The organism is Kitasatospora sp. NPDC034533, assembly GCF_055575155.1.
On the sequence record NZ_JBVITE010000026.1, the window covers coordinates 56,407 to 100,276 of the forward strand.

General features: G+C 73.7%; 45 protein-coding genes (1 of these 45 cut by a window edge). 28 read left to right on the top strand and 17 right to left on the bottom strand.

Annotated features, from left to right (window positions below; genetic code table 11):
* Positions 1-82, bottom strand: the beginning of a protein-coding gene (locus tag ACZ55U_RS19595; protein ID WP_465527391.1) for an NAD(P)-dependent oxidoreductase. Its footprint begins 809 nt before the window's first position; only the first 82 of its 891 coding nucleotides appear in the window; the start codon lies at positions 80-82; its stop codon lies off the left edge, out of view.
* 105 nt (positions 83-187) lie between these two features.
* Here ACZ55U_RS19595 and ACZ55U_RS19600 point away from each other — a divergent pair, with 105 nt between their 5' ends.
* Complete coding sequence (locus ACZ55U_RS19600) at positions 188-538, top strand: winged helix-turn-helix transcriptional regulator (RefSeq protein WP_465527392.1); 351 nt, start codon at positions 188-190, stop codon at positions 536-538.
* A gap of 93 nt (positions 539-631) precedes the next feature.
* Here ACZ55U_RS19600 and ACZ55U_RS19605 read toward each other — a convergent pair whose 3' ends face one another.
* Together ACZ55U_RS19605 and ACZ55U_RS19610 are read right to left on the bottom strand one after the other, a co-directional pair.
* Entirely contained in the window at positions 632-1,054 is a 423-nt protein-coding gene (locus ACZ55U_RS19605; RefSeq protein WP_465527393.1) for a DUF350 domain-containing protein, read from the bottom strand.
* Positions 1,055-1,188: 134 nt separating this feature from the next.
* A complete protein-coding gene (locus ACZ55U_RS19610) occupies positions 1,189-1,677 on the bottom strand; it encodes an LURP-one-related/scramblase family protein (protein ID WP_465527394.1) in 489 nt (162 codons plus the stop codon).
* A 263-nt stretch (positions 1,678-1,940) separates the two neighbouring features.
* Between ACZ55U_RS19610 and ACZ55U_RS19615 the strand changes: the two genes are divergently transcribed.
* Together ACZ55U_RS19615 and ACZ55U_RS19620 are read left to right on the top strand one after the other, a co-directional pair.
* Positions 1,941-2,492, top strand: a complete 552-nt coding sequence (locus ACZ55U_RS19615) for a GNAT family N-acetyltransferase (protein ID WP_465527395.1) — start codon at positions 1,941-1,943, stop codon at positions 2,490-2,492.
* A 129-nt stretch (positions 2,493-2,621) separates the two neighbouring features.
* Positions 2,622-4,451 (top strand): NHL domain-containing thioredoxin family protein, encoded by a 1,830-nt coding sequence (locus ACZ55U_RS19620; protein ID WP_465527396.1) that lies wholly within the window; start codon positions 2,622-2,624, stop codon positions 4,449-4,451.
* 60 nt (positions 4,452-4,511) lie between these two features.
* Here the strand turns inward: ACZ55U_RS19620 and ACZ55U_RS19625 are convergent, their stop codons facing one another.
* Together ACZ55U_RS19625 and ACZ55U_RS19630 are read right to left on the bottom strand one after the other, a co-directional pair.
* A complete protein-coding gene (locus ACZ55U_RS19625) occupies positions 4,512-5,819 on the bottom strand; it encodes a M18 family aminopeptidase (protein ID WP_465527397.1) in 1,308 nt (435 codons plus the stop codon).
* A 181-nt stretch (positions 5,820-6,000) separates the two neighbouring features.
* Entirely contained in the window at positions 6,001-6,576 is a 576-nt protein-coding gene (locus ACZ55U_RS19630) for a helix-turn-helix domain-containing protein (protein ID WP_465527398.1), read from the bottom strand.
* Positions 6,577-6,822: 246 nt separating this feature from the next.
* On the opposite strand from ACZ55U_RS19630, the gene ACZ55U_RS19635 reads away from it, so the two are divergent.
* From ACZ55U_RS19635 to ACZ55U_RS19655, 5 genes are all read left to right on the top strand, one after another.
* Complete coding sequence (locus ACZ55U_RS19635) at positions 6,823-7,182, top strand: beta/gamma crystallin domain-containing protein (RefSeq protein WP_465527399.1); 360 nt, start codon at positions 6,823-6,825, stop codon at positions 7,180-7,182.
* A 160-nt stretch (positions 7,183-7,342) separates the two neighbouring features.
* Positions 7,343-8,218 (top strand): hypothetical protein, encoded by an 876-nt coding sequence (locus ACZ55U_RS19640; protein ID WP_465527400.1) that lies wholly within the window; start codon positions 7,343-7,345, stop codon positions 8,216-8,218.
* An 86-nt stretch (positions 8,219-8,304) separates the two neighbouring features.
* Positions 8,305-9,834: a peptidoglycan-binding domain-containing protein gene (locus ACZ55U_RS19645; protein WP_465527401.1), complete on the top strand. Its 1,530-nt coding sequence runs from the start codon at positions 8,305-8,307 to the stop codon at positions 9,832-9,834.
* Positions 9,831-10,520 (top strand): ABC transporter ATP-binding protein, encoded by a 690-nt coding sequence (locus ACZ55U_RS19650; protein WP_465527402.1) that lies wholly within the window; start codon positions 9,831-9,833, stop codon positions 10,518-10,520. Before ACZ55U_RS19645 ends, ACZ55U_RS19650 begins: the two co-directional genes overlap by 4 nt.
* Positions 10,521-11,768, top strand: a complete 1,248-nt coding sequence (locus ACZ55U_RS19655; protein WP_465527403.1) for an ABC transporter permease — start codon at positions 10,521-10,523, stop codon at positions 11,766-11,768.
* Positions 11,769-11,844: 76 nt separating this feature from the next.
* Here ACZ55U_RS19655 and ACZ55U_RS19660 read toward each other — a convergent pair whose 3' ends face one another.
* Positions 11,845-13,674 (bottom strand): acyl-CoA dehydrogenase, encoded by a 1,830-nt coding sequence (locus tag ACZ55U_RS19660; RefSeq protein ID WP_465527404.1) that lies wholly within the window; start codon positions 13,672-13,674, stop codon positions 11,845-11,847.
* A gap of 213 nt (positions 13,675-13,887) precedes the next feature.
* Here ACZ55U_RS19660 and ACZ55U_RS19665 point away from each other — a divergent pair, with 213 nt between their 5' ends.
* Together ACZ55U_RS19665 and ACZ55U_RS19670 are read left to right on the top strand one after the other, a co-directional pair.
* Complete coding sequence (locus ACZ55U_RS19665) at positions 13,888-14,391, top strand: SseB family protein (protein ID WP_380694023.1); 504 nt, start codon at positions 13,888-13,890, stop codon at positions 14,389-14,391.
* A gap of 127 nt (positions 14,392-14,518) precedes the next feature.
* The gene (locus ACZ55U_RS19670) at positions 14,519-15,478 is read left to right on the top strand and encodes a pirin family protein (RefSeq protein ID WP_465527405.1); all 960 of its coding nucleotides are present in this window, start codon (positions 14,519-14,521) and stop codon (positions 15,476-15,478) included.
* Between the two features lie 123 nt (positions 15,479-15,601).
* Here the strand turns inward: ACZ55U_RS19670 and ACZ55U_RS19675 are convergent, their stop codons facing one another.
* Positions 15,602-16,423 carry a protein phosphatase 2C domain-containing protein gene (locus tag ACZ55U_RS19675; RefSeq protein ID WP_465527406.1) on the bottom strand — a complete coding sequence of 274 codons (822 nt, stop codon included), beginning with the start codon at positions 16,421-16,423 and terminating at the stop codon, positions 15,602-15,604.
* A 203-nt stretch (positions 16,424-16,626) separates the two neighbouring features.
* Here ACZ55U_RS19675 and ACZ55U_RS19680 point away from each other — a divergent pair, with 203 nt between their 5' ends.
* Positions 16,627-16,788 carry a hypothetical protein gene (locus tag ACZ55U_RS19680; protein ID WP_465527407.1) on the top strand — a complete coding sequence of 54 codons (162 nt, stop codon included), beginning with the start codon at positions 16,627-16,629 and terminating at the stop codon, positions 16,786-16,788.
* A gap of 137 nt (positions 16,789-16,925) precedes the next feature.
* On the opposite strand, the gene ACZ55U_RS19685 is transcribed toward ACZ55U_RS19680, so the two are convergent.
* Both ACZ55U_RS19685 and ACZ55U_RS19690 read right to left on the bottom strand, forming a co-directional pair.
* Complete coding sequence (locus tag ACZ55U_RS19685) at positions 16,926-17,534, bottom strand: TIGR03086 family metal-binding protein (protein WP_465527408.1); 609 nt, start codon at positions 17,532-17,534, stop codon at positions 16,926-16,928.
* A complete protein-coding gene (locus tag ACZ55U_RS19690) occupies positions 17,531-18,397 on the bottom strand; it encodes an alpha/beta hydrolase (protein WP_465527409.1) in 867 nt (288 codons plus the stop codon). Before ACZ55U_RS19690 ends, ACZ55U_RS19685 begins: the two co-directional genes overlap by 4 nt.
* 204 nt (positions 18,398-18,601) lie before the next feature.
* On the opposite strand from ACZ55U_RS19690, the gene ACZ55U_RS19695 reads away from it, so the two are divergent.
* Positions 18,602-19,243 carry a TetR/AcrR family transcriptional regulator gene (locus ACZ55U_RS19695; RefSeq protein WP_465527410.1) on the top strand — a complete coding sequence of 214 codons (642 nt, stop codon included), beginning with the start codon at positions 18,602-18,604 and terminating at the stop codon, positions 19,241-19,243.
* Here ACZ55U_RS19695 and ACZ55U_RS19700 read toward each other — a convergent pair.
* Together ACZ55U_RS19700 and ACZ55U_RS19705 are read right to left on the bottom strand one after the other, a co-directional pair.
* Positions 19,240-20,685: an amidase gene (locus tag ACZ55U_RS19700; RefSeq protein WP_465527411.1), complete on the bottom strand. Its 1,446-nt coding sequence runs from the start codon at positions 20,683-20,685 to the stop codon at positions 19,240-19,242. The genes ACZ55U_RS19695 and ACZ55U_RS19700 overlap by 4 nt on opposite strands.
* 20 nt (positions 20,686-20,705) lie before the next feature.
* Positions 20,706-20,936, bottom strand: coding sequence for a hypothetical protein (locus tag ACZ55U_RS19705; protein ID WP_465527412.1), 231 nt, complete (start codon positions 20,934-20,936; stop codon positions 20,706-20,708).
* Positions 20,937-21,174: 238 nt separating this feature from the next.
* Between ACZ55U_RS19705 and ACZ55U_RS19710 the strand changes: the two genes are divergently transcribed.
* The 7 genes from ACZ55U_RS19710 (at position 21,175) to ACZ55U_RS19740 (ending at position 26,926) form a co-directional block, all read left to right on the top strand.
* Positions 21,175-21,399 (top strand): LuxR C-terminal-related transcriptional regulator, encoded by a 225-nt coding sequence (locus ACZ55U_RS19710; RefSeq protein WP_465527413.1) that lies wholly within the window; start codon positions 21,175-21,177, stop codon positions 21,397-21,399.
* Between the two features lie 113 nt (positions 21,400-21,512).
* Complete coding sequence (locus tag ACZ55U_RS19715; RefSeq protein ID WP_465527414.1) at positions 21,513-21,824, top strand: hypothetical protein; 312 nt, start codon at positions 21,513-21,515, stop codon at positions 21,822-21,824.
* 96 nt (positions 21,825-21,920) lie between these two features.
* A complete protein-coding gene (locus ACZ55U_RS19720; protein WP_465527415.1) occupies positions 21,921-22,841 on the top strand; it encodes a hypothetical protein in 921 nt (306 codons plus the stop codon).
* The gene (locus tag ACZ55U_RS19725) at positions 22,838-23,413 is read left to right on the top strand and encodes a hypothetical protein (RefSeq protein WP_465527416.1); all 576 of its coding nucleotides are present in this window, start codon (positions 22,838-22,840) and stop codon (positions 23,411-23,413) included. Before ACZ55U_RS19720 ends, ACZ55U_RS19725 begins: the two co-directional genes overlap by 4 nt.
* Positions 23,414-23,460: 47 nt before the next feature.
* Complete coding sequence (locus tag ACZ55U_RS19730) at positions 23,461-24,939, top strand: peptidoglycan-binding protein (protein WP_465527434.1); 1,479 nt, start codon at positions 23,461-23,463, stop codon at positions 24,937-24,939.
* A complete protein-coding gene (locus tag ACZ55U_RS19735) occupies positions 24,936-25,658 on the top strand; it encodes an ABC transporter ATP-binding protein (protein ID WP_465527417.1) in 723 nt (240 codons plus the stop codon). The genes ACZ55U_RS19730 and ACZ55U_RS19735 overlap by 4 nt, the downstream gene beginning before the upstream one ends.
* Complete coding sequence (locus ACZ55U_RS19740; protein WP_465527418.1) at positions 25,655-26,926, top strand: ABC transporter permease; 1,272 nt, start codon at positions 25,655-25,657, stop codon at positions 26,924-26,926. The genes ACZ55U_RS19735 and ACZ55U_RS19740 overlap by 4 nt, the downstream gene beginning before the upstream one ends.
* A 48-nt stretch (positions 26,927-26,974) precedes the next feature.
* On the opposite strand, the gene ACZ55U_RS19745 is transcribed toward ACZ55U_RS19740, so the two are convergent.
* Complete coding sequence (locus ACZ55U_RS19745; protein ID WP_465527419.1) at positions 26,975-27,613, bottom strand: ATP-binding protein; 639 nt, start codon at positions 27,611-27,613, stop codon at positions 26,975-26,977.
* 230 nt (positions 27,614-27,843) lie between these two features.
* Here ACZ55U_RS19745 and ACZ55U_RS19750 point away from each other — a divergent pair, with 230 nt between their 5' ends.
* From ACZ55U_RS19750 to ACZ55U_RS19790, 9 genes are all read left to right on the top strand, one after another.
* The gene (locus ACZ55U_RS19750; protein ID WP_465527420.1) at positions 27,844-28,659 is read left to right on the top strand and encodes a hypothetical protein; all 816 of its coding nucleotides are present in this window, start codon (positions 27,844-27,846) and stop codon (positions 28,657-28,659) included.
* 179 nt (positions 28,660-28,838) lie between these two features.
* Entirely contained in the window at positions 28,839-29,582 is a 744-nt protein-coding gene (locus tag ACZ55U_RS19755) for a YcnI family copper-binding membrane protein (RefSeq protein ID WP_465527421.1), read from the top strand.
* A gap of 77 nt (positions 29,583-29,659) precedes the next feature.
* Complete coding sequence (locus ACZ55U_RS19760; protein WP_465527422.1) at positions 29,660-30,319, top strand: SCO family protein; 660 nt, start codon at positions 29,660-29,662, stop codon at positions 30,317-30,319.
* Positions 30,316-30,831: a copper chaperone PCu(A)C gene (locus ACZ55U_RS19765; protein WP_465527423.1), complete on the top strand. Its 516-nt coding sequence runs from the start codon at positions 30,316-30,318 to the stop codon at positions 30,829-30,831. The genes ACZ55U_RS19760 and ACZ55U_RS19765 overlap by 4 nt, the downstream gene beginning before the upstream one ends.
* Positions 30,832-30,844: 13 nt before the next feature.
* A complete protein-coding gene (locus ACZ55U_RS19770) occupies positions 30,845-32,848 on the top strand; it encodes a copper resistance CopC/CopD family protein (protein ID WP_465527424.1) in 2,004 nt (667 codons plus the stop codon).
* Positions 32,845-34,146, top strand: a complete 1,302-nt coding sequence (gene efeB / locus ACZ55U_RS19775) for an iron uptake transporter deferrochelatase/peroxidase subunit (protein WP_465527425.1) — start codon at positions 32,845-32,847, stop codon at positions 34,144-34,146. The genes ACZ55U_RS19770 and efeB overlap by 4 nt, the downstream gene beginning before the upstream one ends.
* 119 nt (positions 34,147-34,265) lie before the next feature.
* On the top strand, positions 34,266-35,201 hold the full coding sequence (pheA, locus tag ACZ55U_RS19780; RefSeq protein ID WP_465527426.1) for a prephenate dehydratase: 936 nt from the start codon (positions 34,266-34,268) through the stop codon (positions 35,199-35,201).
* A gap of 507 nt (positions 35,202-35,708) precedes the next feature.
* Positions 35,709-36,983, top strand: a complete 1,275-nt coding sequence (serS, locus tag ACZ55U_RS19785; RefSeq protein ID WP_465527427.1) for a serine--tRNA ligase — start codon at positions 35,709-35,711, stop codon at positions 36,981-36,983.
* A 91-nt stretch (positions 36,984-37,074) separates the two neighbouring features.
* Positions 37,075-37,929, top strand: a complete 855-nt coding sequence (locus ACZ55U_RS19790; protein ID WP_465527428.1) for an HAD family hydrolase — start codon at positions 37,075-37,077, stop codon at positions 37,927-37,929.
* A 12-nt stretch (positions 37,930-37,941) separates the two neighbouring features.
* Here ACZ55U_RS19790 and ACZ55U_RS19795 read toward each other — a convergent pair whose 3' ends face one another.
* The 5 genes from ACZ55U_RS19795 to ACZ55U_RS19815 form a co-directional block, all read right to left on the bottom strand.
* A complete protein-coding gene (locus tag ACZ55U_RS19795; RefSeq protein WP_465527429.1) occupies positions 37,942-39,717 on the bottom strand; it encodes a hypothetical protein in 1,776 nt (591 codons plus the stop codon).
* Positions 39,714-40,652, bottom strand: a complete 939-nt coding sequence (locus ACZ55U_RS19800) for a protein phosphatase 2C domain-containing protein (protein WP_465527430.1) — start codon at positions 40,650-40,652, stop codon at positions 39,714-39,716. The genes ACZ55U_RS19795 and ACZ55U_RS19800 overlap by 4 nt, the downstream gene beginning before the upstream one ends.
* Positions 40,649-41,332, bottom strand: a complete 684-nt coding sequence (locus tag ACZ55U_RS19805) for a vWA domain-containing protein (protein WP_465527431.1) — start codon at positions 41,330-41,332, stop codon at positions 40,649-40,651. The genes ACZ55U_RS19800 and ACZ55U_RS19805 overlap by 4 nt, the downstream gene beginning before the upstream one ends.
* A gap of 63 nt (positions 41,333-41,395) precedes the next feature.
* The gene (locus ACZ55U_RS19810) at positions 41,396-41,767 is read right to left on the bottom strand and encodes a hypothetical protein (RefSeq protein WP_465527432.1); all 372 of its coding nucleotides are present in this window, start codon (positions 41,765-41,767) and stop codon (positions 41,396-41,398) included.
* Positions 41,764-43,545, bottom strand: coding sequence for a hypothetical protein (locus ACZ55U_RS19815; protein WP_465527433.1), 1,782 nt, complete (start codon positions 43,543-43,545; stop codon positions 41,764-41,766). Before ACZ55U_RS19815 ends, ACZ55U_RS19810 begins: the two co-directional genes overlap by 4 nt.
* Positions 43,546-43,870: the final 325 nt, after the last annotated feature.

Consider the following 43,870-nt stretch of genomic DNA (forward strand, 5'->3'; position numbering starts at 1 on the left):
CGGCCAGCGCGGTGCCCATCGCACCGAGGCCGAGCAGGGTGAGCGGGGTCCGGGAGGTGTTCTCAACGGGGTTGGTTGCCATGGCGTTCAGCCTCCGCCGTCCGCGCGGAAACGATCAAGTACGCACTTGGAAGTGGGTGGTTACCCTGGGGTGAGCATCGAGGTCGGAAGGCCGGGAGGGGTGGGCATGGCGACCGTGCCGAGGCCGGGGGCGTACGTCTGCGGGACCGACGCCGCGATGGACGTGATCGGCGGCAAGTGGAAGGTGTCGATCCTCTGGGCCCTCGGCGAGCGCCCGAGCTGCCGCTTCGGCGAGCTGCGCCGGCTGCTCCCGGGGATCACCGAGAAGGTCCTGACCACGCACCTGCGCGAGCTGGAGGCGGACGGCATCGTGCACCGGGAGGCGTACGACGAGGTGCCGCCCCGGGTCGAGTACGCGCTGACGGAGGCGGGGCGGCGCCTCAACACGGCGCTGGGGCCGCTGGGCGACTGGGGGCGGGAGCACGTCCTGGGCAAGGCCCCGTACCCGGCGGCGTAGCGGGCGACACTGGGCCTCACCCGGCGTAGCGGGCGACGGGACGGCGGGGGCCTCACCCGGCGCGCGGGTCCCAGGGAGGTCGCGGGCGACGCGTCAGGCGATCGCGGCCGACACCACCGCCGCCACCGCGATGTTGCACGCGGCCGACACCCACACCGCCGGGTGCGGCTCCGGCTCGACCAGGATCGCGCCGAGCCTGCCCGGCGTCAGCACGTCCACCAGCCAGAACGCGACGGCCATCAGCACCAGCCCGAGCAGGCCGTAACAGGCCGTCGAGACCAGCCCCTTGCCGAAGTCGGCGTAGGTGTACAGGATCGCGGTGAAGACGATGCCGCCGATGCCGAGCAGCGCGGAGCTGAGCAGGACGGCGGCGTTGCGGTTGCGTTCGACCCAGATCTGCTCGCTGAGCTTGCCGGGCGTCAGCAGGTCCACCAGGCCGATGCCGAGGAGCAGCAGCACCACGCCGAGGGCGCCGTAGGCCGCCGCCGCGCCGAGTCCGTGCAGAATGTCGTCCATCGTGGTCCCGGCCCCCGGCCCGCTCTCGTCCTCCCCCGACCGGTCGGCCGGGGCCCCCGACCGGCAGGGTCAAGGGTTGGCAAAGATACCCCACCCCGGTGAGGGGCGGACCGGGATCGGTGAACCGGGGACGGTCAGTCCTCCTCCTGCACCAGGTGGTCGACGCAGGCCGCCACGGCCAGCAGCAGACCGGTGTCCGCACCGTCGGCGATCTCCACCCCGTAGGTGTCCCGGACCCGGAACCACTTGCGGCTGATCCGGGCCAGGTCGTCGCCGTGGTGGTTCTCGATCCGGTAGTCCTTGTCGATCAGGTTGCCGTGGATCTTCAGCTCGCCGCCGGAGGCCAGCTCCACCAGGTACTTGTCCCGGAAGGGGGTGAACAGCTTCTCCCGGACGGTCGCGACCACCTCGCCGTCGGCGTCCTCGATCTTCATCGCGTCGCGGACGGTGAGCATCTTCTCCTTCACCACCGCGACCACCCGCCCGTGCGCGTCCTTCAGCTCGAAGGTGTGCCGCAGCCGCAGGACCTTGCCGTCCACCAGGTACGCCTTGTGGCCGCGGTCGTCCTCGATCCAGTAGTCGTCGCCGACCGCGAACAGCTTCTCCCTGACCAGATACCGCACCGTGGGACCTCCTCCGTGTCGGCGCCCGTCGACGCCGGTCGATGTCTGACGCCGTCTGTCACTGCTCGTTGACGTCTGTCGCGTCCGTTGACGTCTCTCGACGTCTCTCCATGTCTCTCGACGTCCGTCGACATGTCTCTCGACGTCCGTCGACGTCCGTCGATGCCTGTGACGCCGCCCATTCGACCCCGAGTTCCCGGCCGCAGGAAGCACCGGCGGGAAACCCGTCGCGTGGCGGCCCCCGATTCGCCTTCAATACCGCCATGCGCCCCGACCTCACCACCGCCGAGCTGCGCGGCGAACGCCTCGACCTGCTGCCGATCGCCCCCGCGCACGCCGACGAGCTGGCCGCCGCCCTCGCCGACCCCGCCCTGCACGCCTTCACCGGCGGCCGCCCGGCCACCGCCGAGGAGATGCGCGCCCGCTGCGCCCGGCTCGCCGCCGGCTCCCCCGACCCGGCCGAGGCGTGGGGCAACTGGGTGCTGCGGCTGCGCGCCGACGGCGCCCTCATCGGCTACGTGCAGACCACCGTCCGCCCCGAGGCCGCCGAACTCGCCTGGGTGGTCGGCACCCCCTGGCGGCGCCGCGGTCTGGCCACCGAGGCCGCCCGCACCCTGCTCGCCCACCTCACCGCCGCCGGCGTCACCACGGCCGTCGCCCACATACACGCCGACCACCGCGCCTCCGCCGGGATCGCCCGCGCCCTCGGCCTGCGCCCCACCGCCCACACCCGGGACGGCGAGACCCGCTGGCACGCCGACCTCACCCGGCCCGCCCCCTCCCGGCCCGCCCCCTCCCGGCCCGCCACGGCCTGACCTCCGGGCGCGCCGCCCGCCACCACCCCGGACCGACGGCTGACCGGACCCCCGCCCGACCGGCCCCCCCCCCGCCCGACCGATCCCGCTCAGGAATTCCTCCCGCCGGCCATGCGGTTGGATACAGGCATGGCATCTCGTGCACGTGTACGCGCCCCCGAGCTGGTCGGGGCAGGCGGTTGGCTGAACACCGGCGGCAAGGAGCTCGCGCTCGCCGACTTCCGGGGCAAGATCACCATCCTGGACTTCTGGACCTTCTGCTGCATCAACTGCCTGCACGTCCTGGACGAGCTGCGGGAGTTGGAGGAGAAGCACCGCGACACCGTGGTGATCGTCGGGGTGCACTCGCCGAAGTTCGTGCACGAGGCCGACCACCAGGCCGTGGTCGACGCCGTGGCCCGCTACGAGGTGCACCACCCGGTGCTGGACGACCCGGCGCTGGCCACCTGGAAGCAGTACGCCGTACGGGCCTGGCCGACGCTGGTGGTGATCGACCCGGAGGGGTACGTGGTCGCCCAGCACGCCGGGGAGGGGCACGCCCACGCGCTGGCCCGGCTGGTCGAGGAGCTGGAGGCCGAGCACGCCGCGAAGGGCACGCTGCGCCGCGGCGACGGCCCGTACGTGGCGCCCGAGGCGAGCGCCGGGGACCTCGCGTTCCCCGGCAAGGCGGTCCGGCTGCCGAACGGCCACTTCCTGGTCGCCGACTCCGGCCACCACTCGCTGGTCGAGCTGGCCGAGGACGGCGAGACGGTGGTGCGCCGGATCGGCGACGGCCGGCGCGGCCTGGTGGACGGCGACGGCTCGGACGGCATCGGCCCGCGGTTCAGCGAGCCGCAGGGCCTCGCGCTGCTGCCGCAGGGCCACGAGTACGACGTGATCGTCGCCGACACCGTCAACCACGCCCTGCGCGGCGTCCGCCTCGCCGACGGCAGCGTGACCACCCTGGCCGGCACCGGCCGCCAGTGGTGGCAGGGCTCGGCCACCGAGGGCCCGGCCCGCGAGGTGGACCTGTCCTCGCCGTGGGACGTCGCCTGGTTCGACGGCCGGGTGTGGATCGCGATGGCCGGCGTGCACCAGCTGTGGTCGTACGACCCGGCGGCCGGCACGGTCGCGGTCGCGGCCGGCACCACCAACGAGGGCCTGGTGGACGGGCCCGCCGCCGAGGCCTGGTTCGCCCAGCCGTCCGGCCTCGCGGTCTCGGCGGACGGCGAGCGGCTCTGGGTCGCCGACTCCGAGACCTCGGCGCTGCGTTCGGTTTCACGTGAAACCAAGACGGTCGAGACCGCCGTCGGCACCGGCCTGTTCGACTTCGGCCACCGCGACGGCGCCGCCGGGCAGGCCCTGTTCCAGCACCCGCTGGGCGTCACCGTGCTGCCGGACGGCTCGGTGGCCGTCGCCGACACCTACAACCACGCGCTGCGCCGCTACGACCCGGCGAGCGGCGAGGTCAGCACGCTGGCCACCGACCTGCGCGAGCCCTCCGGGGCGGTGCTGGTGGACGGCGACATCGTGGTGGTCGAGTCGGCCCGGCACCGGCTGACCAGGCTGCGGCTGCCCGAGGAGGCCGTACGGGTCGAGGCGGTGGCGCACCGCACCCAGCGCGCGGCCACCGAGGTCGCCCCGGGCTCCTTCCGGCTGGACGTGGTCTTCGAGGCGCCGAACGGCCAGAAGCTGGACGAGCGCTACGGCCCGTCCACCCGGCTGCTGGTCAGCGCGACCCCGCCCGAGCTGCTGGTCTCCGGCGCGGGCGCGGACAGCGACCTCTCCCGCGAGCTGGTGCTCTCCGACGAGGTCGCCGAGGGCGTGCTGCACGTCTCGGCGATGGCCGCCTCCTGCGACGACGACCCGGAGATCGAGTACCCGGCCTGCCACGTGCACCAGCAGGACTGGGGCGTGCCGGTGAAGCTGGTCGCCGACGGCGCCCGCCGCCTCCCGCTGGTCCTCGCCGGGATGGAGTGAGGCGAGCCGGAACGCGACGGGGCCCGGCGAAGGTTCGCCGGGCCCCGTCCGCCACCGTCCTCAGCCCTCCAGGAAGGCCTTGATCGCGCTCGCCAGCAGGTGCGGGTCCTCCGCGCCGCACAGCTCGCGCGCCGAGTGCATGGACAGCGCCGCGATGCCGCAGTCCACCGTCTTGATGCCCAGCCGCGCCGCCGTGATCGGGCCGATCGTCGTACCGCAGGGCATGGCGTTGTTGGACACGAAGGTCTGCCACGGCACGCCCGCCTTCTCGCAGGCGGCCGCGAACACCGCCCGGCCGACGCCGTCGGTCGCGTAGCGGTTGTTGACGTTGACCTTGAGGATCGGCCCGCCGTTGGGCATCGGGTGGTGGCCCGGCTCGTGCCGCTCGCTGTAGTTCGGGTGGACGGCGTGGCCCATGTCCGAGGACAGGCACACGGTGCCGGCGAGCGCCCGGGCCCGGTCCTCGGTGTGGCCGCCGCGCGCGTGGATCGTCCGGTCCAGCACGTTGCCGAGCAGCGGGCTCTGCGCGCCGGTGTCGGACTCGCTGCCCGTCTCCTCGTGGTCGAAGGCGGCCAGCACCGGGATGTACGGCAGGTGGGCGGCGCCCTCGCCGGTGCCGACGGCGGCGAGGGCGGCGGTGGCCGCGTGCACCGAGAGCAGATTGTCCAGGCGCGGGGCGGCCAGCAGCTCGCGGTCGCGGCCCAGGTAGGAGGCGGGCTGGACGTCGTGGGTCATGAGGTCCCAGCCGGCCACGTCGGCGGTGTCCAGGCCGGCCCGCCGGGCGACGTAGGAGATCAGCGAGCCCTCGTCGACCGGGCCCAGGCCCCAGATCGGGGTGAGGTGGCGCTGCTTGTCGAGCTTCATGCCTTCGTTGACCTGGCGGTCCAGGTGGATGGCCAGCTGCGGCACGCGCAGCAGCGGCTCGTCCAGCTGGACCAGCCGGGAGGTGCCGTCCTTGAGCGCGAGCCGGCCGGAGAGGCCGAGGTCGCGGTCCAGCCAGGTGTTCAGCGGGACGCCGCCGTAGATCTCCACCGCGACCTGCCGCCAGCCCTCCGAGCCGGTGTCCGGCACCGGCTTGACCCGCAGGTTCGGCGAGTCGGTGTGGGTGCCGACGATCCGGAACGGGGTCTCGGGGCCCGCCCCCTCCGGCAGGTACCAGGCGATCAGCGCGCCGCCGCGGATCAGGTAGCGCCCGCCGGCCGCGCCGTCCCACGCGTCCGTCTCGGCGACCTGCCGGAAGCCCGCCTTCTCCAGCCGCTCGGCGGCGCTCGCCACCGCGTGGTACGGGGACGGCGAGGTGCCGAGGAACGCGATCAGATCGTCGCTGTGCGTCCGGTCGAAGAATGCCTGGCGGGCGGCGGTCGACATGCTGCTCCTGGGTCGAGTGAGGGCCGAAGCCGGATGGGGAGCGGCTTCGCACCCGAGCATATGCCGGTACACGGACAGGGCACTCGGAACGTCCCATCCGATGCGCAACCAGGACACAACCGTGTCCACCCCTCCCCACCAGAGCGTTCCCCGCCCGCTCCCGCCGCCTTTCCCCCGGCGTTCAGCGCGCCCCGGCACACTCCAGCCGTCGCACCAGCTCCCCCAGGGGCAGCGCCGGCACGGTCGCCAGGACCGTCGCCACCACCCGCACCGCCTCCGGCGACCCGGCGCACGCCCTCAGCAACGCCGCGCGCACCTCCGGCTCCCAGCTCCCGGTGTCCGCCCCGCCCAGGACCTCGAACACGAGCAGCGCCTCGGAGTCCTTCAGTAGCCCGCCCTCCTCCGGTTCCGGTCCCGGCACCCGCAGCCCGGCTGCCGCGATCAGGGCGGCCCGGTCCTGCCCCTCGGCCCTCAGGGCCCGCACGATCCGTCGCAGGGACTCCGCCCGCGGGCGTGCCCGGCCCCGCTCCAGGTTTCCGATCGCCCGCACGCTGAGCCGGGTCCGTTCCGCAAGCCCCTCCTGGGTCAGCCCCACCCTCTCCCGCAAGTCGCGCAGCACGCTTCCGAAGCACTCCGGTCGCCGACCCATCCCATCCCCCCGGACCGATGAAGCCCAGGACTCACCATAAGTAGCCGTCCCGGCACTCACCATCGATATGGCGTGAATCACCCAGACATCGGGATCGTTTGCGGACATAGCACTCCGCGGCGTCCCACATGCCGAGACATCGGCGGTCAAGTGGCCTGCGGCGAAGGGAAGTTCCGGTCCAAATTCCTGTTCGCGACGCCCCGCTCCAGCAAGGATTCATCCCGTGCGAAACGTCTGGCACATCGCACACGTCGGCCTCGCCATGCCGGGCGAGGCCGACGCGTCACGCGCTCCATCGCACCACCGCACAGGTAACCAACCACCCAGTGGCACGACCGAAGGAGCTCTCCAATCATGGCACTACGCAAGCGCGTTGCCGCCCTCGCGATCGCCGGGAGCGCCGCACTCGTCGGCACTCTGGCAGCCGCCGGGCCGGCCGCCGCCATTGACCGGGTCGACACCTCCACCTGCAACTCCCGCAGCGACTTCTTCACGTTGTGGAACTACCCGCCGAAGGTCTGCTTCGCCGGCAACGGCTCGGTCAACGTGAACATCACCCAGGTCTACGAGGTCGACTCGGGCAACAACGAGTCGTACTTCGACTGGTACAGCGCCGCCAACAACGCCATCTACGAGTCCCACCTCCAGAACGGCGGGTGGCAGGCGTTCAGCCCCAAGGTCGATGTGAAGTGGATCAACATCGTCGGCCGATGACACCAACTCCCTGAGCACAGTGGAGAATTGCCGGTGGTGGACCCGGTGCGACCGGTCCACCACCGGTAACTGGCACAGCATCCCGGAACAGCGTGCGGAGGACATCGTGGTGCAGAACCGGAGTCGAACGGTGCTCGTGGCGGCCGCTCTCGTGAGCGTGTTGGCCCCGTTGTCCGCCTGCGGCTCGGCGAAGAAGGACGACACCCCGGCGCCCCCTCCGCTCGCGTCCGTCGTCACGATCACGGATCCGGAACAGATCACCATGCCCACCGACAGCTACGTCCCGACCGCCGCCGAGGCCCGCCAGGTCGCGCAGGCCCAGGACGCCGTCGCCGACGAGTGCATGCGCGGCTTCGGCTTCTCGGGAAGGCCGACCATACAGATCGGACTGGATGACGCGGCGCGCCGCCGGCTGACGCACAGCGCGCTCTACGGCTACTTCGACGCCGCCGGCCACCAGTCGAACGGCTACGACAACATGGTCAGCGCCACTCCCCCCGCCCCGGTCGGCGCCGCACCGCTGTCCGCCGAGGAGGAGTTCGCGCTGACCGGATCGGGGCCGGAAGGCCAGCCGACCCCGCCGAAGATCAACGGCAAGGACGTCCCGCAGGGCGGCTGCCGCCAGGTCGGCCGGGACAAGGTCGGCGTCCCGCTGATGATGACCGACGCGGCGCTTCCCGACGGCGGACCGAAGACGCCCGCGACGGACCCCCGGATCGTCGAGGCCTACGCCACCTGGTCGAAGTGCATGCAGGACAAGGGGTTCAGCTACAAGGACCCGGTGGCCGCCAACCTGGACGCCAAGTGGCGCCGGCCGACGGAGGTCCCCCAGGCGAGTGCCGACCAGGTCGCGACCGCCACGGCCGACGTCGACTGCAAGATCGCGAACAACACGGTGGGGGTCATCGTGTCGGTCCAGAACGCCTATGCCAAGCAGTACGTGGAAGCGAACTCGGCGAAGCTCGCCGCCTACCGGCAACAGCTGGACGACCGGATCAGGAAGGCCGCCGAGATCGTCGCCGGCTCCCACGGATGACGACCGACCGCTCCCAACCCGCTTACGCCCCACCGACATCCGATTGGTCATGCTCTCCCCAGGGGAGCGCCATCGGGGAGAAGACGTTGCTGACGACGACCGGCACGACCGACGGAACCGCCGACGAGCCCACGCCGCCCGCCCGTTCCCGGGCGGCACGACGGCGGCGGGCGTTCCTGGCGGTGGCGCTGGCCGCCGCGCTGGTGGCGGTCGGCGGGGTGGGGGCGGCGACGCTGGTGAAGTCTCCGGCCGAGCGGGCGGCGCAGACCGCGCCGCCGCCGAAGACCCTGCTCACCGCGCCGGTGGTCAGCCAGGTGCTGACGCCGTCGGTGACGGCCCGCGCGACCGTGTACCCGCCCACGCAGTACAACGTGGTCCCGGCCGCCGCCTCGGCCGAAGTGACCCAGCTGTTCGTCTCCAAGCTGGCGGTGAAGGCGGGAGACACCGTCACGGCCGGCGAGTTGCTCGCCGAGGTGTCCGGGCAGCCGCTGTTCGCCCTGCCCGGGCCGGTGCCCGCGTACCGCGATCTCAAGCCCGGCAGCATCGGCCCGGACGTGTCCGAACTCCAGGACGCACTGGTCGGGTCGGGGCACGGGATCGGCGGGGACGACAAGGGTTCGTACGGACCGGGTACGGCCGCCGCGGTCTCGGCCTTCTACCGCGGGCTCGGCTATCCGGTACCGAACACCGGCGCCACCACCCAGCAGGCCGTGGACACCGCGCAGCGGGCCGTGGACTCGGACAGGCAGACCGTGGACGGCCTCGTCGCGCAGAAGAAGTCCGCCGCCGGCGCACCCCAGAACCCTCCACCGGCTCAGCCGGCCCAACCCGACCGGCAACCCGCCACCGGCGATCTCGACCAACAACTCGCCAATGCCCGGAAGCAGTTGGCCGCCGACCAGGAAAGCCTCGCCAAGGCCAGGGCCGCCAACGGCCCGATGGTCCCGGCCGCCCACGTGCTGTTCCTGCCCGCTCTCCCCGCGACCGTCACCGCCGTCAACGGCGCGGTCGGCTCGCCCGTCTCCGGCGCCCTCCTGTCCCTCACCAGCGGCGGCCTGGCCGTCACCGGACAGCTGTCCGCGGCCCAGGCGTCGGGTGTGAAGCCGGGCATGGCCGTCGAGTTGCTCGCCGAGGACACCGGCACCACCATCCCCGGCACCGTCGCCGAGGTCGGAGCCCCGACCACCACTCCCCCGGCCGGCAAGGTGATCACCCTCGGCGGCGCCCCCGCCGGCGGGGGCGCCGCCGCCCCCGGTGCCCCGGTCCAGCCAGGCGCCGCCGGACCGGCCGCCGGAGCGCCCAACAACCAGCCCGGCGGCCAGAGTTACGTACCCGTCGCGATCACCCCGAGCACCCCGATGCCCGCCGCGATGAACGGCAGGAACGTCCGGCTCACCGTCCTCAAGGACAAGGCGGGCGGCCCCGTCACCGCCGTCCCGGTCGCGGCGATCTCCACGAACGCGGCCGGCCGGACCACCGTCGCCAAGGTGGACGCCGCCGGGAACCGCACCACCGTTCCGGTCACCACCGGCGTCACCACCGACGGCATGGTGGCCGTCACCCCGGCGGAGGGAGCCGAACTGCGCGCCGGCGACCAGGTGGTGGTGGGCCGGTGACGGAGCAGCCCCCGGTCATCGCCCTGCACGGCGTGGGCCGCACCCACCCCGGTCTCCCGCCGGTGACCGCCCTCCACCCCACCGACCTGACCGTCCGCCGCGGCGAGTACCTGGCGGTCACCGGCCCCTCCGGCTCCGGCAAGTCCACCCTGCTGCACCTGCTCGGCCTGCTCGACACCCCCACCACCGGCCGCTACGAACTGGACGGCATCGACACCGGCGGCCTGCGCGACCGGGACCGCTCGACGCTGCGCGGGCGCCGGATCGGCTTCGTCTTCCAGTCCTTCCACCTGCTCCCGCACCGCACCGCCGAGGAGAACGTCGTCCTCGCCCAGGTCTACAACCGCTCCCCGCGCCGTGCCCGCCGCACCACCGCCCTGGAGGCGCTGCACCTGGTCGGCCTCGGCCACCGCACGGACGCGCTGCCGGGCACCATGTCCGGCGGTGAGCGCCAGCGGGTGGCGATCGCCCGGGCCCTGGTGAACCGGCCCAGCCTGCTGCTGTGCGACGAACCGACCGGCAACCTGGACTCGGCCAACGCCGAGGCGGTGCTGGAGCGGTTCGACGCGCTGCACTCCCAGGGCTTCACCCTGGTGGTGATCACCCACGACCCGTCCGTGGCGGCCCGGGCCGAACGCCGGGTGGCCATCCACGACGGTGTGCTCAGCGTCCCCGAGGTGGTCTGAGTGACCCGCTCCCCGCTCCCCGAGCCGCCCTCCCGCCTCAGCCCGCGCGACCTGCTCGCCGAGGCGCTCTCCGGGATCCTGCAACGCCCGGGCCGCTCGGTGCTGACCATGCTCGGCACCGTCCTGGGAATCGGCGCCTTCGTCGCCGTCCTCGGGCTGACCGCGACCGCCACCGGCCAGATCGGCGAGCGGTTCAGCCTGACCAAGGCCACCACCGTCACCGTGACCGACCAGCCGCGCACCGACGGCCTCGCCCCCGGAGCCAACCCGCCGAGCGACTTCCCGGCCGACGCCGACCGCCGGATCGCCACGATCGACGGCGTGCGGGCCGGCGGCGTCTGGTGGCCGGTGCCCGGCGCTCCGACGGTCTCCCGCCGGCCGGACGGCGCCGACGAGGGCACCGGCCTGTCCGTCCTGGCCGTCACCCCGGGTGCGGTCGCCGCGATGGAGCCGACGCTGAGCGCCGGGGTGACGCTGGACGACTTCGTCCAGCGGACCGCCCAGCCGGTGGTCCTGCTCAGCGAGGCCGCCGCCAAGCGCCTCGGAGTCGGTCGTCTGGACGCCCAGCCGGCCGTCTTCATCGACCGCCTCCCGTACACCGTCGTCGGGATCTACTCGGACGTCCAGCGCCAGCCGGGCGCCCTGCTGAGCCTGCTGATCCCGGCCGCCACCGCGCTGGAGAGGTACGGCAACCCGGCCCCGCAACCGGACCGCGGCGCCCAGGGCCTGGTCGCCACCCGGGTCGGTGCCGCGACCACGGTGGCCGACCAACTCCCGCTCGCCCTGCGGCCGGACGCCCCGAACGCGTTCACCGTCGTCCCGCCGCCGGACCCGCATAGCCTCCAGGACACGGTGACCTCCGACCTGACCGGGCTGTTCCTGGCGCTCGCCGGCATCTGCCTGCTGGTGGGCGCGGTCGGCATCGCCAACACCACGTTGGTCGCCGTACTGGAACGGACCCAGGAGATCGGCCTGCGCCGTTCGCTGGGCGCCCGGACCGGCCACATCGCGGCCCAGTTCCTCACCGAGTCGACGGCCCTCGGCACCCTGGGCGGCCTGATCGGCACCGGCCTCGGCGTGGTCACGGTGGTCGGGGTGGCCGCCGCCCGCGAGTGGACGGCCGTCCTGCAACCGGCCACCACCCTGCCCGCACCGCTGATCGGCTCGGTCGTCGGCCTGCTGGCCGGCCTCTACCCGGCGCTGCGCGCGGCCCGCACCGACCCGCTGCGGGCGCTCAGGAGCGCGTAGTGACACCGAAGGGCCCGGTGGCAGCCGGGCCCTTCGGTGTGAGGGTGTGTGTCAGGCGGTCGTGGGGGGGGTGGGCCTAGAAGGCCTCCTCCGCCAGCTCCATGATCTCGTTGTCGACGCCCTCGGCGATCGCGCGCTGCGGGGCGACGGTCGGCAGGACGTTCTTGGCGAAGAAGCGGGCCGCCGCGACCTTGCCCTGGTAGAAGGGGACGTCCTTCTCCGAGGCGCCGGCCTCCAGCTTGGCCAGGGCCACTGCGGCCTGGCGCAGCAGCAGCCAGCCGACCACGACGTCGCCGGAGACCATCAGCAGGCGGGTGGTGTTGAGGCCCACCTTGTACATGTTCTTGACGTCCTGCTCGACCGAGGTCAGGTCGGCCAGCAGCTTGCCGACGATGGCCTCCAGGTCGCCGGCGGCCTTGGCGAGCAGGTCGCGCTCGGCGGCCAGGGCGTCGCCGCCCTCGGCGGAGCCGATGAACTTCTGGATCTGCTCGGACAGCGCGGTGAGCGCCTGGCCGCCGTCCTTGACGATCTTGCGGAAGAAGAAGTCCTGGCCCTGGATCGCCGTGGTGCCCTCGTACAGGGTGTCGATCTTGGCGTCCCGGATGTACTGCTCGATCGGGTACTCCTGGAGGTACCCGGAGCCGCCGAAGGTCTGGAGCGACTGGGCGAGCTGCTCGTAGGACTTCTCCGAGCCGTAGCCCTTGACGATCGGCAGCAGCAGGTCGTTCAGGCGCTCGGCGGCCTCGTCGCGCTCGCCGCGCAGCTTGGCGGCCGTCATGTCGTCCTGGACGGAGGCGGTGAACAGGACCAGCGCGCGCATGCCCTCGGCGTAGGCCTTCTGGGTCAGCAGCGAGCGGCGCACGTCCGGGTGGTGGGTGATGGTGACGCGCGGGGCGGTCTTGTCCAGGAACTGCGAGATGTCGGCGCCCTGCACGCGCTCCTTGGCGTACTCCAGGGCGTTCAGGTAGCCGGTGGAGAGGGTGGCGATGGCCTTCGTGCCGACCATCATCCGGGCGAACTCGATGATCTTGAACATCTGGCGGATGCCGTCGACCTTCTCGCCGAGCAGCCAGCCCTTGGCCGGGTGCTTGGCGCCGAAGGTCATCTCGCACGTGTTGGAGGCCTTGAGGCCCATCTTGTGCTCGACGTTGGTGGCGTAGACGCCGTTGCGCTCGCCCAGCTCGCCGGTCTCCCAGTCGAAGTCGAACTTGGGGACGATGAACAGGCCCAGGCCCTTGGTGCCCGGCTTACCGCCCTCGGGGCGGGCCAGCACCATGTGGATGATGTTCTCGGACATGTCGTGCTCGCCCGAGGTGATGAAGCGCTTCACGCCCTCGATGTGCCAGGAGCCGTCCTCCTGCTTGATCGCCTTGGTGCGGCCGGCGCCCACGTCGGAGCCCGCGTCGGGCTCGGTGAGGACCATGGTGGAGCCCCACAGGCGGTCGGTCATCCGCTTGGCGATCTCCAGCTGCTCCTCGGTGCCCTCGTCGGCGATGACGCCGGCGAAGGCCGGGCCGGAGGAGTACATCCAGATGGCCGGGTTGGAACCCAGGATCTGCTCGGCGAAGGCCCAGATCAGCGAGTTCGGGGTGACCTGGCCGCCGATCGACTCCGGGATGCCCAGGCGCCACCACTCGGCGTCCATGAAGGTCTGGTAGCTCTTCTTGAAGGTGGCCGGGATCGGCGCGGTGTTGGTCTCCGGGTCGAAGACCGGCGGGTTGCGGTCGGCGTCGGCGAAGGACGCCGCGAGGTCGTTCTCGGCGAGGCGCGAGATCTCGCTCAGGATGTTCTTCGCGGTCTCGACGTCCATGTCCGCGAACGGTCCGGTGCCGTACACCTGGTCGCGGCCGAACACCTCGAAGAGGTTGAACTCCACGTCCCGCAGGTTGGACTTGTAGTGACCCATGGCCGTTATCTCCGGTTCGTCGCTTCCGGGAGACCGCCTTCCGGCGCCCCGTACCCACCAGTAGGCATCATGATGCTACCCAGCGGTAACTTGAGCAAGCCCCCGCCGGCCGATCCACCGCTATGAACGTGGTCACGTCCCACAGCCGGGACGGCCACTCCTTGTCAGGATCGGCGCCAGCACGGGAGGGTGCGCTCCCGCTAGCCTGTCCGTGTGTACGGATATGACCAGAACACATACCCGGGCGATCCCTACCAGCAGCAGGCGGGACCGCAGCCGGGCATGAACGGCATGCCCGGACCCGACGCCTACGGCGGGCAGTCGCAGACCCCCCAGCAGTCGCTCTACCCGGAACCCTCGCCGCCCTCACTCGCGGACGCGGTCCGGGCCTTCACCACCGGCTCGATGGCGGTCGAGGACTTCCAGGCGATCTTCATCACGTCGAAGGTGCACTGCCCCCGCGGCGACCGCCCCGGCTTCCTGGCGCTGCACAACACCCCGACGCCGGTGATCCCGATGTTCAGCTCGCTGAAGGAGCTGCGCCGCTACGCCGGAAAGGACTCCAAGCACTTCACCGTCACCGGTGCCGAGGTCCTGGACCTGCTGCCGACCGGTTACGGCTTCGCGCTGGACATGGAGGGCGAGCACCGGATGGTGTTCGACGCCAAGGCCGTCGAGCAGATGGTCGACTTCACCATGCGCCGGATGTACGGCTGACCCATCCTGGAAGAGGAGCCCCGCGCTCCTCCGTCACTACATAGTTCAACGTTCAACTTGCTTGTTGTTGAGAATTGAACTAACCTGGGGGACATCAGGCCGAAGCCACTCCCTGAAGGAGGCCGACATGCCCGCCGTGACCGTCGACAACCCGCTGACCCTTCCGCGCGTCACCACGCCGGACCCCGCCGTCACGAGCGCCCGGCCGGTCCTCACCGTGGCCACCGCCCCCGAGGGCTACGAGGGCGAGGGCTTCCCCGTCCGCCGCGCCTTCGCCAAGATCAACACCAAGTACCTCGACCCGTTCATCATGATGGACCAGATGGGCGAGGTGGATTACGCGGCCGGCGAGCCCAAGGGCACCCCCTGGCACCCGCACCGCGGCTTCGAGACCGTCACGTACATCATCGACGGAACGTTCATCCACCAGGACTCGCACGGCGGCGGCGGCACCATCACCGACGGCGACACCCAGTGGATGACGGCCGGCTCGGGCCTGCTGCACATCGAGACCCCGCCGGAGTCGCTGGTGATGTCCGGCGGCCTCTTCCACGGCCTCCAGCTGTGGGTGAACCTGCCCGCCTCGGACAAGATGATCGCCCCGAAGTACCAGGACATCCGCGGCGGCAGCGTCAAGCTGCTCAGCACCGAGGACGGCGGCGCGCTCCTGCGGGTGATCGCGGGCGAGCTCGACGGCCACCAGGGCCCCGGCACCACCCACACCCCGATCACCATGATCCACGCGTCGATCAGCCCCGGCGCCCAGGTCACCCTGCCCTGGCGCGCCGACTTCAACGCCCTCGCCTACGGCCTCGCCGGCAAGGGCACGGCCGGTGCCGAGCACCGCCCGTTCCACATGGGCCAGGCGGTCCTGTTCGGCGACGGCGACTCCATCACCCTGCGCGCCGACGAGAGCCAGGACTCGCGCAGCGCCAACCTGGAGGTCGTCCTCCTCGGCGGCCTGCCGATCCGCGAACCCGTCGCGTGGTACGGCCCGTTCGTGATGAACAGCCACCGCGAACTCCAGCAGGCCATGGAGGACTTCCAGGCCGGCCGGCTCGGCACCGTCCCCGCCGACGGCCACTGAGCCCGAGCGCCCGTGAGGGCCCGGGCGCAGGCGGCGGACCGGTTTCCGGTCCGCCGCCTCCGTCACCGGCCTCCGTCACCGGCCTCCGTCACCGGCCGGTCACGCCCGCCGCCTCCGCCCCGGCTACAGCAGCGCGTAGAGCGCCGAGGCGTCGTCATGGGTCTTGCCGCGCGGCCAGCGCTCACAGGTGGCGTCGGACCGCTCCGCCGCCCGGACCTGGGAGATCAGCTCGGCCGGGCCCGACTCCGCGAGCAGCCGCAGCACGTCGCCCCAACTGCCCAGCCCGAAGCGCTCGGTGTAGCGCGAGGCGCCGTCGGTGAGGGCTGCCAGCGCGTACAGCCGGTCCAGCGGGACGAAGCCGGTCTCGGCGTGCTCGGCCGCGCGCGGGGTGGCGGCGGCGATCCACGGGCCGTTGCCCCGGTTGCGGGCGGCGCGCACGGCCAGCGCGTACTCCAGGTGCAGCGCGGCCCGTTCGGCCGAACCGGGGACGGTCTCCCAGACCTGGCGGCGCAGTCCCTCCCCGCCGGGGAAGCGCTGGTTGTCCCCGATCACCTTCGGCGGGCCGTCCTTGAACTCCAGCACCAGCAGCGAGTCGCCGAGCACCAGGTACTCCAGCGCCTCGCCGTGGCGCCGGGCCGCGACGACCATCGCGGCGGGGGTGTTGGGATGGGCCAGGTCGCAGCGGCCGCCGTGCAGCGCGGCCGTCTCCACGATGGCGTCGGCCAGGCACTCGGCGATCGAGCGGTCCGCCCGGTCGGTGAGCCGGGCGAGCAGGTGGACGCCCAGTCGGCGCACGTACCAGGCCGTTCCGTGCCGGCACCCGGACTCCAGGCCGGTCGGCGAACTCGCGCCGTCCAGCAGGACCAGCGCCTCCGGCGAGGCCGCGGCGAAGTCCTCGCTCTCGCGGTCGGGCCGCCGTGCTTCCCCTGCGAGCTGTAGCTGCATCCCGACAGTGTGGCCGCCGCCCCCGGCCCGCGCCCAGACCCGTGCGCCGGTGTGGCGCGGGCCGGGGCCGCGGTGCCCGGTGGCAGCCGGGGTGGTTCGGCCCTACCGTCGGACAGTGACCGGACGATTCGGCCGATCGGAGCGGGCCGGGTCCGGGGCACCTCCGGGTGTCCGGGTGGCCCGCGAGTGACGAGGAGCGCGAGATGTTCTGGCAGTTCATCGTGGTGCTGGCCGCCTCGCTCGGCTTCCCGACCGCGGCGTTGTTCTACCTGATCGGCGGGCCGCGCTTCCCCGACGAGCGGCGCGGGCCCGACCGGCCGCGCGGCACCGGGGCCCACCGTGCCGGGGCGACCAGGATGTCCTAGTTTCCGGGACCCCTGTGTCCCGGAACTCCCCGGGGCTCCCGAACTTCCGGACTCCCGGGGCTCCCGGGGCTCCTGGTCATGCCGCGCCCCAGCCACGGCCCCGACACGGGCCCGCCACGGCCGCGGCCCCGGCCGGTTTACGGCTTCCAGGCCGGGTCGCGGCCGAGCAGCGCCAGGGCGCGGGCGAACCGGCCCTCGCCGCCGCCGGGTTCGAGGCCGGGGGCGAAGGCCCGGCCCGGCGCCCGCGCCTGCAGGGTGTTCGGGACGGCTTCGGCCACCGTCAGCAGCGCGGTGGCCAGCGCGTCGTCGGCGTCCACCGCGACGACCAGCCCGTCCCGGCCGCCGAGCACCGCGGCGACGTCCCAGCCGTGCACCAGGGTGTCCAGCAGGTGGAAGCCCACCGCCTGGTCCGGCGGGAAGGGACCGCCGTCGCGGATCTCCGGCAGCCACAGGGGCCGGTCCGCGCCGACCGCCTCCCGGAAGGCCTCGGTGAGGTCGGTGCCGGTGCGGCGGAAGGCGCCCGCCGGATCGGCGCCGAGCGGGGCGTCCGCGAACAGCGCCCGGTCCGGCCCGGCGCCGCGGGCGGCAGCGGCGAAGCCCTGGTGCTGGCCGACGCAGTGCTCCAGCAGCCCGCGCAGCGTCCACCCGGCGCAGGGAGTGGGCAGGTCCAGCTGGTCCGGCCGCAGACCGTCCACCACCCCGACGGCCAACTCCATCGCCCGTGCGTGCAGTTCGACGGTCCTCATGCGGCAGGGACCTCCAGTCCGGCGGCGATGAATCCGATCACCTGATCGACGACGGCCGGTTCCGCGACGATCCTGCGGTGGCCGAGCCCCCGAGTGACGACCAGCTCCAGCCGCTCCCCGTACGCCTCGCGGAGCCGGTGCGCCTCGCTCAGCGGGACCACGGTGTCACCCTCGTCGTGCACCACCAGGACCGGCCCGCCGACCGCCTCGGGCCGGCGGGCGGCGTCGTAGCGCTCCCAGCCCCGGGCGTCCCCGGCGAACAGCTCCCGCTGGATCCGCCCCCGCAGCGCGCGCTCCACCTCGGCGTTCAGCCCGAGCCCGGCGCAGAAAGCCGCCGGGAAGAAGCCGACCCGGGACACCCCGGAGACGGCCGCCAGCCGCCCCGCCTCCAGTCCGTCGGCCAGTGCGCCGAAGGCCGCGCAGACGCCGAGCGAGTGCGCCACCACCGCCTCGAACGGCCCGTACCGCTCCTGGAGCCGCAGCGCGAGCTCACGGAACTCCGGCACGCCGGTGGCCCGCCCGCCGGAGCCGCCGTGGCCCGGCGCGTCGAAGGCGACCACGCTCAGCCCGAGCGCCCGCAGCCGGGGCACATACGGGGCGAACCGGGACGCCCGGGACCGCCAGCCGTGCAGCAGCAGGACCGGCCGCTCGCCGCCGCCCCAGCGGTAGCCGACCACCGGCTTCCCGTTGACGGCGAGCCGCTCGGTGACGGCCCGCCCGTGCACCTCCCGCTCCGACTCCCGCACCCGGCTGCGCCGCACCGGGCGGGTGAACAGTTCGAAGGCGGCCCGCCCGGCCGCGCCCGGGGCGATGCGGGCGGTCGGGTTGAGGACGCCGCGGACGAGTGCGTAGGCCGGATCCATCGGTGCTCCCTGTCGGTACGAACGGGCGTTCCCACGGCTGTGCTCGCGGTCCGGAGGCAGCACCACACGCTCGCTCGCCCGGCCGGCTTGCGGCGAGATATTAGCACGACCGTTCGTTCAATTTTCGGGGAGTGGACGACCGGACGCACTACCCTGGGCGTCACCCGCGACGAGCGGGACGGACGAGCGGAACAGGGGCGGGCGATGGCCGGAGCGACCACGGACGGGCGGGTGCTGCGCGGCGAGGAGACCCGCCGGGCGGTGCTGCGCCGGGCGGTGGCGATCGCCTCCGTCGAGGGCCTGGACGCGCTCTCCATCGGCCGCCTCGCCACCGACCTCGGGCTCAGCAAGAGCGGCGTCTTCGCCGGCTTCGGCTCCAAGGAGGAGCTGCAACTGGCCACCGTCCGCGCCGCCCGCCGGATCTTCGCCGACGCCGTCGTCACCCCGGTCGCCGACACCCCGCCCGGCCTCGCCAGGACCCGCGCGCTCTGCGACGGCTGGCTCGCCTACTCCCGCGCCCGGATCTTCCCCGGCGGCTGCTTCTTCTACGAGGTCACCGCCGAGTTCGACGCCCGCCCCGGCGCCGTCCGGGACGCACTGGCCGACTGCGCCCGGGAGTGGTTCGACACCATCGCCGAATCCCTGGACGCCGCCCGGACCGCCGGCGAGCTGCGCCCCGACACCGACCCCGGGGACCTCGCCTTCGCCCTGATCGCGGTCCTGGAGGCGGCCAACTCCCAGGCCGTACTGCACGACGAGGACACCCCGTACGAGCGGGCCGGCCGCCTGCTGTCCCACCTGCTGCGCACCTGGGCCGTCGACCCGGCGGGCCCGGGGCTCGCCTAACGCTCCGTCAACAACGCTTCCAGAACGGAGGACTGCGCCAGGAGGCGCTCGTCCCCGCCCATCGCACCGACCACCTGGAGCCCCAGCGGCAGCCCCTGCGGGGTCCGCTCGGCCGGCAGGCTCAGCGCCGGCCGCCCGAGGAAGCTCCACGGCAGCGACATCACCGCGTCGCCCGTACTGTGCAGGCCCTCCGGCGCCCCGCCGGTCGCCGACGGTGCCAGCCACAGGTCCACCCCGGCCGCCGCCTGCGCCGCGGCCACCCGCTCGCGCAGCCGCTCACGGAACCCCAGGGCGGCCGCCCGCTCCTCGGGCGCGACGCCCCGGCCGGCCCTGATGCTCGCCACCGTCTCCGGCCGGTAGAGGCCGCCGAAACGGGCGAACCAGTCGGCGTGGCCGCGGGCCAGCTCGAACCGGTTGACCAGCTGCAACTGCCGCCTCACCTCGGGGAAGTCCGGGAACACCTCGACCCGTCGCACGGCCAGCCCGGCCCGCGCCAGCCGCTCCAGCTGCTCCTCGAAGGCCCGCAGCGCCCCGGGCTCGGCGCACTCCAGGTACGTCCCGTCCGGCACCCCGAGCACCGGCGCGACCGGCTCTCCGGCCTCCGGCGCCCGGCCGCCGGCGGTCCCGGCGCCACCCAGCCCGGCACCACCCAGCCCGGCACCGCCCAGACCCGCGCCACCCAGCCCAGCACCGCCCAAACCCGCACCGCCCAGACCCGCGCCGTCCCGCCGGCCGTCGCCCCGCCAGCCGTCGCAGAGCAGCGAGGCCGCCAGCGCCGCACCCGCCAGGTCCGCCGTGAACACCCCGAGGGTGTCGAAGCTCGGCGCGTTCGGGATCACCCCCGCCACCGGAATCCGCCCGTACGTCGGCCGGAAGCCCACCACCCCGCAGTACGCGGCCGGGCGGATCACCGAGCCGACCGTCTGGGTGCCGATCGCCAGCGGCGTCAGCCCGGCCGCGACCGCCGCCGCCGACCCGCTGCTGGAGCCGCCCGGGGTGTGGCCCGGATGGTGCGGATTGCGGGTCGGCCCCGGGGCGCTCGCGGCGAACTCGGCGGTCACCGTCTTGCCCGCGACCAGCGCCCCCGCCGCCAGCAGCCGGTCCACCACCACGGCCTGCGGCCCGGCCAGCACCCCGGGCGGCAGCGCCGAACCGCCGTGGGTGGGCAGCCCGTCCACGTGCACGATGTCCTTGACCCCCACCGCCACCCCGTACAGCGGCGGGCGTCCGTCCGGCTCCGGGTACCGCTCGGCCAGTCGCCTCGCCCGCGCGTGCAACCGGTCGTGCCGCCCGGGCTCGGGCACGAACGCGTGGACCAGTGGGTCCACGCGTTCGATCAGTGCGCACAACCGGTCGACGTACTCGGCCAGTTCGGGCACGCCGGCGCGCAACCCGGCCGCCTCCCGGGTCAGCGACCGCGGCCGGACCAGAGGTTCCTCCATGCCGAGCACGGTAGTGCCGCTTACGGGTGCTCGGCCGCCAGGTACGGCGCCTCGCGCAGGAAGTACGCCCCGCAGGTGTGGCAGCACAGCTCGGGGGTCTTTCCCCAGTCCGCCACCGACCGCACCGCCGCCGCCGGATCGAGCTCCCGCCCGCACATCGCGACGCTCTCCTCGCCCCGGACCACGTGCCACAGCCGCACCCCGCCGGCCTCCCCGTCGGCGCCGTACTCGGCTCGCATCTGGTGCATCATGCTCCCCATCGTCCGGCGGCCGCGCCCACCCGGCAACCGGAGCGGCTCCGCCGGTCGACGGCCCGCACCACCCGCCCCTCCCGCCTCGCCGTACACACACGACCCGTCTCTCAGCGTGACATTCGAGTTGACTGGACCCACCGCCCGGCCGAAACTGATGCTGCGTACGCTCCAGACTCGGCTACGGGGGGAACCGATGGGCGATGCAACGCAGTTGACGCATGATCACCTCTTCAGGATGCGACAGGCGGCCGACCGGGTCAGGGGGTTGTCCCAGCGCCGCGCCGAAGTCCTCGCACTCATCGGATCCGACTGCTCCAACCAGGAGATCGCAGCCGCGCTGCGGATCGAGGAGCGGACGGTCAAGGCACACACCGCCGCCCTGTTCGAGCAGCTCGGCGTCCATTCGCGGATCCAACTCGCCCAGGCGGCACTGCTGTTCAGGCTGGATGACTGTACCTGAGGACACTGGCGGGGCCCTGCGGCCCGGTGCTGAGATGTCCTAGCCCCGATCGGGGCATCGACAACCACCCTCCGCACCACGAGAGATGGGAATCCAGCATGCTCAAGTCCCGCGTGAGCCGTGTGACCTCCGTGGCGGTCGCCGCCGTCGCCGCGCTGGCGCTCGGCACCGGTGCCGCCAACGCCGTCTTCGTCAGCGACTACACCACCGCCGCCAACATCCGGAACAGCCCGAACGCCAACGCCACCATCAACGGCATCGGTTACCCGGGCCACGGCACCAACGACTGGTGCTACACCACCGGCTCGACGGTCAACGGCTGGTCCTACTGGGACAGCAACACCGACCGGAAGACCAACGTCTGGGGCTACACCCACGAGGACTACATCAGCGGCGCCCGTTCGGGCCAGACCAGCTCCTGCTGATCGCCCACCGCGCCAAGCCCTCTTCGCCCCACCGCTAATGGGGCGAAGAGGGCACCATCCGAGACTACCGGCCCGCCCGAGCAACGAGGTCCACTCTTGAGGTCCCACCGCCGCACCGCCCTGGTCGTCGCCACCGCCGGGCTCGCCCTGATCACCGGCTGCTCCTCCGGCGAGAGCGCCGACCCCGCCCCCGGCGGCTCCGGCGGCCAGGCCGCCGCACCCGCCCTGACCGCGACGCCCACCCCGACGACCGTGGCCGACACCCAGCAGCTCCCGCTGCGGTCCTTCTCGGCGAGCCCCCAGGAGCTGAACGGCATCGCGAGGGCGCAGGGGCTGCTCACCCAGGACTGCATGAAGCGGCTCGGCTTCGGCTCCTGGCAGCCGACCATCGCCGACCTCACCAAGGTCGGCAAGGACGACATGCCCACCCCGTACGGGTTCCTCAACGAGGCGCAGGCCGCCCAGTACGGCTTCCACGCACCCGGCGCCGTCGGGGCGACCAAGGCCGGCGGCAGCACGGTGAACCCGGCCGAGTTCACCGCGCTGTCCGGGCTGAAGTCCCCCACCGGCGGCGAGCCCGCCGGCGGCAACACCCCGCCCGGTGGCTGCACCGGCGAGGCCGACCGCAAGCTCAAGGGCGACAAGGAGCCCAGCGGCGACGTCTACGGCGACCTCACCGGCCAGTCGATGAACCGCACCAAGTCGGACGCCCGGGTGACCGCCGCCATCGCCGAGTGGGCCGCCTGCATGAAGCAGAAGGGCTACGCCTACAGCACCCCGGAGAGCCTCAGCACCGAGTCCTGGGGCCCCACGGTGACCCAGCGGGAGATCGACACCGCCAAGGCCGACGTCGCCTGCACCAAGCAGACCAACCTCTCCGGCATCGCCTTCGGCGTGCAGAGCGCCATCCAGAAGCAGCTGATCGAGCAGCACGACAGCGAGTTGAAGGCCTACCGCGCCGCCGTCCAGGCCCAGATCGACAAGGCGGCGGCGGTGTTGCGGGAGCACGGCCAGTGAGCCGCCGGCCCGGCCGCCCGCCACGGGCGGTGGTCGCCGCCCTGGCCGCCGGTGCCGCCCTCCTGGCCGCCGCGGGCTGCTCCGGCACCTCCTCGGCCACCCCGGACGCCGCGACCGCCACCGGCCCGTACGGCGAACCGCTGATCGCGGTCGACCCCGACCTCCGGCAGCCGTACCTCGGCTACTGGGACGAGTGGACGAAGGTCGCCCGCGCCGCCGACGACCGGGCCGCCCCGCTCGACGCCCACGCCGACGAGCCCAACCTCTCCATCCTGCGCGCCTCGGTCGACCGGATGCGGCAGGACAACCAGCGCATGGCCGGCGAGGTGAAGCACCGGCTGCTCGGCATGCAGGTCGACGGCGAGGCCCGGCGGCTCTACGACTGCGTGGACCTGAACACCTGGCGGATCGTGGACGCCGGCTCGGGCCAGGAGATCAGACAGGTCGGTGAACGACCGGAGCAACTCAGCATTATGACGATGCGTCAGATCAATGGGACGTGGAAGGTCACGGACATCCAGAACCCGCTGCCCTGCTCGGGCGGCACCACCGGCCCGTCGCCCCGCAACTGACCCAGTCCGAGCGCGAAGTACCGAAGGAAGCACCGGAGTTGGAAGCCGTGGAAGCACCCGAGCCCGAGGTCACAACAGGGGAGCCGGCCGCCCCGGCCGGGTCCACCGCGCGTCGGCGACGGCGGCTGGTCGTCGTGGTCGCCCTGGTCGCGGCGGTCACCGCCGGGGGCGGGATGTGGGCCGCCACCCTGATCCGCTCGCCGGAACAGGCCGCCGCCGACACCAAGGCGCCGCCCGCCTCGGTGCTCACGGCTCCGGTGGTGCAGCGGGTGCTGTCCAACACCACCGTCCTGCGCGGGGTGTTCACGGCCGGCCAGTCCTTCCCGGTGCAGCCGGGCACGGTCTCCGCCAGCGGCGGCGGCCCGGGCGGCAGCACCCCGATCGTGACGGCGCTGAAGGTCAACAGCGGGGACTCCGTGGACTCCGGGCAGGTGCTGGCCGAGGTGTCCGGGCGCCCGGTGATCGCCCTGCCCGGCGCGACGCCCGCCTACCGCGACATGGCACCGGGCGAGAGCGGCGGCGACATCGGCCAGTTGCAGGACGTGCTCCGGGGCATGGGGTACTACTCCGGCGGCGACGACAAGGGGTACTTCGGCGCCGCCACCAAGGCCGCCGTGACCAAGCTCTACCAGAAGCTCGGCTACCCGGTGCCGACCACCGGCGACCAGACCGCCGCCGCCGTCCGGACCGCCCAGCAGGCCGTGGACCAGGCCAAACAGGCCGTCCAGGACCTGGAGAGTCAGCCCGCCCGTGGCAGCGAGCCGACCGGGGCGGCCGGCTCGGCAGGGTCGACCGGAAAGTCCGGCGCGCCCGCCGGGGGCGCGGCGACCGGCGCGCCCGCCGCGCTCGGCCGCGCCCGCGCCGACCTCACCGCCAAGCAGCAGGAGCTGGCCCGCGCCCAGGCCAAGGACGGCCCCCAACTGCCGGCCTCAGAAGTGGTGTTCCTGCCCGCGCTGCCGGCCCGGGTGGGCTCCGTCGGCGCCAAGGTCGGCGACAAGGTGACGGCCCCGGTCCTCACCCTCACCGCCGGCGGCCTCAACCTCACCGGCCACCTGCTCCCCGGCGACGCCCCGCTGGTCAAGCCCGGCATGGCCGTCACCGTGCTGTCCGAGACCACGGGCGTCCAACTCCCCGCCAAGGTCGGCTCGGTGGGCGCGCTCGTCACCCCCGGAAGCCCCGCCGGAGGCGGCGGCGCCAGCGCCCCGGCGGCGGCCCCGGGGGCCGGCACCGACCCGTACGTCCCGCTGGTCGTCACCCCGGACGCGCCCTGGGATCCGGTGCTGGAGGGCCAGGACGTCCGGATCACCGTCGTCGCCGCCTCCACCCAGGGCGAGGTGCTGGCCGTGCCCTCCTCGGCCATCAGCTCGGGCGTCGACGGCCGCACCTCGGTGTCCGTCGCCGCCGCCGACGGCACCCGGCGCACCGTGGAGGTGACGGCGGGTGTCGCCGCGGACGGCTTCGTCGAGGTCAAGCCCGCCGCCGGGGCCGAACTCAAGCCCGGCGAGCAGGTCGTGGTGGGCCGGTGAGCCAGGGCCGTACGGCCCCGGGGCCCGGCACCCCGCCGGTCATCCGGCTGCGCGGAGTCTCCCGCACCTTCCCCGGTCCGCCGCCGGTCACCGCCCTGCACCCGCACGACCTGGAGATCGCCGCCGGCGAGTACGTCGCCGTGGTCGGCCCCTCGGGCTCCGGCAAGTCCACCTTCCTCAACCTGCTCGGGCTGCTCGACCGCCCCAGCGGCGGCACCTACGAACTGGACGGCATCGACACCGGGGCCCTCTCCGAAGCCCGCCGCACCGCGCTGCGCGGGCTGCGGATCGGCTTCGTCTTCCAGTCCTTCCACCTGCTGCCGTACCGCACCGCCATGGAGAACGTGATGCTCGCCCAGGTCTACACCGGCTCGCCGCGCACGGGCCGGGCCGACGCCGCCCGGCGGGTGCTGGACCGGGTCGGCCTCGGCCACCGGACGGAGGCGCTGCCCTCCCGGATGTCCGGCGGCGAGCGGCAGCGGGTCGCCGTCGCCCGCGCCCTGGTGAACCGGCCGTCGCTGCTGCTGTGCGACGAACCGACCGGCAACCTGGACTCGGCCACCGCCCTGCGGGTGATGGAGCTGTTCGAGGAACTGCACGAGGGCGGGCTGACCCTGCTGGTGATCACCCACGACCGCGAGGTCGCCGACCGCGCCCGGCGGACCATCACCATCCGGGACGGCCGGCTCACCGCGTCCGCGACGGCGGTCGAGCGGTGAGGCTGCTGCCCCGCCGAGGTCCCGGCCACGCCGAAGTCCCGCTCTCCCGGCTGAAGTTGCCCGACCTGCTGAGCGAGGCGCTGTCCGGCATGGTGCAGCGCCCCGGCCGCTCGGTGCTGACCCTGCTGGGCACCGTCCTCGGCGTCGGCGCCTTCGTCGCCGTGCTCGGGCTGACCTCCAGCGCCACCGGCCAGATCGGCAAGCGCTTCTCGTCCCTCCAGAACACCACCGTGACGCTGGTCGGCAGCGGCCCGGACGTGGTCCTCGCCAACGGGCAGCGCCGGGCCGCCATGGACTTCCCCGAGGACGCCGACCAGCGGGTGGTCCGGCTCAACGGCGCGGTCGCGGCCGGGGTCTACTGGAGCGCGCCGCTCACCGAGCCGAAGATCGCCACCTCCCCGGTGCCCGGCCCGGGCTCCGGCAGCGGACTGAACGTCCTGGCGCTCTCCCCCGGCGGGTTCGAGGCGATCGAGGCCCAGGTCTCCGCCGGCACCGTCTACAACGCCTTCCACAGCGAACGCGGCCTGCGCGTCGCCGTCCTGGGCTCGGCCGCCGCCGGACGGCTCGGCATCAGCCGCCTCGACGCCCACCCCGCGGTGTTCGTCAACGGCGTCGGGTTCACCGTCATCGGCATCATCGACGGCAGCGCCCGGCTGCCCGAGACGGCACTCGACGTCATGGTTCCCGCCACCACCGCCCGGACGCTCTGGGGCAACCCGCAGAGCGGGGAGAACGGCCGGGCCCGGATGGTGGTCCGCACCCGGACCGGCGCGGCCGGCCTGGTCGCCTCCCAGGCCCCGACCGCGCTGCGGCCCGAGGCGCCCGGGAGCTTCGAGGCCCTCGCCCCGCCCGACCCGCACACCCTGCGGGACTCCGTCTCCACCGACCTGACCGGGCTGTTCCTGCTGCTGGCCGCCATCTGCCTGGTGATCGGCGCCGTCGGCATCGCCAACACCACCCTGGTGGCGGTCCTGGAACGCACCGGCGAGATCGGCCTGCGCCGCGCCCTCGGCGCCCGCCCCCGGCACATCGCCGCGCAGTTCCTCACCGAGTCGACCGTCCTCGGCACGCTCGGCGGACTGATCGGCACCGCCGTCGGGGTCGCCGTCGTCGTCCTCGTCGCCCTGGCGCGGGACTGGACCGCCCTGCTCCAGCCCTGGACGGTGCTGCCCGCCCCGCTCGCCGGCAGCCTCGTCGGCCTGATGGCCGGCCTCTACCCGGCACTGCGCGCCGCCACCGTGGAACCCGCCGAAGCCCTCCGCCGCTGACCGCCCTGCCCGCCCCCGGCCAGGCACCAGCCCCACCGACCCCCGCCCTCAGGACGCCCGCAACAACGCCCCGTCCTGCCACTTCAGGATCTTGTCGAAACTCACGATCGCCCCCCGCAGCGGATGGTTGCGCAGCTGCACGTGGTCGGTGAGGGCGTGGATGAGGAACAGCCCCCGCCCGGACTCCGCGGTGAGGTCGGGCAGGGCGTCCAGGTCGACCGGGCGCAGGGTGGGGGCGCTGGGGAGACAGGGCAGCACGTGGGTGTCGTACGGGTGGCCGTCGCGGCGGGGCCGGTGGGCGGCGAGCACGCGGGTCGGAACGGTGGCCCGGCCGCGGCGGGAACGCCCGCGCGCGGCCGGCCGGGCCGGGGCGGCGCCGACCGGACGGCGGGCGGGCACGGCCGGTGGGGCGGGCGCCGCGGCGCCGGGCAGGCCGGGGCCGGAGTCGGTGACCTCGATCCGCAGCCGGTCCCCGCAGATCGAGGCGGTGACCTGGAACCCGTCGTCCGGCCGCCCGGTGGCGCCGTGCTCGACGGCGTTGGCGCAGGCCTCGCTGAGGGCGACGCCGAGGTCGTCCGCGATCTGCGGGTCGACGCCGGCCGTCGCCATCGCACCGAGCAGGATGCGCCGGGCCAGCGGGACGCTGGCCGGGTCGCGCTTGAGGTGCAGAGTCCACCAGATGTCCACGGGAGGTCCCTCCTGGCTGCGGCTCCACATACAACTAGGTATCTCCGAACGATTCCCGGGTGAACCGTGCCCGAGGCCGGCTACCGCCCGTTCGGCGGATGGACTGGGGGCAGGGGTCTGTGCCGGGCGAGGCGTACGCCCCCTCGCACGCCGCCGCCGAAAGGGGCATTCGTAGGGATTTCCCACCCTGCCCGCCTCAGCGGCGTACGCAATGAGAGGATGGCCCGGCCATGACTGCCCTCGCCGCCGCCCCGCGCCCGGGCGCCCCCGGACCGGCTCAGCCGGTGGGGGCCGCCGCCTGGGACCTGCGGCTTGCCCGGGCGGTGCCGTTCGCGCTGGTGTGCACCCTGATAGCGGCCGCCGGGCATGCCCTGGCGGGCGGCGGGAACGTGCCGCTCGCCGCGCTGGCGGCGGGCTTCGCCGTGGTCCTGGCGTTCGCGTCGGTCTGCGGCGGACGGGAGCGTTCGCTGGCGGCCATCGCCGGGGCGCTGGGGGCGGGGCAGCTGGTGCTGCACTGCCTCTTCCACGGTTTCAACGCCTCCATGTCCGGCATGCACCACGGTGGCTCCGGCCCGCTGACCGTGCCGCAGGTGGCCGGCCGGCTGATCTGCAACGAGGCCCGGCCCGGCACGCTGCTCGGCCTGCCCGGCAGCCCGTCCCCGGAGCAGCTGGTCTCCTCCGCGGGGCTGGACCCGCACGCGTACGCCGCCGCGCCCTGGTGGCAGGCGGGCGTGTTCGGGATGACGCCGTCGATGCTGGCCGGGCACCTGGCCGCCGCGCTGGTCGCGGGCTGGTGGCTGCGGCGCGGCGAGGCGGCGCTGTGGCGGCTGCTGCGGGTGGCCGCCGTGGTGGCCCGGGCGCACTGGGCGGCGCCGCTGCGGACGGCGTTCGCGCTGGTGGCGGCGCTGCTGCGCGGTCTGTTCGGCGCGGCCGGCCCGGCCCGCCGGTTCGGGGCCCGGGGCGGCGAGAGCCCGTTCCCGGCGGGTGCCGTGCTGCGGCACAGCGTGGTGCGGCGCGGCCCGCCGTGCGGGGTCCTCGCGTACTGACCGACGTGCCTGGTGTCCGCGCGGACCCGGGTCCGCGGTGTGCGCACCGTCCGGCCGTTCCCCCGTACCGGGGCGGCCCGAGGCACGACCCCCACGTCCCCACGCGCGGCCCGCCGAGGCACGGTTCACGTCCGTCGCCCGGTCCCGGTGCCGCCGCACTCCGATCGGAGACCCGCATCATGCGTTCCCTTCCCGCCCGCCGTCTCGCCGCCGTCGCCCTGACCGCCGCCGCCTCCGTGGTGGCGCTGGCCGGTCCCGCCTTCGCGCACGTCACCGTGAACCCCGGTGAGGCCGCCCAGGGCGGTTACACGGCCGTCGACTTCCGGGTGCCGAACGAGAGCGACACCGCGAGCACGGTGAAGCTGGAGGTCAACCTCCCGCTGGACCACCCGCTGGCCTCGGTCCGGACCCTGCCGCTGCCGGGCTGGACCACCGCGGTCGAGAAGGCCAAGCTCGACAAGCCGATCAAGGTGCACGGCAACGACGTGACCGAGGCCGTCTCCAAGATCACCTGGACCGCCGACGCCGGCACCAAGATCGCCCCCGGCCAGTTCCAGGAGTTCCGGGTCTCGCTCGGCCCGCTGCCGACCGACACCGACAGCCTGGAGTTCAAGGCCCTCCAGACCTACGACAACGGCGACATCGTCCGCTGGATCGACGAGTCCAAGGACGGCCAGCCCGAGCCGGCCAAGCCCGCGCCCGTCCTGAAGCTCACCAAGGCCGCCGGGGGCGACGGCCACGGCGCCGCCGCGTCCCCGGCCGCGAACGCGGGCAGCTCGGACCACGCCGCCGCCTCCGGCGACACCGAGTCCAGCGACTCCACCGCCCGCACCCTGGGCGTGGTCGGCATCGTGGTCGGCGTGCTCGGCGCCGCCGTCGGCGTGCTCGGCCTGCGCCGCAAGAGCGGCGGCTCCGCTTCCTGACCCCCGCGCCGGCGGGGCCGTGCCCAGCGCACGGGTACGGCCCCGCCGGCGGTCCACCGCGCACGATCGGAACTCCCATGCACCGCACCACCCGCCTGGCCGGCGCCGCCGCCCTCGCGCTGGCCGCCGCCCTGACCCTCTCCGCCTGCGGCTCCTCCGGCAGCGGCTCCTCCGCCGCCAAGGTCACCCAGCAGAAGGAGGACACCCCGTACCAGGGCACCAAGCTCGCCAAGAACTTCGAGAAGCCGGACCTCCAGCTGACCGACACCTCCGGTCAGCCCTTCGACCTGCGCCAGCGGACCAACGGCAAGGCCACCCTGCTGTTCTTCGGCTACACCAGCTGCCCGGACGTCTGCCCGACCACCATGGGCGACATCGGCGTCGCGATGAAGGCGCTCCCCGAGGCCGAACGGCAGAAGATCGACGTCGTCTTCGTCTCCACCGACCCGGAGCGCGACAACCCGAAGGTGCTGCGCACCTGGCTGGACTCGATGGGCAGCGACTTCATAGGCCTCACCGGGGACCTGGCCAAGGTGAAGACCGCCGCCAAGTCGCTCGGCATCATGATCGAGGACCCGGTGGTCAACGCCGACGGCACGGTCACCTCCACCCACGGCGCGCAGGTGCTGGCCTTCCTCCCCTCGGACGACAAGGCGCACGTGCTCTACATGAGCGGCACCGAGGAGAAGACCTACGAGCACGACCTGCCGCTGCTCGCCCAGGGGGTCGCGGCGTGACCTCGGCGACCACCGGAACCCGCCGCTTCCGCCGCACCGCCCTGCTCGGCGCCGTCGTCGCGACGGCCCTGGGCGGCAGCGCCATCCTGGCCGCCTGCGGGACCGACGACGGCACCCCCGGCCGGGACGCCTCCTCCGGCGGCCCGGCCAGGATCAGCGTCGCCGACTCCTACATCCCGCTGCCCCCGGCCGGCGGCATGGCCGCCGGCTACCTGACCGTCCGCAACGACGGCGGCCGCGACGAACTGCTCAAGGTGACCAGCCCGGCCGCCCAGTCGGTCACCATGCACCGTTCGACCGAGTCGACGATGGAGCAGGTGGACAGCCTGGACGTCCCCGCGCACGGCGACCTGCGGCTCGCCCGCGGCGGCAACCACCTGATGATCACGGGGTGGCAGAAGGCTCCCGCCGTCGGTGACGAGCTGGAGCTCGACCTCACCTTCGCCAAGTCCGGCACCATCTCCGTCAAGGTGCCGGTCAAGGAGCTCACCTACCGCCCCGGCCAGAGTTAGGGGACCCGCCACCATGCAGTCGGCCGGCCTGGAGAAGGCCACCCACCGCCGGATCACCGGGGTGCTCGCGGTGCTCGGCGCGTTGCTCGCGCTGATGCTCGCGGGCGCCGGACCGGCCTCCGCGCACGCCACCCTGGACGCCACCGACCCCCGGCAGAACTCGGTGGTCGCCACCGCCCCGCAGGCGGTCACGCTGACCTTCAGCGAGTCCGTCTCGCTCTCCGGCGACTCCGTGCGGGTGCTCGACCCGGCCGGCAAGCCGGTGGACACCGGCAATCCGGCGCACGCCGACGGCAAGGCCAACACCGCCCGGGTCGGGCTGCGGGGCGGCCTCGCCAACGGCACGTACACGGTGGCCTGGCGGGCCGTCTCGGACGACTCGCACCCGGTCGGCGGGGCGTTCACCTTCTCCATCGGCGCGCCCTCGGACACCTCGGTGTCGACCACCGCGCTCCAGGGCGCCAAGGCCGACGGCGTGGTCGCCGCCCTGTACGGCACCGGGCGCACCGTCGCCTACGCGGCCTTCGCGCTGCTGGTCGGCGTCGCCGCCTTCGTGCTGCTGTGCTGGCCCGCCGGCACCGCCCGCCGCCGGGTGCAGCGGCTGCTGATGACCGGCTGGACGGCACTGCTGGTCTCCACCGTCGCGGTGCTGATGCTGCGCGGGCCGTACGAGCGCGGATCGGGCGTCGGACAGGCCTTCGACCTGTCGCTCGTGCGGGCCACGCTGGACGAGCGGATCGGCACCGCGCTGGCCGCCCGGCTGCTGCTGCTCGCGGCGAGCGGGGTGTTCCTGTCGCTGCTGGTCGGGCAGTTGGGGCAGCCGCCGAAGCCGCTCCCCGCGACGGGCGAGCCGGACGGGGACGACGCCGAGGCCGTCGAGCTGCACGAGCTGGAACGGCGGGCCGCCGCGCGGCCGCAGCGCGAGGCCCGGCTCGGCCTGGGGGTGGCCGGGCTGGTGCTGGCGGTCGCCCTCTCGGCGACCTGGGTCGGCGCCGACCACGCCTCGGTGGGCATCCAGGTCTGGCTGGCGCTGCCGCTCGGCGCGCTGCACCTGCTCGCGATGGCGCTCTGGCTGGGCGGGCTGGCCGCGCTGCTGGTCGCGCTGCGCGAGGGCGTCGGCGCCGGGGTGGTGGACCGCTTCTCGAAGGTCGCCTTCGGGTCGGTGGCCGTGCTGGCCGTGACCGGGGTCTACCAGTCCTGGCGGGGCCTGGGCGGCTGGGGGGCGCTGACCGGCACCGAGTACGGGCGGCTGCTGCTGGTGAAGAGCGGCTGCGTGCTCGTGATGCTCGGCGTCGCCTGGATGTCCCGGGCCTGGCTGGCCAAGCTGCGCTCGACCCCGGCCGAGGCCGCGGAGGTCGAACCGGCGGAGCTCGAACCGGCCGGGCTGCCGGAGCCGGTCGCGGTCGCGGCGCGCACCGAGGACCCGGTCCGGCAGGCGCAGCTGGAGCGCCAGCGGGCCGCCCTGCGGAGCGCCGGACGGGACCGCGGGCTGACCCCGACCCGGGCCGGGCTGCGCCGCTCGGTGCTGGTCGAGGCGCTGGTCGCGGTGGCGGTGCTGGTGGTCACCACGATGCTGACCAACTCCCCGCCCGGGCGGGTGGCGGGCGAGGTGAAGGCCGGGGCCGCCGCTCCGGTCGCCGGCGGGGCCGCGGCGCCGCAGACCGAGCCGGGCCGCACCGTCGACCTCAAGCTCCCGTACGACACCAAGGGCCGGACGCCGAACGCCAAGGGCACCGCGACCGTCACCCTCAACCCGGCCCGGACCGGACCGAACGAGGTCAAGCTCGCGCTGGACGGTGCGGACGGGCAGCCGGTGGACGTTCCCGAAGTGCAGCTAGCCTTCACCCTGCCGGACCGCGACCTCGGCCCCCTGCCGGTCGCGCTGACCCCGGAGGGCGTCGGCCGCTGGAGCGGCACGGCCCAGCTCCCGCTGGCGGGGACCTGGGTGGTGTCGGTGCAGATCCGTTCCTCCGACATTGACCAGACCACCCCGACCCAGCAGTTCAAGATCGGATGAGCGAGATGACGGAGATGTCGACGAGTCAGGACTCGACGGACCAGGTTCCGGCCGACGCCGGGAACTTCACCCGGCGGACGCTGCTCGGCACCGCCGGGGCCGGGCTGCTGGTCGGCGCCGGCGTGGGCGTCGCCGGTGCGGGCGTCGCCTACGCGGGCGCCGGCGGCAACGACCGGCCCGTGGCCGGCGTGCTGGGCTCGACCCGGGTGCCGTTCCGCGGCGACCACCAGTCCGGGATCACCGACCCGCCGCAGGCCAGGGTCCAGCTGGCCGCCTTCGACCTGGCCGCGAACGCCGGCCGGGACGGCCTGCGCAACCTCCTGCAGCGCTGGACGTGGACGGCCGAGCGGCTGACCGCCGGGCAGCCGGCCGAGGAGTCCGACAACCAGATAGCACTGGACCTCGGGCCCTGCTCGCTCACCCTCACCGTCGGCTTCGGCGCCACGATGTTCGAGAAGGCCGGACTGGCCGACCGCCGGCCGGCGGCGCTCGAACCGCTGCCCGCCTTCCCCGGCGACGCGCTCGACCCGGCCCGCAGCGACGGCGACCTGATCGTCCAGATATGCGCGGACGACGCCCTGGTCACGGTGCACGCCCTGCGGGTGCTCCAGCGGCTGGCGGCGGGCACGGCGACGCTGCGCTGGCAGGCCGCCGGCTTCTCCCGCTCCCCCGGAGCCGCCTCGCGGAAGGTGACCGCGCGCAACCTGATGGGCCAGATCGACGGCACCAACAACCCCCGGCCGGGCGAGGAGAACTTCAACAAGGTCTACTACTCCGGCGGCAGCAACGACCCGCAGCCCTGGCTGGGCGGCGGCTCGTTCCTGGTGTACCGGCGGATCCGGATGCTGCTGGACAACTGGGAGGCGCTGCCGGTGGACCGGCAGGAGCGGGTGATCGGGCGGCGCAAGTCGACCGGCTCCCCGCTCAGCGCGGCCTCCGACGCCGGCGAGCGGACCAAGGTCGACCTCGCCGCGCAGAACCCTGACGGCAGCCTGAAGATCCCCGCCGACGCGCACATCCGGGTCGCCGCCCCGGCCTCCAACAGCGGCGCGGCGATGCTGCGGCGGAGCTTCTCCTACCACGACGGGCTGCTCCCGGACGGTTCGCCGGACGCCGGGCTGCTCTTCCTCGCCTTCCAGGCCGACCCCCGCGAGGGCTTCATCCCGGTGCAGCGCAACCTCGCCCGGGCCGACAGCCTCGCCCGCTTCCTGCGGCACGAGGCGAGCGGCCTGTGGGCGGTGCCGCCGTCGGCGCCGCTCGGCGGCTACCTCGGACAGCAGTTGCTGGAGGCGAAGTAGCACCCGGCCCACCACCGCGGTCCCGGCCACCGGAACGCGTTCCTGCCGGGACCGCGGAGTCGTTAGGGTGACTGCTTCGGCACACCCCGCCCGCAGCACCGAGACCTCACGGAGGCGTCATGTCGGCCACCCGCTACACCTACCTCGGACCGGCCGGCACGTTCACCGAGGCGGCCCTGCACACCCTGCCCGAGGCGGCGACCCGGGAGCTGGTGCCGCTCTCCTCGGTGGCGCTGGCGCTGGACGCGGTGCGCGGCGGGGAGGCGGCCGGGGCGTTCGTCCCGATCGAGAACTCGGTGGAGGGCGCGGTCACCGCGACCAACGACGAACTGGCCGCCGGCGCACCGCTGATGATCTACCGTGAGGTGCTGCTGCCGATCACCTTCGCGCTGCTGGTGCGCCCGGGCACCGAGCTGTCCGGGATCAAGACGGTGACCAGTCACCCGGTGGCCCAGCCGCAGGTGCGGCGCTGGCTGGCGGCCAACCTGCCGGAGGCGAAGTGGGAGTCGGCCGCCTCCAACGCGGACGGCGCCCGGCTGGTCGCCGAGGGCCGCTACGACGGCGCCTTCGCCGGGGAGTTCGCGGCGCCGATCTACGGCCTGGAGCCGCTGGTCAAGGAGATCGCGGACGCGAAGAGCGCGGCCACCCGGTTCGTCCTGGTCGGCCGGCCCGGGCGGGTCTCCTCGCCGACCGGCGCGGACAAGACCTCGATGGTGGTCTGGCTGCCGGCGGACCACCCGGGCGCGCTGCTGGAGCTGCTCCAGGAGTTCGCGGTGCGCGGGGTCAACCTGATGCGGATCGAGTCCCGGCCGACCGGCGAGGGCATGGGCAGCTACTGCTTCCTGATCGACTGCGAGGGCCACCTCTCCGACCGCCGGGTGGGCGAGGCGATGATGGGGCTCAAGCGGATCTGCCCCCAGGTGCGGTACCTCGGCTCGTATCCGCGCGCCGACCGGCAGGAGTCCACCCACCGGCGGCCGGGGACCTCGGACGAGGATTTCAGCTCGGCGGCGGACTGGCTCTCCCGCGCGCTCGACGGCCGCGGCGACATCTGAGTTCCGTCTTTTGTCTTTCGGACCTTTTCCGACCGTTTCGGACCGGTCCGATCAGGCGAGGTCGAGCGGCCCCACCCGTCGTCCACAGGCGGTCCGGGGCCGCTCCCGCTGTCCACAGGCCCTGTGGCTGTCCACAGCCCGGAGTTATCCACAGGCCTGGGGACGAGTCGACAAACCGGTATAGCCATTCCCCAGACCCGGTCGGACCATCGGTTTGCGTCGCAGAGATGACCAATCGGACCAGAGTCACCCGGTTGCCATCAAATCACCCGTCCGAGTGCTTCAATTCCCTCACCCGGGAAGGTTCATTGAGGTTTGAAACCTCGATTCCCTGATTCGTTCACGCGGAAGACGATCCTCCCCTTTGATCCACAGGTCCGGCCCCAGGCCTGTGGATAACGTGCCGGCGAAGAGTTCCCCACAGGAGTTATCCACAGGCCGGGCGGAGTTATCCCCAGGGAAAAAGCCGTACCGGCGGAGGAACGGTCGCCCGGTACGCTTGGCCCTGTGATTGACCTTCGCCTGCTCCGTGAGGACCCTGACCGAGTGCGCGCCTCGCAGCGCGTCCGTGGCGAGGACGTCGACCTGGTCGACGCCCTCCTCTCCGCCGACGAGCGGCGCCGGTCCTCGGGCAGCCGCTTCGACGAACTGCGCAACGAGCAGCGGGTGCTCGGCAAGCAGGTCGCCCAGGCCAAGGGCGAGGAGAAGGCCGCCCTGCTCCAGCGCACCAAGGACCTGGCCGCCGAGGTCAAGGCCGCCGACGCCGAACAGGGCGCCGCCAAGGAGGAGGCCGACCGCCTGCTCCGCTCGCTGGCGAACCTCATCGACCCGGCCGCCCCGATCGGCGGCGAGGAGGACTTCGTCACCCTGGAGGAGATCGGCACCCCGCGCGACTTCTCCGCCGAGGGCTTCGAGCCGCGCGACCACGTCGAGCTCGGCCAGATCCTGGGCGCCATCGACACCGAGCGCGGCGCCAAGGTCGCCGGGGCCCGCTCGTACTACCTGACCGGCGTCGGCGCGCTGCTGGAGCTCGCCCTGGTCAACATGGCGATCGCCCAGGCCACCGCGGCCGGCTTCATCCCGATGATCACCCCGACCCTGGTCCGCCCGGCCGCCATGGACGGCACCGGCTTCCTCGGTCAGGCGGCCGAGAACGTGTACCACCTCGCCGAGGACGACCGGTACCTGGTCGGCACCAGCGAGGTGCCGCTCGCGGCGTACCACATGGACGAGATCATCGAGGCCGACAAGCTGCCGCTGCGCTACGCCGGGTACTCCTCCTGCTTCCGCCGCGAGGCCGGCACCTACGGCAAGGACACCCGCGGCATCATCCGCGTCCACCAGTTCGAGAAGGTGGAGATGTTCGTCTACACCACTCCCGAGGACGCGGAGAACGAGCACCGCCGGCTGCTCCAGTGGGAGAAGGACTTCCTCAACGCCCTGGAACTGCCCTACCGGGTGATCGACGTCGCCTCCGGCGACCTCGGCGCCTCGGCCGCGCGCAAGTTCGACATCGAGGCGTGGATCCCCACCCAGGGCAAGTACCGCGAGGTCACCTCGACCTCCAACACCACCGAGTACCAGGCCCGCCGGCTGTCGATCCGGATGCGCGAGGAGGGCAAGACCCGCCCGCTGGCCACCCTGAACGGCACCCTGGTCGCCATCCCGCGCACCATCGTGGCGATCCTGGAGAACCACCAGCAGGCCGACGGCTCGGTCGTCGTGCCCGAGGCGCTGCGGCCGTACCTCGGCGGGCGGACGGTCCTCGAACCGGTCAAGTAAGCGGTCGTCGCCGGTCGCCGCCGGCCGTCACCGGTCGCGCGACCGGCCGCACCCCCAGCACCACCCGCGACTCCCGGGAGACGTACGGCCCATGAGCACCACCAGCCCCAGCCCCGCCTCCCCGGGCGCACCCGACGGTGGCGACCTGCCCTACCGGCTGGTCGCCACCGACCTCGACGGCACCCTCCTCACCAGCGAGGAGACCGTCTCCGAGCGCACCCGCGCCGCCCTGGCCGCGGCCACCGGCGCGGGCGCGCTGCACATCATCGTCACCGGGCGCTCGGCGGTCTGGGCCCGCCCGGTCTTCGACGAGATCGGCTACACCGGGATAGCCGTCTGCGGCCAGGGCGCCCAGGTGTACGACGCCGGCGCGCACAAGCTGCTCACCTCGCTCACCCTGGACCGGCGGCTGGCCGCGCTCGCGATCGAGAAGATCGAGGCCGAGACCGGCCCGCTGGCCATCGCCGCCAACCAGGACGGCCTCGACGGCCAGGTGCTGGCCGGCCCCGGGTACGAGCTGCTGATCGGCTCCGACCTGCCGGTCGTCCGGGTCGAGCGCGACGGGCTGCTCGGCGCCCCGCTCAGCAAGCTCTACATCCAGCACCACGCCCTCACCGACGACGCCCTCGCCGAGGCCGCCCGGCGCGCCGCCGGCGACCTGGTCGGCGTGGTGATGGCCGGCGCCGGCGTGGTCGAGCTGCTCCCGCTCGGGCTCTCCAAGGCCACCGGCCTGGCCGTCGCCGCCCGCCGCCTGGGCGTGCGCGCCGCCGACACCATCGCCTTCGGCGACATGCCCAACGACGTCCCGATGTTCGGCTGGGCCGCCCGCGGCGTCGCCATGGCCAACGCCCACGAGGAGCTCCTCGCCGTGGCCGACGCCGTCACCGCCGGCAACGACGAGGACGGCGTCGCCCTGGTCCTGGAGCGGCTCTACCCGGCGCGCTGAGCCGGGGGCCGCTCACCCGTACCAGTAGTTGCGCGGGCCGACGGCGTCGAGCGCGGCGTTGGTCGCCGCATCGGTCCACGGTGTGAAGCTGTCGTCCTCGCCCAGGTTGATGTAGATGGCCTGGGCGTGGAGCAGGTACCGGTGGTAGACGGACTTCCGGCCGCTCTGGGTGGCCCGGGTGACATCGGTGTTCTGGGCGCACAGCTCGGAGCCGGGCCCGCTGTTCGGGCACCAGAAGTCCCATTCGGAGACGGTCGCCTGGGCGAGGGTGTCGCGGACCGACTGGGCGGCCCGGGCATCCGTCATCGGTTTGACCAGGACGATCACCATGATCTTGTTCATGCGGTCCCGGTAGGTCCCGACGACCTGCTGGTCGCAGCCCCCGTTGCTCACCGCGGTCCGGACGTTCTTGCTCGCGCCCGGCGGCGCGCAACTGTGGGTCCCCCCGCTGGCCCGTTCGTAGCGCACCTGCTTCTCGTCGGTGAACGCCTCGGGGAGCATCGCGGCGGGGGTCAGCGGGGTGCGGTCGGTCGTCGCGTCGTCGAGCGTCGCCGGGTCGAAGCGCGGGGTGTAGGGGGGCGTGTACGGGGGCGCGGGCGTGTGGCTGGGCGCGGGGGTGTAGGTCGGGGTGTAGGCGGGCGCGGGCGTGTACGGGTCCGAGGCCGAGGAGCCGGACTTGTTGTGGGCCACTCCCAGCACCACCGCGAGGACGACGGCCGCGACGACCGCGGCGATGCCGATGCCGGCCGCGAACGGCGTCCTGGTCGGCGGCGTCCCGGTCGGCGGCGCCGTGGCCGTCGTCGCCGGGGCCGTCGGTGTCGACCCGCCCGCACCCGCCGCCGGGGCCCGCGCCGAACGGACCGGCGCGGGCGGCACCGGTGCGGCCGGGGCGGACGGGCGGGCCGCCGCCGGGGCGGTGGAGGCGGTGGCCGCGGCAGCCGTGAGGTGCTCCGCCCAGAGCTCCGGGGCGGGCCGGAGCGACGGGTCCGGGTCGAGTCCGGCGCGGGCCAGTTCGCCGAGGGCCGGGCTGAGCGCGGCCAGCGCCGCCGGGTCGGTGGTGTTCTGGTCCCGCGCGAAGAGCCGTACGGCCAGCAGCGCGAGCTTGTGGGCGTCGCCCGCCGCCGTCCCGCGTTCCTCGCCGTGCGGCAGCTGCCAGTCCGGGGTCTCGACCTGCGGCAGGACGGTGGCGCCGCGCAGCCGCACCGCGTCGCAGTCGATGAGGAAGCAGCCGGCCCTGCCGCCGTCGGTGGCGAAGAGCAGGTTCTTCGGGGACAGGTCGCCCACCGCGATGCCGAGGCGGTGCAGCCGGGACAGCGTGGTGGCGAGGTCGGCGAGCAGGACGAGGCGGTCGCGGTCGCTGACGGTGAGGCCGACCCGGGCCACGTAGTCGTCGTCGTTGAGCAGGAACTCCAGGGTGGCCAGCCGCCGGGTGGTCGCCGCGCCGCCGCCGAGGGAGCGCAGTTCGAAGTGGAAGCGCTCGGGGGCGGCCCGCATCAGGAAGCCGCAGACGCGGCCCCGCCGGTGCACCAGGGCGGTGGGCCAGGCGGCCCGCTCGCAGAGCCGGCGGGCCTCGGCGCCGTCGAGTTCGGCGAGCAGCGCCACCAGGGCGGCCAGTGCGCCGGTGTCGAGTCCGGGGAGGATCTCCGGGCGGTACTCCTTGTAGACGAGGGCCGGGCCGTCGACCCCGCCCACCACCTCGTGGACGGTGCCCTGGCCGCCCTGCCCGAGGCGGCGGCCCAGGACCAGGTCGTCGTGGTCGACGGTGGGCGCGGCGCGGTCGTCCGTCATCGCGGCTCCTGTGCGGGGCGCGGCCAGACGACCAGGAGGGTGCGGTCGTCGTCGAAGGTCTCGCGGGAGAAGTCGAGCAGGTGGGCGAGCCGGAGCGGGGTGGGCGGCTCGGCGAGGGCGCCGGCGAACAGCTCGCCGACCTGGCCGTCACCGTCACCGAGCGGGTCGCCGAAGCCGTCGGTGCCGATCAGCAGGGCGAGCCCCGGGGCGAGCCGGACAGCGGTGCGCTCGATCGGGTCGGGCACGGCGGGCAGTGGGGTCACCTCGGTGCCGATCAGCGGGGTGTCGCCGGCGGACTTCGGGCCGAAGAGCGGGTGGTAGCGCCCGTGGGGGAGGTCGAGCACCCAGGCCCCGGAGTCCCCGATCCGGCAGAGCTCGACGACGGGACCGGCCGGCTCGGGGCGGACCACCCCGGTGACCAGGGTGGTCGCGTACAGCCGGGAGACCTCGGCCGGGTCCGGCTCCTGGCCACCCAGCCGCCAGCGGGCGACCTGCCGCAGCCGTCGGGCCGCGTGCCGGGCGATGTCCGGGAAGTCCACCGGTCCCGGGCCCGGGCTCGCGGAGAGCAGGTGGAGCGTGTGCGCGAGGGCGGCCCGGCAGGCCTCGATGGCGCCGAGTTCGGCGCTGGTCGCGGCCGAGACCCCGTCCGCGACGGCGAAGGCGACCGCGCCGGTGGGCTGGTGCAGGGCGACGCGCGCGGCGTCCTGGCGCGGGCGGCCGTAGTAGCGGTGCTCGGCCCCGCGGACGGAGGCGAAGCGCACCGTCAGCGCGTCGGTGGACCAGCCGTCGCACTCGGTGTCGGGGAAGTCGTAGGCGGGCTGGCGCGGCGGCCTCGGTTCGAACTCGATCCCGGGCGTGCCCACGGTGATCCGCTGCCAGGGCAGGGCGGCGGCCGGTCCGGGGCTCCGCTCCGGACCGGCACCGTGCCGCGTCACTGCCCGACCTCGTCGATGGCGAGGACGAACTGGTCGGGCCGGTTGACCACCAGGTGGGGGTTGGCGGAGCCCAGGGCGTGGCCGGAGGCGACCAGGCTGGTGGTGAGCGCGTGGAAGAACTCGCCGATGGCCCGGCCCAGGTCGATGCCGGACCGGGCCACGAAGGCGAACTCCGGGCGGGTCGCCACCGCGAGCATCGTCCGGGGCTCGGCGTCGCCGATGCCGCAGGCGATGATGTTGGGGGCGGTCGGGGTCCGCCGGCGGTCGGTGAGGAGGGCGTGCGCGTCCCGCCAGTCGTCGCCGTCGGTCGGCTGGCCGTCGCTGAGCAGGAACACCACCGGGCGGTGCACCTTGTACCCCTGGCCGCGCAGCCACTGGACGTCGGTGGGGATGCGGTCCAGCAGGTCCTCGAAGACCGCCTGGTAGTTGGTCAGCGAGCGGATGACGACCTGGGGCAGCCTGGTCTCGGTGCGCATGTCGGTCACCGCGAGGCGGATCCGGACGTCGTCGGAGAAGCCGAGCACGGCGAGCCGCAGTTTGGCGGCGATCATCGGCTCGGCCCGCAGCCCCTCGCACAACGAGACCAGCCCGTTGGAGAGTTCGGCCAGGTACGGTTCCATCGAGGCCGATTCGTCGGCCAGTACGTAGGCGGGCAGCAGGACGCCCTTGGTCTCGGCCACCGCACTCCCCCTTCTTGTCGTGTGGATTCCCCGGTGCCGACCGGCGGTTGCGCCGGTCGGCGCCTACGGGAGCATCGAGCGGACCGCCTCGTCCAGGTTCTGGATCTCGGCCGCGACCGCGGTGGTGGCGACGACGCCGTCCCGGGCCCGGCTGAGGAAGCGCAGCACCTGGTCCCAGCGCCGGGCCGGGGAGGCGACCTCGGCCTGAAGGTCCTCGGCGGCCTGCGCCTGGCGGCTGTCCGGCTCGCTCTCCCCGCGCAGTTGCTCGGCGAGCGCCAGCACCCGCCGGGCGAGCGCTTCCTCGTCCACCTCCGCCGCAGCGGAGTTGACCGTGACCGAGGAGTTCCGGCCCGCGGCCACGGGCGAGTTGGTGAAGTTGACGCTGCCGCTGCCGCTGATGTGGAACCCGCCGGAGGTGTTCTGTTCCTCGCTCATGACCTGGCCTTTCCCCCCTCCGGGCCGCGGGAGGAGAGCATGCTCCGCACCCGGCTGCCCGCCCCGGCGGCGACCGGGGAGTTGACGAAGCTGATCCTGGCGTTGCCGGAGGTGAAGATGCCCCCGTTGTAGATGACGTTCCGGCGTTCCTGGAGCTCGGAGACGTCGACCTGGTGGTCCTGGAGGAAGTCGATCAGGGTGTCCAGGGTCCGCCGCTCGACGACCTTGGTGTACATCTGGTGGTCGATCTGCTGGTAGTAGCGGTGGAACTTCGAGTCGGCCGCCAGCTGCCGGATGCTCGTCAGGGCGCCGTAGTTGAAGACGCTGAACCGGATCTGGCGCAGCTGGTCGCCGCTCGTGAGCCAGGCGACGAGGGGCGCGAAGGGCAGGGCCAGCGCGAAAGCGGTGCCGCGCAGCAGCCGCCCGGGCGTGCTCTTGAGGGCCCCCCAGGCCAGGGTGACGAGTTGGCGCCAGGTCGGCCGGTCGAGCAGGTGGTCGACCAGGTGGTAGACCGACTTGACCGGGGGGAGCAACGAGGAGGCGCCCTCGACGAAGAGCAGGTCCTTGGCGGGGCTGAGGCCGAACCGGACGGTGCTGGTGGTCACCACCTCGCTGCCCCAGCCCGACACCGTCGTCACCAGGTAGGGCCGGGCCCGGGCGGTGCCGTCCTCGCGCAGCCGGTCGACGATGTCGGCGGGCAGCTCGCGGGCCGGCCGGTCGGTCGGCCGGGGCAGCAGGACGGCCCGGACGGCCGGATCGACGCCCAGCGACAGGTCCGCGCCGCTGACGAAGATCCGCTCGCAGACGCTCACCTCGGGCAGCCCGAGCGACTCCACCGCCCTGGTGATCTCGGCGGTCAGCTCGGCGATGGAGAACGGCAGGACCCGGTCGAAGTGCTCGCCGGGGCGGTCCACCGGGATGGTGAAGTTCCAGGTGCTGAGCAGCCGCCCGTACCCGAGGAAGGGCTCGAAGCCGGAGAAGACCGTGACGTTGCCCGTGTGATCCAGCCCGGCCAGCTCCCGCAGCCGCCCCTCCTCCTCGGGCCGGGCGGCGGCCGGCGCCTGGGCGGGGTCGAACGCGCCCCGGCTCAGCCGGGGCTTGATCACGCCGAAGTAGGCGGTGAGCTGCTCGATGAGGACGACGGCCCAGGCCACCACCAGCAGCGGGAGCACGACGATCGGCAGGTCGAAGGGGAGCGGCGAGGTGTCCGGCACGGGGACGGCGTATTCGCCGGGGTAGCCGTAGGCCGGGGCGGGCGCTTGCGTCCGCTCGAAGGGGTGGAGGAAGAAGGAGGCGACGATGCAGGCCGCGATCAGCGCGAGCAGCACCTTGGCGGTGGTGTGCCGGGTGCGGGCGAAGACGGCGTAGCGCAGCACGCAGGCCAGGTCGACGTCGGGTGAGGAGGAGACGGCCCGGCGCGGCTCGCCGAGGACGGAGTCGATCGCGCGCTGGGCGAGGGTGGCGTCCATCTGCACGGCCGCGCACAGGTAGCGGGTGGCGTCGGTGGCGCGCGGCGCCTTCGTGGTCCGGGGCGCCCGGCTGTCGGGGGCCGGGGCGGGGCTGGGGGCGGCGTAGCTCGGGACGGCGTGGCTCGGGGCGGGATGGCTCGGGGCGGGATGGCTCGGGGCGGGATGGCTCGGGGCGGGATGGCTCGGGGCGGCGGGGCTCGGGGCGGGGCTGGTCCTGGTGGCGACGGGGGCCCCGCAGCCGGAGCAGGGCACGCCCGGGGGGTTCACCAGGCCGCAGTTCGGGCAGTTCCAGGCGTCGAAGGTGCTCATGGTCGACCACCCCTCGTGAATCTTCGTGTGACGTAATTACCCACTCCGGGACGAAATCTGACCCGTCATCAGCTAGCGGATTCTCCGGACTTGCGGAATCCGGGGGTCCGTCGCCCGCCGGCGGGCGCCCCGGGCCGGTTGTAGGGAGGCAGCGGACATGAGACTTGACAATGCTGCTGATCAGGTAGCTATCATCCCGAGCTTCACAGGAAGGCGCGATGGCGGGCCAAGCTAGTGTCCTGCGCCAGGAATTCGTTCAAGATATGAGGCGAGTCGTTCGAGGATCTCGTCGGCGGTCTTGGTCCAGGTGAACGGGCGGGGGTTC

What these genes read in the sequence shown, in the direction of transcription:
- ACZ55U_RS19600 (WP_465527392.1), top strand. Translation starts at nt 188, where the DNA reads ATGGCGACCGTGCCGAGGCCGGGGGCGTACGTCTGCGGGACCGACGCC.
- ACZ55U_RS19605 (WP_465527393.1), bottom strand. Translation starts at nt 1,054, where the DNA reads ATGGACGACATTCTGCACGGACTCGGCGCGGCGGCGGCCTACGGCGCC.
- ACZ55U_RS19615 (WP_465527395.1), top strand. Translation starts at nt 1,941, where the DNA reads ATGCGCCCCGACCTCACCACCGCCGAGCTGCGCGGCGAACGCCTCGAC.
- ACZ55U_RS19620 (WP_465527396.1), top strand. Translation starts at nt 2,622, where the DNA reads ATGGCATCTCGTGCACGTGTACGCGCCCCCGAGCTGGTCGGGGCAGGC.
- ACZ55U_RS19625 (WP_465527397.1), bottom strand. Translation starts at nt 5,819, where the DNA reads ATGTCGACCGCCGCCCGCCAGGCATTCTTCGACCGGACGCACAGCGAC.
- ACZ55U_RS19630 (WP_465527398.1), bottom strand. Translation starts at nt 6,576, where the DNA reads ATGTCCGCAAACGATCCCGATGTCTGGGTGATTCACGCCATATCGATG.
- ACZ55U_RS19635 (WP_465527399.1), top strand. Translation starts at nt 6,823, where the DNA reads ATGGCACTACGCAAGCGCGTTGCCGCCCTCGCGATCGCCGGGAGCGCC.
- ACZ55U_RS19660 (WP_465527404.1), bottom strand. Translation starts at nt 13,674, where the DNA reads ATGGGTCACTACAAGTCCAACCTGCGGGACGTGGAGTTCAACCTCTTC.
- ACZ55U_RS19670 (WP_465527405.1), top strand. Translation starts at nt 14,519, where the DNA reads ATGCCCGCCGTGACCGTCGACAACCCGCTGACCCTTCCGCGCGTCACC.
- ACZ55U_RS19675 (WP_465527406.1), bottom strand. Translation starts at nt 16,423, where the DNA reads ATGCAGCTACAGCTCGCAGGGGAAGCACGGCGGCCCGACCGCGAGAGC.
- ACZ55U_RS19680 (WP_465527407.1), top strand. Translation starts at nt 16,627, where the DNA reads ATGTTCTGGCAGTTCATCGTGGTGCTGGCCGCCTCGCTCGGCTTCCCG.
- ACZ55U_RS19685 (WP_465527408.1), bottom strand. Translation starts at nt 17,534, where the DNA reads ATGAGGACCGTCGAACTGCACGCACGGGCGATGGAGTTGGCCGTCGGG.
- ACZ55U_RS19690 (WP_465527409.1), bottom strand. Translation starts at nt 18,397, where the DNA reads ATGGATCCGGCCTACGCACTCGTCCGCGGCGTCCTCAACCCGACCGCC.
- ACZ55U_RS19695 (WP_465527410.1), top strand. Translation starts at nt 18,602, where the DNA reads ATGGCCGGAGCGACCACGGACGGGCGGGTGCTGCGCGGCGAGGAGACC.
- ACZ55U_RS19700 (WP_465527411.1), bottom strand. Translation starts at nt 20,685, where the DNA reads ATGGAGGAACCTCTGGTCCGGCCGCGGTCGCTGACCCGGGAGGCGGCC.
- ACZ55U_RS19705 (WP_465527412.1), bottom strand. Translation starts at nt 20,936, where the DNA reads ATGATGCACCAGATGCGAGCCGAGTACGGCGCCGACGGGGAGGCCGGC.
- ACZ55U_RS19710 (WP_465527413.1), top strand. Translation starts at nt 21,175, where the DNA reads ATGCGACAGGCGGCCGACCGGGTCAGGGGGTTGTCCCAGCGCCGCGCC.
- ACZ55U_RS19750 (WP_465527420.1), top strand. Translation starts at nt 27,844, where the DNA reads ATGACTGCCCTCGCCGCCGCCCCGCGCCCGGGCGCCCCCGGACCGGCT.
- ACZ55U_RS19755 (WP_465527421.1), top strand. Translation starts at nt 28,839, where the DNA reads ATGCGTTCCCTTCCCGCCCGCCGTCTCGCCGCCGTCGCCCTGACCGCC.
- ACZ55U_RS19760 (WP_465527422.1), top strand. Translation starts at nt 29,660, where the DNA reads ATGCACCGCACCACCCGCCTGGCCGGCGCCGCCGCCCTCGCGCTGGCC.
- ACZ55U_RS19770 (WP_465527424.1), top strand. Translation starts at nt 30,845, where the DNA reads ATGCAGTCGGCCGGCCTGGAGAAGGCCACCCACCGCCGGATCACCGGG.
- efeB (WP_465527425.1), top strand. Translation starts at nt 32,845, where the DNA reads ATGAGCGAGATGACGGAGATGTCGACGAGTCAGGACTCGACGGACCAG.
- pheA (WP_465527426.1), top strand. Translation starts at nt 34,266, where the DNA reads ATGTCGGCCACCCGCTACACCTACCTCGGACCGGCCGGCACGTTCACC.
- ACZ55U_RS19790 (WP_465527428.1), top strand. Translation starts at nt 37,075, where the DNA reads ATGAGCACCACCAGCCCCAGCCCCGCCTCCCCGGGCGCACCCGACGGT.
- ACZ55U_RS19795 (WP_465527429.1), bottom strand. Translation starts at nt 39,717, where the DNA reads ATGACGGACGACCGCGCCGCGCCCACCGTCGACCACGACGACCTGGTC.
- ACZ55U_RS19810 (WP_465527432.1), bottom strand. Translation starts at nt 41,767, where the DNA reads ATGAGCGAGGAACAGAACACCTCCGGCGGGTTCCACATCAGCGGCAGC.
- ACZ55U_RS19815 (WP_465527433.1), bottom strand. Translation starts at nt 43,545, where the DNA reads ATGAGCACCTTCGACGCCTGGAACTGCCCGAACTGCGGCCTGGTGAAC.